This window comes from Nostoc sp. EspVER01 (genome assembly GCF_034530635.1).
Lineage (GTDB): Bacteria > Cyanobacteriota > Cyanobacteriia > Cyanobacteriales > Nostocaceae > Nostoc.
Window position 1 is genome coordinate 24,617 of record NZ_JAVRCS010000019.1, and the last position, 57,671, is coordinate 82,287.

The following is a 57,671-nucleotide window of genomic DNA, read 5'->3' on the forward strand; positions in this document are numbered from 1 at the left end:
GCTCCAAATGACTTGACCTATATTCAGATGGAAACCACAGAGAATACTGTGGATGAACTATCAGAAACCATCAGCTTTGGGGAAACTTCAGATTCAGCATCACCCGAAGCACAGCCAAGTGATTTGTTCAACTCTGAAGATGTCGCTACAAATGACTTGACCTATATTCAGATGGAAACCACAGAGAATACTGTGGATGAACTATCAGAAACTATCAGTTTTGGGGAAACTTCAGATTCAGCATCACCCGAAGCACAGCCAAATGATTTGTTCAACTCTGAAGATGTCGCTACAAATGACTTGACCTATATTCAGATGGAAACCACAGAGAATACTGTGGATGAACTATCAGAAACTATCAGTTTTGGGGAAACTTCAGATTCAGAATCATCTGAAGCACAACCAAGTGATTTGTTCGGCTCTTTCGATGAAAATTCACAACTGCTGTTTGAAGATTTAGCCATAAATGATTCCACCTATATTCAGATTGAAACCACAGAGAATACTGTGGATGAACTATCAGAAACCGTCAGTTTTGAGGAAACTTCAGATTCAGCATCATTACAAGCACAGCTAGGTGATTTGTTCGACTCTGAGGATGTAGTTACAAATGACTTGACCTATATTCAGATGGAAACCACAGAGAATACTGTGGATAAACTATCAGAAACTATCAGTTTTGAGGACAATTCAGATTCAGCCCAGAAAAGCCCAGAAGTTTTAGAGACCGAGGAAACTAATAATTTAGAAACTACCTTTGAATTAACAGAAAACACAGTTGTTGAAAATAATTTATTGTTTACAGAAACCGCTGAGATTGTTGCTCAAGAAGATGAATTTGCAGACTTGGCAGCATTATTAGGAGAGGAAGTAGCACCCATCCCCAAAGTTAAGAAGATACCAGAAGTAGATTTTGCTGCCCTGGAAGACTTACTAAGTACAGATAATAACAACGATGTCTACCGCCAACGCCAGCCTTTCAACACTCAACCAGTCTCAGCTAAAAATGCTATTCCATCACCAGCCATCAAAGATGAATTTGGTGACTTAGAGAAATTGCTGGCAGAAGCGAATCAAACAATATCCCATTCTACTGTAGTAAAATCGAACACCAGCCAAGCTACCCGTCCCTCTAGTCGTAGGGCTGCGAGATTTGAAGAAACTATGAAGGTTCCAGTTAAGCAACTGGACGATATGAGTAATTTAGTTGGGGAGTTGGTGGTAAATCGCAATACCTTAGAGCAGGATCATGAACGGCTACGACAGTCATTAGATAACTTGCTGATTCAGGTACAACAACTCTCAGATGTAGGTGCAAGGATGCAGGAGTTGTATGAGCGATCGCTACTGGAAGCGTCTCTATTAGCTGGACGCAAAAAGAAAGACCCCGACGGCTTCCAAGCCCCTGATTCCAATGCCGATCGGGGTTTTAGCGAACTAGAAATGGATCGTTTTACTCCCTTCCACACACTCTCACAGCAGATGATTGAACGCATTGTCCGAGTGCGTGAGTCGGCTAGTGACATTGATTTTGTTACCGAAGAAACCGAACGAGTCGCTAGGCAGTTCCGCCAAGTAACCACCCAGCTACAAGAGGGGCTAACAAGAGCGCGAATGGTTCCCTTTGCTCAAACTATCGATCGCTGGCGGCGAGGAGTCCGCGACAACGCCATCAAGTGTGGCAAACAAGTAGAGTTGGTGATTGAAGGTGGCGATACTTTAATTGACAAGATGATTTTGGATCATCTGACCGATCCGTTGACTCACATGTTGAATAATGCGATCGCTCACGGTATTGAAACACCAGAAGAAAGGCAAGCTGCTGGTAAACCACCTGCGGGAATCATTACTATCCGTGCCTTCCACCAAGGGAACCAAACGATCATATCTGTAGGCGATGATGGTGCAGGTATCGATTCCGCAAAGGTTAAGGCTAAGGCTGTGAAGATTGGCATGATTACAGAAGCGCAGGCAAAAGCGATGTCTCGTCTGGAAGTCTACGATCTACTGTTCCAGTCTGGTTTTACGATTAAAGATCAAGCCGATGAAATTTCTGGTCGTGGCGTGGGTATGGACGTAGTGCGCTCCGAAATTAGCGAAATTCGGGGAACAGTTAACACCGATTCTGCGATCGGTAAGGGAACCACCTTTACTATTCGTTTACCACTGACTCTAAGTATTTGTAAAGCTCTCTGCTGCGTCTCCGATCGCTCCAGGATCGCCTTCCCAATGGACGGTGTAGAAGATACGCTAGATATCCCAGTCAAAAATATTCAGCATGATGCCAATGGGCAATCATTTATTTCCTGGCGCGATACGGTGCTACCATTCCGACCCCTGAAGGAACTTTTAACCTTCAATCGCCAAATCAGTCGCGGTAATGTCTATGGCGGCACCAGAGATGATGACATGGTTTCTGTGGTTGTGGTGCGATCGGCAAATACCCTGATTGCTCTACAGATTGACTTGGTGTTAAGCGAACAAGAAATTGTAATTAAGCAATTTGAAGGGCCAGCACCTAAACCCATTGGTGTAGCTGGTGCTACAGTTCTGGGTGATGGTCGGATTATGCCCATTGCTGACGTACTGGAAATAATTGACATCTTCCAGGGACGGATTTCTACACAAGCTGGTGGCAATTCTTGGCAACAAAAACTCACTCCTCCTGATACCTCTCCTGCGAAGATTGACCCGACAGTGTTGATTGTCGATGACTCAATCACAGTCCGAGAATTGCTATCCCTGACATTTAATAAAGCCGGTTATCGCGTAGAACAGGCGCGTGACGGTCAGGAGGCTTGGGATAAACTCCGCTCTGGTCTGCCTTGCGATATCGTCTTTTGCGATATCGAAATGCCCCGTTGCGACGGTCTGGAATTGCTCTCTCGCATCCAGAAAGACTCTAACCTTAACCACTTACCGATCGCAATGCTCACCTCGCGCGGTGCAGACAAGCACAGACAAATTGCCGCTCAACTCGGTGCTAGTGGCTACTTTACCAAGCCCTATCTCGAAGAAGCTCTACTTGAAGCCGCAGCGCGAATGCTCAAAGGAGAGAAACTCGTTAACTAAATCAACCAAAAGACTTCGATTTTAGGGAAAACTCTACACGCTTTTACCTCGATTAAAGCTGATACTAGTTTTTATAGCAAAGGACAGGGAGCTTAGGACAGCAATAAAATCACAAAGTACGCTGTTGAAGACGCGTTTCCCGCAAACTGTCCTAACGGCTTTGGCGACTGCTATAATAGTACAATTGTTCTATAAGCAAAAATAGCACGTATTGCCCCGTCAGAAGCCGGGGCTTTCTTTTTGAGAACAATTAGAGTTTATACCCCAAGTCTCAATACTTGTCGGGTTTTCGGGAAAAGGGCAAAGAAAAAACCTTTAACCTTTAACCTTTCCCCTTTAACCTTTTCCCCAAACCCAATTCTGAGTTCAAAATCCAAAAACCGAGTAGTATTGCCCCAAGTCTTGGGTCTATCTTTGTAGTATGTAAAGAAGTACTTTGATCTAAGAGCTATGCCTTCTTCTGAAAATCTCACTTACCCAACCAGCCATAAGAGCAATCAAGCTGATAATTACCACGGTACTTTAGTCGCAGACCCTTATCGTTGGTTAGAAGATCCTGACTCCGAAGAAACAAGAACTTGGATTGAGGCACAAAATAAAGTTACGTTTGGCTACTTGAGTGAAATTCCTGCTAGGGAAAAAATTAAACAGCGCCTCACCAAACTTTGGGATTATGAAAAATACGGTATTCCTTTTAAAGAAGGCGATCGCTACTTTTATTTCAAAAATGACGGATTGCAAAATCAAAGTGTCCTTTACACTTTGAAAACTCTCGATGACCAACCCCAAGTTTTACTCGATCCCAATAAACTCTCAGAAGATGGCACTGTTGCTCTTTCAGGATTGTCAATTAGCGAGAATGGTAAACTTTTAGCTTATGGTCTATCCTCCTCTGGTTCTGATTGGCAAGAGTGGAAAGTACGCAATGTTGAAACTGGTGAAGACCTCCAAGACCACCTGAAGTGGATTAAATTCTCTGGCGCATCTTGGACACACGATCATCAAGGTTTTTTCTACAGTCGCTACGATGAACCAAATGAAAAAACTCGATTAGAAGATGTCAACTATTATCAAAAACTCTACTATCATCAACTAGGGAAACCCCAATCAGAAGACATTTTAATTTATCATCGTCCTGACCAAAAAGAATGGGGTTTTAGTGGTGGCGTTACTGAAGATGGACGCTATCTAATAATTTCAATTTGGCTAGGTACGGACTCTAAAAATTTGGTTTTTTCCAAAGATTTAACTAACCCTAATGCGGAAGTCGTAGAACTAATTAACCAATTTGAGGCAGATTATAGCTTTATCCACAATGATGATAGTGTCTTTTATTTTCGCACAGATTTAAATGCACCACGGGGAAGAGTTATTGCGATTGACACGAAAAACCCTGCACCAGAAAATTGGCAAGAAATTATTCCCCAATCTGCGGAAACTTTGGAAAGTGTCGGTATACTTAATAATCAGTTCGTTGCTGATTACCTCAAAGATGCTCACAGTCAAATCAAAATTTTTGACCTCAAAGGTGCATTTATTCGAGAGGTAGAACTACCAGGACTCGGTTCAGCCGGAGGCTTTGGTGGTAAGCGTTATGATACTGAAACTTTTTATAGTTTTACCAGCTTTACCATACCAGGCACTATTTATCGCTACGATATGGTGACAGGAAAAAGTACTATTTTCCGTCAGCCACAGGTAGATTTTAATCCTGATGATTACGAGACAGAACAAGTCTTTTATCACAGCAAAGATGGTACTAAAGTACCAATGTTTATTACGCACAAAAAGGGCATAAAATTAGATGGAAATAACCCAACTTATCTCTATGCTTATGGTGGTTTTAATGCCTCAATGACACCTGGCTTTTCTGTGAGTCTGTTAGTGTGGATGGAGATGGGTGGTGTCTATGCGATGCCTAATATCCGCGGCGGTGGAGAATACGGCGAAGAATGGCATCAAGCAGGAATGAAGGATAAAAAGCAGAATGTCTTTGATGACTTTATTGGCGCTGCTGAGTGGTTGATTGCTAATAAGTATACTAAAACTGAAAAGCTAGCGATCGCAGGTGGTAGTAACGGCGGTTTATTAGTGGGTGCTTGTATAACGCAACGTCCCGATTTGTTTGGTGCAGCAATACCCGCCGTCGGCGTCATGGATATGTTGCGGTTCCACAAATTTACCATCGGTTGGGCTTGGACTTCTGAATATGGTTCTGCGGATAATCCAGAAGAGTTTTCAGTACTGTATGCTTATTCGCCATTACATAAAATCAAACCAAATACAGCTTACCCAGCAACCTTAATTACCACAGCCGACCATGACGATCGCGTTGTCCCTGCTCATAGTTTCAAATTTGCCGCTGCTTTGCAAGAGGCTCACACAGGTGAGGCGCCAACCCTAATTAGAATTGAGACGAAAGCCGGACATGGTGCGGGTAAACCCACGGCTAAAATTATCGAAGAAGCCGCAGACAAATGGGCTTTTTTGGTACGTGTTTTGGATGTTGAAGTTTAGCAACTTTGTCGGGTGGGCATTGCCTACCCTACGAGACTAAACTAACTATCGCCCTCACTAACTTCTGTGGCTCTACAGGTTTTGTAATGTGAGTTTGAAATCCTACCTGGAGCGCTCTTTGCTGGTCAATTTCTGCGGCATAAGCAGTCAGTGCGATCGCTCGGATGGTTCCTCCTTGATTCGGTGGGCGAGATCGAATCTGCTGCATCAGCATATAGCCATCCATCTGTGCCATACCTATGTCACTCACTAATACGTCAGGAGTGAACTGCTCTAGAGCTTGCAAAGCTTCTAAAGCAGAAGCGACGGCTGTTACATTTGCACCGCATTGTGACAGCACAAGTGCTTGAAACTCGCGAGTATCTGCCTCATCATCCACCAGCAAAATTTGAACGCCCTCTAAAGGCACTTTTGCTTCTGTTTGAGTGTGGATTGGCTCGGATGCGTTGAGCTTTGCTCTTGCGTGCTGCATCAGGGGCAATTGGATGATGAAGGTTGCGCCTTGATTCTCACCCTGACTTTCTGCTGTCACCATGCCCCCATGCATTTCGACAATTTGCCGCACGATCGCTAGCCCCAATCCCAACCCGCCAAATTTGCGTGTCGTTGAGCCGTCTTCTTGGCGAAAATATTCAAATACATGGGGCAAAAACTGTGGATTGATGCCCTTGCCAGTATCAATTACCTGAATCTGAGCTAGCCCGTCGAGTTGCCGCAGTTCAACAGCCACTTGTCCGTTGTTAGGTGTGAACTTAACCGCATTGGTAAGCAAATTCCACATCACTTGTTGCAAGCGAGCTGCATCGCCATAAATCGGAGCGATCTCAGTATCAAGCTCAAGAGCGATCGCAATATTTTTTGCTTCTGCTGCCAAACGCACTGTTTCAACGGCAGCATAAATCACAAAGGTCAAACTGACCGGAGCCGCTGTTAAGCTGAGTTTGCCCTGCATGATGCGGGAGATGTCGAGCAAGTCTTCGATTAGTCGCGTCTGTAAATTGGCATTGCGCTCAATAATTTTCAAGGCTTCGGCTCTTTGGGTTTCTCTCAGTTTGCCGTTTTGTAGTAACTGCGTCCAGCCCAAAATCGGGTTCAAAGGCGATCGCAATTCATGAGACAGCACTGCCAAAAACTCATCTTTGATCCGATTGGCGCGATCGGCTGTTTCTCTTGCGGCTTGTTCGCGGACAAGGAGTTGTTCTCGTTCTGCCTCAATGCGTTTTTGCTCAGTGATATTGAGTACAGTACCGACAAAGCGTTGTGGATTGTCGGCAGCATCAAAGTAAGCCTGTCCTCTGGCTGCAATCCACCGTTCAACCCCATCCTGAATCCCGATCGTGCGATATTCTACGTCATACTTGCCGTTGCTTTTTGGGTTCAAAGTCCTTTGCAGCAAATGTTCTAGTCGTTCGCGATCGTCAGGGTACAGTCCGGCAAAAAAGACCTCAATGCTGCTCTCGGCTTCTGGTGGTAAACCATGCATGGCTTTGCAACCTTCATCCCAAATCAATTGGTTGGTGATGAGATTCCAGTCCCAGGTGCCTAATTGGGCAGATTCGATCGCCATACGGAAGCGGTTTTCACTGTCGCGCAAGGCTGCTTCAGCGCGGGCGCGTTCGACCGCCGCCCAAGTGCGCTCGGCTACTTCTTCGGCTAGGGACACCTCGTCCGGTGTCCAAGCTCGTGGCCCGGATGTGTGAACTGCCAGCCCCGCTACGAACTCGCCCCTCTTGATCAGCGGTATGCCGATGTAGGCACCGATCTCAATGGCGGCGTAGGCTGCTCGCTCTGGCGGGGACAGGTTGGGATCGGCTTCCACATCGGACGCGGACACGGCGCGACCGGTGCGGTAGGCTGCGAGCAGCTTGGGACCGAACGAATCAACCGGGTAATTGCCAGCGAGTGCTGCGGCTCCATTAACATAGTCACGCTCAACGACGTAATCAGCACCGCGAACCTCGAAGTACGCCACCCGATTCGCGCTGAGATATTCGCCAAGCACACGGCTGGCCGTAGCCTGAATCTCTATAGGGTCGGCAAGTGGGCGGAGTGCGTCGGAGAGAGAGACGCGGAAAGCATTAAATTCGGCGGTTCGCCGCGAAAGTTCTTCTGAGAGTTTGCGTTCGCTAATATCTTTGAAGACAATGGCAACTTTTCGCGCCTCCGGCTCACCCATACGACAGGCATAGACATCGAACCATCGGTTCATTGCAAGAGAGCCATTTTCAAAGCGAGCAGGTTCACCCGTTAGAGCAACTTGACCGTAAATCTGAATCCAATGGTCTTCTAAATCTGGAACTAACTGACGCGCCGTTTTCCCGACTGCTTGTCGAAGTCCCGTTTGTTGCTCAAAGGTGGGATTGATCTCTAAGAAACGGTAGTCGCTGGCGCGTGGCACACTGCCACTCGGTAGATCATTTTCTTCAAATAATACTTCAATAATGCAGAAGCCTTCGTCGATCGACTCAAACAAAGTCCGGTAGCGTTCTTCGGATTGACGCAGGGTTGCGGCAGTTTGAATCTGCTCGGTAACATTCTTGAAATAAACAGTGATACCGTTTGGGGCGGGGTAGGTGCGAACTTCGTACCAGCGATCGCGATCCGGGTAAAACGCAGTCATTGACGCAGCCACACGATCGCGCATGGCGCTCCAGTGAATCTGCTCTAACTCGTTGCCAATCAATCCTGAATATTCTTCCCATAAAGTCTTGCCAATTAAATCCCCTGCCACACGATCGAGCAGCATTTCGGCAGCTTGATTCACATAGGTAAACATCCAGTTCTCATCCAGAGCAAAGAATGCGTCTGTAATACTCTCCAGAATATTCCGGCTCTTTTCCTCACTTTGGCGCAAGGCTTGCTCTACCTGTTTGCGTAAGCAAAGCTCGTTGGAGACATCAGTAATGTCTCGCGTCACACCTGCCACTGCGTCTACTGCGCCGTTTATACCTAAAAGTGGGACAAAAATGTATTCATAGGTGCGTGTGCCGATTGCGCTAGTATAGGGCGTTTTATCCTTGAGCGGCTGGCGCGTGGCGATCACCTGTTGAATCTGTTGCTGATGTCGGGTCGCTAAATCGGTTGGATAATCCAGCTCAAAAAAGTTCTTTCCCAAAGCTTCATCTGAAGTTTTTTGCCAAAGATTGAGTAGTGCCGGGCTGATATACGTGAACCGTCCCGCCAAATCAAAGGTGTAAATAAAATCGGGAATTGCAGCGACGATCGCGTCAAACTTTCGCAATTGCCGTTCGAGTTCGCTACGGCTCTCGCGTAATGCTGCTTCAGCACGGGCACGCTCGACGGCTGCCCACGTCTGCTCTGCTGTTTCCTCGACTCGTTTCACCTCGTCTTCCGTCCACTGGCGAGGCTCTGCCTGATGCACCGCCAGCAACGCGACAAATTGATTGTTCTTAATCAGCGGCACATCAATATGCGCGGCAATATCAATTGTTTGATATATTGCCCTCTGGCTGGCTGTGTATTTAGAGTAGTTGGCCACATCGGGAACGATCGCCGTTCGCCCCGCTCGATGGTCATCTGTCAGGTTGCGCCCAAAGTCTTCTAGATGGTACAGTCCGCTCAGTTCGGCAACGCCGTTCGTATAGTTTTTATGAACGATCACCTCCTTGCCATCCGGTAACACTTCAATGTAAATAACGCGGCTTGCGCCTAGAGACTCGCCCAGAACAAAAGCAGCGATCGCCTGAATCTCGTTAGCATCAGTCAGCGGGCGTAGCGCATTGGTAAGCTTGACTCGAAACGCATCGGCTTGGGCAGCTTGATGCAAGGCATTGGTTGATATGCACTCCGGTAGCAGATCGGATTCTAGCTGCTGGACACGATCTAGTTCTGTTAATAGGATCTGCACAGCCGTTTTTAGGCTATCCGACCAGGTTTCGACGGCCCCTAGTGACGTTTGCGACCAATCGTGCGATCTCAACAATGCACCTATCTTGCCGCCACCAACAAAGAGGTTTTCAGCCTTGGTGCGATCGGCAGCCCATCTCTGGCGGTATCGCATTTCCCGTTCTAAAGCCTTAACTATTAAATCATTAAATGATTCGCTACCTTCCTTGAGTTTCTTGGCTTTTGCAAGCAAGTCAGGCGGAAAACAGATTGTTAAGGCTTCGCGTTCCATAGCAATGAGTGTAACCAGATATGGATAACATTTATTGTATTGTGCCCGTAGAATAGTCTGACTAGGTTTGCTTCCACTTTTTTTATCCGCAATTAGAGGGTGAGCTTTAATATTGATAGATGAGTTAAAATTCAATCAATTACTCACTCTAAGCAAGTATTAATTATGAAATGGAAAGAAGTTTGCGAACACAAACAATTATAAGATTTACCCTTCAAAATCGAATTAAACAAATGGGGTAAAATCGTCATGATTACAGTCAAAATTAAACATTATTTTATCAAAGAATAATTCATTACTTATTTTTAAAACATATCTTAAAAGTATTGATAATCTTTAGTTAAAGATTGAATAAAAATAAACTTTACTTAATTTTAGGTAAAAAGTGGCTTGCTAATAAAGCTTGTCGTTGAGTAACTAATGCTGACATTCTTACCTTGAAACTGGTATAAATTTGGTGCTACTTCTGAAGCATTAGCTGATAATACAGGTATTGCTGTTAACAGCATACCTAATGTAAACGATCCAATTAAGGGATCTGCGGGTTAATAGTGTCCCAGACAGGAGGGTTTCGACACTTCGACTGCGCTCAGTGCATCGCTGCGCTTAACCCTCAGATGTCGAGAGTTGAGCGCAGTCGAAACTCGGTTTATTGGTACTTTATTTTCACGCAAGTCCCTAAGTTTCTTGTTTGCATACCTAAAAAAGTTTTTGCTAGTTTGACCGAGATACTTACCCGAATGAGATGACAATAGGTATCAAACCAATTTTAAAAGTAGATATGACTACAATCGTGTAAAATGGAACACATTGTAATGCTTGTTAATCTATTTGCAATAATTTCTAATATTCTGTAAAAATTTGATCTACGAACCTGATAACCCTTGAGGAGTTTTAAAAAATACACTCAGATATGGTATAGGCAAAAAGTAGTGCAGCAATAAGTTTATACATCATCTCCTGCCACATTTCTTTTGAGGCGATTTGATTGCATTTTTGTCTTATCCCTCCATAACTAGCAACTTGAGTTAGATTTAGATTTTGAAATACCCTTTGGGGTTTTATTTTAAAATTGGAAATTTTGTATTGCTTATGAAACGGCGACCATACATGCTTCTAGGATTTTTCCTCAGCCTTGTTTTAACTATCGTGCCAATGCCCGGCAATTTCACTAATGCTGCAACACCAACAGCAGTCACACCTGTCTCTGCTCTCTCATTCACCCAAGGAGTGCAAAAAACGGTATTAGACAACGGCTTAACGGTACTAACCAAAGAAGTTCATACTGCTCCTGTGGTGAGTGTGCAAGTTTGGTATAAAGTTGGCTCACGCAACGAGGTGAAGGGAGAAAATGGTATTTCTCACCAGCTAGAACATTTAATGTTCAAAGGTACAAACGACCGTCCAGTACAGTTTGGACGGTTGTTTAGTGCTTTGGGTAGCCAGTTCAATGCTTTTACTAGTTATGACGAAACAGCTTACTTTGGCACAGTGCAGCGAGACAAATTAGAAGCACTGCTGACACTGGAAGCCGATCGCATGGAAAACTCCTTAATTGGGACTGAACAACTTACAAGTGAAAAGCGGGTGGTGATCTCCGAGTTACAGGGATACGAAAATTCACCGGGCTATCGTCTGAGTCGGGCAGTGATGCGGGCTGCTTTCCCTAATCGAGCTTATGGCTTATCGGTAGGAGGCACAAAAGCCGATGTAGAGCAATTCACGGTAGAGCAGGTACGGAATTATTACCAAACCTACTACAGCCCAGAAAATGCCACATTGGTGATTACCGGAGATTTTGCTACAAAACCCGCACTCAAAGTTGTGAAAGAGACTTTTGGCAAGTTATCGCAACGAGCAAAAAAAGACACGGTACTCGGTAATGCCAGGAGAGCAATTGATCGTTACTCGGCATCTTCTTCCATTGCTGACGCTTCCCCATCTACCCCTGTTGCTAAAAAAGCACCGATTGTCCTTAAGCAACCTGGAAGTGCAGCACTATTGCAAGCGGTCTATCCTTTGCCAGATATTAAACATCCTGATGTCCCAGCAATTGATTTGATGGATGCCATTCTCACAGGTGGACGTAGTTCTCGACTGTATCAGGCTTTGGTGGAATCTGGACTCGCTAGTTCAGTGAGTGGTGGTGCTGCTGAACTCATCGAACCGGGTTGGTATGAAATTGATGCTACGGCGGCTCCCGGTCAAGAGTTGGGGAAAATTGCCCAGGTACTCCAGGAATCTTTAACAAAATTGCAACAGCAGCCTGTCACCTCAGAAGAGTTGAAGCGGGCAAAGACGCAACTGCAAGCCTCATATATTTTGGGTAATCAAGATATCACGAGTCAAGCTAATCAACTGGGATATAACCAAACGATCGCAGGGGATTATCATTTTATTGAAAGGTATCTGGCTGCGATCGCGAAAGTGACTCCTGCTCAAGTCCAAAAAGCAGCGAAAACTTACCTCAATCCGGCTCAACAAACCATCGGTTTCTTTGAGCCGACTCAACCAGATGGTAAACCAGGAACTTCTAGCGCTGGTTCTGGACGCACGGTGGAAAATTTCAGCCCTGGTAAGCCTGTAGATCCAGCAGAACTAGCAAAATATTTGCCACCTGCGACATCAGAAACAGATTCTAATAAACAATCACTACCAGAAGAGTTTACCTTAAAGAATGGTTTGAAGGTTTTGCTGTTGAGCGATCGCAATCTTCCCACTATTAACCTGAGCGCACAAATTGACGCTGGTGCTGAATTTGATGGCAATCAAAAAGCTGGATTAGCGAATCTAACTGCAAGTAACTTAATGAATGGGACGCAGACTAAAAATGCTCTGACTCTAGCAAAAACCTTAGAAGACCTGGGAGCCGGTTTGAGCTTCAGTGCTAGCCGTGAAGGAGTTAACGTCAGCGGTGAGGGGCTTTCAGCAAATTTGCCAATATTGATTCAAACTCTGGCAGATGTGTTAGAAAACGCCACTTTCCCCGCCGATCAGTTAGAACTGAGTCGCCAAAGGGCACTGACAAGTCTGAAAGTCCAACTGGACGATCCTAGAGGTTTGGGAAGGCAAGTATTCCAACAGGCAATTTACCCTGAAAATCATCCATTCCACAGCTTTCCCACAGCCGAGAGTTTAAAGACTATTACTCGTGATGATTTGCTTGGTTTCTACCAGACACACTACCGACCGGATACCACGACGCTCGCAATAGTTGGAGACTTTGATTCAGTTAAGGTAAAAGCTTTGCTAAATGAGGTATTTGGTAAATGGCAAACCACAGGTAAGCCACCTGTTCTCAAAATACCAACCGTACCATTTCCGAAAACTTTAACACAACTAAACAAAGTAATTCCCGGTAAAGCTGAGGCTGTCACCTACATCGGCTACAACGGCATCTCTCGGAAAGACCCACGTTATTATGCGGCACTGGTGCTAAATCAAATTTTGGGTGGTGATACCTTATCGAGCCGCCTGGGTACAGAAGTGCGCGATCGCCAAGGTTTAACATACGGTATATATAGTGGTTTTGCTGCTGGGATTAATCCGGGGCCCTTCTTGATTCAAATGCAAACTGCTCCTCTTGATGCCCAAAAAGCGATCGCCAGTACTCTCGCATTACTAAAACAGTTACGCGAACAAGGAGTAACTGAAGCTGAATTCAACACAGCAAAACGCTCAATTACCAATAGCTATCCTGTGGATTTAGCTAATCCCAGTGATGTAGCAAGCATCATTTTAGATAATGCTGTTTTAGGGCTTTCACGCTCAGAAATCCGACAGTTTCCCCAGCGGATTCAAGCAGTCACTATGGCTAATATGCAACAGGCAATTGAAGATTTAATTAAGCCAGAAAATCTGGTGATTGTCACCGCCGGGCCTGGAGATACAGTACCCAAGGGCAGTTAATTACCAAAAACTTGGGTCTGTTCGCGAAGCGTCTCGTAGAGAAGCCCCGTCCTTTGAGGACGGCTTTTTATCATCGTTGACAGGACTTTAAATGAGTAATGAGTAATGAGTAATGAGTAATGAGTAATGAGTAATGAGTAATGGGTATCTACTCATTACTTGTTACTTACTCCAGAATCACCGACCCTTCTTTCTCGGTGAGTATGTCAACTCAGATACATAGCAATGGGATTTGATTTGTAAAAATCGCAATAACAAGATCCCCGATTTCTTTAAGAAATCGGGGATCTCATTCTGCCTGCTTCAAATTGAATAAGACACTGGGAAGGACTTTGCATCCTTGGGCTTAACATACACTCGCTGTAGAGGTTCTAACTCTAAGTCATTAAAGCGATCGCGTGTTAAATGCGCCATCAATACTTGCCCGTCATCGAAAGTTAATTCCACCTGAATTTCCCAACCCAAATGTATCAATCGGCTTACTGTCGCAGCCGTAGTCGTACCGTTAGCAACCTTTTCAAAAATCACATCTTGCGGGCGCAAAAATACTTCTGGGTGTGGTGCATCAAAGCCGCTACTTTGAAAAATCTTCGAGGTGCTGGGTAACACATTCACCGGACCAATGAAGCTCATTACAAATGCGGTGGCAGGATTATCGTAAATTTCAGCTGGTGTCCCTACCTGTTCCACACGTCCTTTATTCATCACCACAACCTCATCGGAAACTTCCATTGCTTCCTCTTGGTCGTGGGTGACGAAAACTGTGGTAACATGAACCTCATCATGGAGGCGGCGTAACCATGCCCGTAAATCTTTGCGGACTTTAGCATCAAGTGCGCCAAAGGGTTCATCTAGCAATAAAACTTCCGGTTCTACTGCCAATGCCCTGGCTAAAGCTACTCGTTGTCTTTGACCACCAGAAAGTTGTGATGGATAGCGATCGCCTAATCCAGTCAATTGCACCAATTCAAGTAACTGTTCTACCCGCCCTTTAATCCTCTTTGGCTGTGCCTTACGAATTTCTAAGCCAAAGGCAATATTTTGCTTAACAGTCAGATGCTTGAATAGGGCATAGTGCTGAAATACAAACCCAATATTTCGCTGTTGCACACTTTGGTATGTAGCGTCCTTACCGGTAAGCAGGATTTTGCCGCTATCTGGCATTTCTAAACCTGAAATTAACCGTAGTAGCGTAGATTTTCCCGATCCTGATGGCCCAAGTAATGCAACTAGCGAACCACTCTTAATTTCTAGGCTGACTTGATCGACTGCCTTGAAACTCCCGAATTGTTTGGAGACGTTCTCAACTACTATACCCACTGCTACTATAACCTCTGCAACTAAATCTACAGATCCTTGGTAGGATTACTGTGTCCTACATATACCATATATTGTTATTTATGGATGAACAAGATTTAGCTACTGCAACTGCCGCAATCGAGGAAGCTACAGTCAGCCCCACTGCAATCTAGAGAACTAGGTACTGCTCTCCATGAATAACACTCAAGGTCATGTAGAACCGAGGCAACAAGGTGGAGCAATGAAAGGCGATCTGGATGGGTATAAATTTCAACTAGCTTCAATGGTTGAACAATACCCAGATGCAACATTATTAGAATATTGTAAGTATTATTGATTTTACCTGACTTATTGGTTTTTCTGGATTAATTTATTCTTTGGAAGCCCCTTATATTTAATTGCAATCACTTACTTAATCATTTCTACGATTATTTTAGAGAAAGCTGAAATGATTGGAATAAGTAAAGGAATAATTATAGTCACTAGCCATACTTTGATAGTACTCATATCGAAAGGCCATATTGGGTAACTATTAATCATAGATTTATAGGATGAATCTAGTTTTAAAATAATATTCATTTCTTTTTGAATAAACTTTCTTAATTCGCAAACTTCATTGTCATTCTTTGTCTTATATAATTCAGAGATCATCAGGTTATTCATTTTGTCATAATACTTATTTAGTTGTTGTGCAAAAGGCTCTAGAAATCTTTGCTTTGATTTTTCCATTTCTTTGTGAACTGCATATACTGTCCACATAAAGCAAGTGGAAGAGAACAAAATTAAAACTGGTATTATTAAGAGCATATATCCAAATTGCTCAATTAGATTTTCTTGGTAAAACTGATAAATAGATAAAAAAGCCATAAACCATATTAAGCCTACTAAGTATGTGACTGTTATAAGATATTCACTTATTATTTTAAAACCACCACATTTATCAGGATGCCAAGGGTTTATGTTTATCTCTTTTGACTGAACGAATTTTCTTATTCCTCTAAGGTTAATAATTAAAATATTTGCCTCCATAATTATGGCGTACATAACTATCACTCCAATGAACGAGGAACTTATTGTTGGGATAAGTGTAGTACCTGTCCATCCTGGTAAATTATCCCTTGAACAAAAAAATAAAATTCCATAAGTTATACTTACAGATATAGCTATAAATCGAGGTAATGGATGCCTATATAATCTTAATAAATCATCCACTTCACCATAATATTGATTATCTATCATATTACTCATGTAAAATAAACTAGATAATCTGCCTAAAAGATTATTTGTTGATAACCAATAATAAAACCCCAAGACAATAGGATTGTAAATTAAAATCCATATCCAACTATTCAAATCTGCTAATAAACCTTTTCCTTTATCAGAGGATACAAATGAATTACTTAAAGTAGCGGCTATTATGTAGATTGTAACCATTACTATTGCCGATAGAATGGTAATTTTAAACGGATTTATATTAAAATTGTATAAAAGTTTTTCAAACAAAAAATCTGCTAGAGGATCTGAAGTATAAATTTTTTGGACATGATGTCTTTCAGCTTTTGTTTCCATTCTCAAGCTCCAATTAAAATGCAATTAACTGTATATCCTAAAAGGATATTTTAAAAGTCAAAACCAGTCAAAAATCATGTAGATTGTCTGACCTTGATACGAATCATGGCAATGGTAATTACACAAAAATTTTTTACGATTTCAGAAAAATTTTCTAGTTTTGTTAAAGGGCTTTTCTCTTGAAAAAGCTATTTTTGTAACTTTTCAGCATAGTATTTATAGTTTGTTAGGATATACAGTGGTATTAAGAAATATGAAATATCAAGCAATTAGCATATTCCAGAGTCAAAGATTATGAGTTTCATTTTTCTTAAAACTAGCTAAAAGTTCAGTAATTTTTCTACCACCCTCTCAGTAAAAAAACAGTAGTTCATCAACAGCCACAAAGTCGATAAAGATAAAAAAGTTTTTCTCCAAAAAGCGAGCGCTGAAATGCTTGTATGTTTTAATACTTCTTGCACACATTCTTTAACTATCAGACAATGTGCTTTTGATATCCGGTAATTGCGGCGGTACTAACTTGTCTAGTAAAAGAATTGAACAAGGAAATCTGCATATTTTGGAACTGGGGACTGGTTGACTAGGCAATATTCTTCATTCTTCCCAATCCCCACTTCGTATCGAAACATTAAGGAATATTGCATTTGTGCAGAAACCTGGAGGAAAAGCGCCAAATCACTAGAAAGACCGTGGTAGTATGCTCTCGGTAAATGTGAAGATTGGGAGAAAGACCTTTGACACTACGGGTTGCTGTTATTGGGTCAGGCCCTGCTGGTTCATCTGCCGCTGAAACACTGGCAGCCTCTGGGATTGAAACCTACCTGTTTGAGCGGAAGCTAGACAATGCAAAGCCTTGTGGGGGTGCAATTCCCCTGTGTATGGTGAGTGAATTTGACCTACCACCAGAAATTATCGATCGCCGGGTACGGAAGATGAAAATGATTTCGCCTTCCAATCGCGAGGTTGATATCAATTTGGTAAATGAAGATGAATATATAGGAATGTGCCGCCGAGAAGTGTTAGATGGCTTTTTGCGCGATCGCGCGGCAAAACTAGGCGCAAATTTAATTAATGCCACTGTTCATAAACTTGATATACCAGGAAACAATACTGATCCCTATACCATCCATTACATTGACCATACAGACGGTATATCGCAGGGTATTGCTAAAACCTTGAAGGTGGATTTAATTATTGGGGCCGATGGGGCTAATTCCCGCGTTGCCAAAGAAATGGATGCTGGGGATTACAATTATGCGATCGCTTTCCAAGAGCGGATTCGCTTACCCGAAGACAAAATGGCCTACTACAACGACCTCGCCGAAATGTATGTCGGTGATGACGTTTCGACCGATTTCTACGCTTGGGTTTTCCCCAAATATGACCACGTAGCTGTCGGTACTGGCACGATGCACATCAATAAAGCCAGCATCAAACAGTTACAAGCTGGCATCCGCGCCCGTGCTTCCGAGAAACTAGCAGGCGGTAAAATCATCAAAGTAGAAGCCCACCCCATTCCCGAACATCCCCGTCCCCGTCGTGTTGTCGGTCGCATCGCTTTGGTGGGGGATGCTGCTGGTTACGTTACCAAGTCTTCTGGCGAAGGTATCTATTTTGCCGCTAAATCTGGGCGGATGTGTGCCGAAACCATTGTCGAAACATCTAACAGTGGTAGCCGTATTCCTACAGAAGGCGACCTCAAGGTTTACCTGAAGCGTTGGGATAAAAGATACGGACTCACCTATAAGGTGTTGGACATTCTGCAAACCGTGTTCTATCGTTCCGATGCTACCCGCGAGGCGTTTGTGGAAATGTGCGATGACCTCGATGTACAACGGCTAACATTCGATAGCTATTTGTATAAGACGGTTGTCCCAGCTAATCCCATCACCCAATTGAAAATTACTGCCAAAACCATTGGTAGTCTAATTCGGGGTAATGCTCTTGCACCTTAGGTAAGTGCAAAATACTGAAATTGCAACCAATAAAATTACCCAATACGGTTACAGTAGACCTTTTACAAAAGTCCCTAACACCCCACCCCCAACCCCTCCCCGCTCTTCGGGAGGCGAGACAAAGCATAGCTTTGGCGGGGTGGGGTTTTATCTTTGATTTATGCAAGAGGTCTAGTGTAGGTTCACTAGCACTATTTTCTAGCAGTTTCCTCAAATCATCTTCAAGATTTTTCTTTGAAATAATGAGTGCTACTCATAAATTAAGTTTTGTATAAATTGATGCTCTTGTAATTTTCACTTTGGTATTGTAATTTTTGTACAACAAAACTCAGTATTTTCCGAGCAGTAGCTGTTGGCTATGTCGCTGCCCTTTAGAGTAGACCTAAATTCCTGAAAAGAGGGTGATTGCTACAACTTAGAGTTGAGTGTGCTTGATAAAACCTTTGCAAAACATCACAACATTATGATGATGAAGAAAGTGAAAACAAAAACTCAAAACTTTTGTAAACTCGTTTCAGTTTTTATAAGTATCTTTGTGGTTTCGCCAGCCTATGCAAGTGATTGGCTTCAATGTGGAAATCTAAGCCAGATCGATGAAACTTGTCAGATTCCAAACTATCCAACTAGTAGCTACGAATATGCAATTTCTTATAACACAACTGAGCCATTACCAGTTGTTTGCAGTAGTTGGAATGTGGGAAAAAGGATCTATAACAAGCAACCGTATATGGTTCTATCTGATAATCCACTGGCGGGCATGAGTTATGGAGGCTTTATTTTTTATAGAGGAACACTAGCCTCTGATGATGCCACAGCTACATGTTCTTCTGGGCAGTGGCGTCACAGATACTGGCAATTAACTCAGAACAATAGAATTGAAACGAATTTTAGTAACGGGTGCTTGGGAACTGAAACTCCAGTCTTCTGTCGCGCACGCAAAGAAGCATCCACCAATAACATTTTGAACTTTGAACAAAAGAGATTAGCTTTGCTTCCTGACAGTAGTCTGCTAAAAAGTAATAGATAACGCGATGTGCGACTTTCTCTCAAACCTAACCCGCAATCCCTTCCATATCAGGTAATCGGAGAAAAAATCAAAGCATTTTGGACTGTAGGGCAGAAGAATGGGAGCGGGGTTCCAAGAATAAGTCGCACATCGCATTCATCAAAATTCTTAATCGTGGTAACTTGCTGATCATTGGGCTGCTGCCGCAAATCTTGAGGCGGCAGCCTTCTTATTAGGCAAAAACGAGACAAATCAAATTAAGGGTTTGCGTTTTTATTAATGCCATTCGGACTAAGACTTATAAATTACCCAATTTTGTGGGGTGGACATCCTGCCATTGGTGTCAAGTTAAGACAGATCCCCAAATGTCAACAGCCTCCTCTAACTTGTCATGCTTGGGTGGAGGTTACGTATGCTGTATTCTAAACTTCAGCGATAAATTGCTTTTTGAATAAATGCTTAATTTTATTTCCTATTTGTTTTTGGCTCAAGCATCACCTTCTCCTGCACCACAGGAAATCTTCGTTCCCCAACAAACAAGACCTTTAACAGGACATCTTGACGAAGTACCAGTATTTAACAGTAATAATCCAGAAGTAGTTAAGAGTGAAGGAATTCTGCTATCTACATTTCCTCCTCAAGGCAAAAGAGTGCCCAACGCCCACCTAAACTTTCCATTTCAGGGACGGTTTGATTTATTTTCTCACCATATTGCTAGAGCGATTGAGACGCCAAATGATTTGCGGACTCTTTATTTGGGAGTGATTGTTTACAATCCCAGCGATCGCCCTGCAACTGTCAATATATTGCAAGCAGCTAGTTATGTAAGTCAACCTGATGCACCTTTTATCAAGCTTCCTCCCATGCTGTCAAATAATTCGGGAAACATTTATGCAGGGCCGGGCGATCGCGTAATGAATGATGTGCTACGAGTCAGACGACAAGGATGGCCAGCCCAGTTGCTAATTCCACCAAAACAAAGCCGGATGTTAATGAATCATCCAATTCCAGTGCGGACTTTAACGCCGCCATTGAATGGACGTTCTACTTTGTTACGTTTGTATAGCGATCGTCCTGTTTATATGGCGAACCTGGCCATGTTTGCTAAACCCAATCCCGATGGTAGTGAAAGAGCGCCTACTTTAGAAGAATGGGAGAATTTATTAGAAAATGGTGATTTTGCAGGCCCCCGTGAATCTGCCCCCAGTCCTCCAGATCAGCTTGCAGGGGCAACAGAAATTTACGGACGGGTAGCGGGGGTAGCTGTTGGCTCTCGTTGGCAAGCACAAGTTACCGACTCTAATAGTTCATACCTGACAATTCCTGAATCAGGACAAGCTTTTTCTTACGGTTTAAGTACCCTTTTGGCTGGCAAAATGGGTACTGGACAAAACCAAACTGCTAAACTCGTAGCGCGTTATCCTGGTACTGCTTACGAAGCTCACGGCAACTACGGCATTGAATACAATATCTCTCTACCATTATTCAATAATACGGATAAGCCGCAAACTATAAATGTACTTTTTCAAACGCCTATTAAAGAAGATGAGTTAAGTAAACCAGGGCTGCGCTTTTTTTCACCACCCGCACCATCTGTCTTTTTCCGAGGCACTGTTCGTATTCGCTACAACGACGATAATGGCTTACCCAGAACCCAATATTGGCATTTAGTTCAACAACGGGGACAGATGGGAAAACCGCTGGCTCAATTAAAAATATCTCCTGGACAGCGCCGACTGGTAGAAGTGGATTTTCTCTACCCACCTGATGCTACGCCTCCTCAAATGCTGACAATTCAAACTGTAGACCAAACATAAGGTATAGGGCAAAGGAGAACAAAAAAGTTATCAAAAAACCCTTGCCAATGCCAGCTTCTACTTAAGTTGATAGAAGTGAATTAGACTTCTTGCATAAGTCGGGAAAAGGGTAAGGGGGAAGGGGAAAAGGTTCTGTATTGTCCCCTTCCCCTTTAACCTTTACCCTTTTCCCCCTCTTGCAAAAAGCACTTTTGCAAGAGGTCTACTGCTGTTATGCCCTTACAAAATGTGTGTACTTGAGGCAATTGGAAACTGCTATATGTAGCGTTTCTCAGTCGTATGGAATACAGGTCTTTGGTTTTTAGGTTTAGTGCAATTTCTGATAAAACAGATGTTGTTCTGAATCTACTGGGGCAAAATAGAAAACATGACGATTGAATCCAATTCCTCTAATCTACCAACCCCAGAACCAGACCCCGAAGATGATTTGCAGCCGGATGACTTTGACGGGAGTGCAAATGAGAAAAACCTACCCTCACAAGCACTAGCAGCAATTGGTTCTTTGCAATCTCCGCAACATACAACTGCTTTACAACAAGCCCGTTCTGACTTCAAACAACCCATTGCCAAGCAATTTACAGTTAAGCCGAGGGCATTGCTGATTATTTTAATCGCGATCGCCATCACCTTCATTGGAGTTATCCTGAATAACTGGATCGTTGGCACAATCGGCACGCTGATAACTTTGCTGTTATCCCTAGCGATATTATTGCCTTGGTTGCAAGAAGTTTTAGACGAATGGTTTTCACCCCAAGAACGCACCCTGTTTGTTGCCTTTTTGGGACTAATAGTAGCCATCATTGGCTTGATCAGGTTCACAGGTATAGGCGATCGCTTACTGCTTTTAGGACGCCAGATTAACTGGGATATTGCTGGTAGCCTAGCAGAATGGTTTGGTGCTTTGGGGCAAATTCTCATTGCTATCATTGCTGTTTACGTAGCATGGCGACAATATGTTATTTCCAAAGACTTGACAATTCAGCAAAATATGCTAACGGTTCAGCAAAATGTTATCACCCAGCAACAGACAATTGATTCCTATTTCCAAGGCGTTTCAGACTTGGTATTAGATGAAGAAGGATTATTAGAAGATTGGCCCCAAGAAAGAGCGATCGCAGAAGGACGCACTGCGGCAATTTTAAGTAGTGTCGATGGTAGTGGGAAAGCGAAAATTCTCCGTTTTCTCTCACGTTCTAAGTTGCTTTCACCCTTAAAACGCGATGGGCGATTAGGTAGAGCCATTCTTGACGGGAGTGGCGGATATGCAGAAGACCGCCTTGAAGGTGTGCGCGTCATAGATTTAGGCGTAATGCTAGCCGCCGCAGACCTTTCTGGCACTGATTTGCGTTGGACTGATTTGAGCGAAGCTAATCTTGTCCGCGCTAATCTGGTCGGTTGTGACTTAGTAAAAGCCAATCTCTCGCGCACAATTTTATATAATGCTAATCTCAGTAGTGCTGACCTGAACGGGATTCGCCTATTCTACGGTGTACTGGAAAAAGCATCACCCCGCAGCCGCACTGAACGACCAGATTATGAAACCGGCGAACACACTGGCGCTGTGGTGGAAAATGCCGATTTTACGAATGTGCAGCGGATGTCTGAGTCTGCGCGTTGCTACTGTTGCACTTGGGGTGGTGAAAAAACTAGAGCTACTATCCCTGGTGGTTGTGAAGGTATTCCTAATAAGTTGGGAAGATAATTATAAAAAATTAGTTAGCCGCATTAAAGATTTGCTGTGCAGTTAAATTTAATTGGGGAAAGGTAGGTGATGAAATCGTGGTGTTACCTTGAAACGCTGTCATTTGATATTCACCATCAACTAATTCGCATACAAAAATAGTGGGTTGTTTGGGATTACCGATGAACTTTCTTGCACCCAATGCAGCATAATCAGCAATCCAATATTCGGGAATTCCCATTTCTTCATAATCTCTAAATTTATTGTAGTAATCATCTCGCCAGTTAGTTGAAACAACTTCAATAACTATTGGAATCGATGCTGCTTGGCTTACTGTTGACTGTTTTTGAAAAAGCGGTTCATTGTCGAGATTATCAAGATTTAGCAGCAACACATCAGGCGAACAAGCGGATTCGGCAGAAGGAGTTTGGATCAATGCAGTTTTGGGTATAGTGTAGGGAAGATTCAGGCGATCAAACTCGACAGTTAGCTTACGGGCTATAAATCCTACAACTTTTTCATGCGAACCGGTTGGGGGGCTTATATTAATAGTGGCTGAAACCATCAAGATTTGTCCTTCCAGGTTCAGAACTAGAGCAGGTATTGCTGCTCTTAATTATTCTAACTAGCTGTTTTATCTAGGTTCCAGTAATTCACACCTTCAGGTAGAGTAAGAATTTCAACGCCGTCTTCAGTTACAGCTAAGGTATGCTCACATTGAGCGGATAGTTTGTGATCGCGTGTTACCGCAGTCCATTTATCGCTGAGAACTTCGACTTCGTAAGTACCTTCGTTAATCATTGGCTCAATGGTAAAAACCATCCCCGATCTGAGGCGCTTGCCCTTACCGCGTGTGCCATAGTGGGGAACATCCGGCGCAGTATGGAAAATATTACTGATGCCGTGGCCAACAAAATCTCGCACTACAGAAAAGCCTTGTGCTTCAGCATACTCTTGAATTGCTGCACCAATATCGCCAATGCGTGCCCCAGGTTTAACTTCAGCAATACCTAGACGGAGACACTCTTCTGTCACCTCTACCAACTTTCTTGTTTTTGGAGAAGGTGTACCAACAAAAAATGTCTTGGATGTATCGCCGTGATAACCTTCAACAATGGGTGTGACATCAATATTAATGATGTCACCTTCCTTAAGAATTTGCTTGGCGTTGGGAATGCCGTGACAAATGACCTCATTTACACTGGTGCAAATCGATTTAGGATAACCCTTATAGCCAAGAGGTGCGCTTTTTGCTCCATGCGCTTGCGTCCAACGTTCGGCTTCATCATTTAGTTCAAGAGTGCTAACCCCTGGTTTCACAAACGGTTCTAGATGCTGGAGAAGTTTAGCTGCTAAACGCCCAGCTTGACGCATTTTCTCTATTTCTCGTTGGGATAAAATAACAATTAGTTCAGTTTTCATTAACTTTTATCTAAATTTTATCTAAAGTATCTTTCATAAACATAGTTAACCCTGTCTGTGCAGCTCTTTGGGCAGTATCAGCAACCTTTAGGGTATATAAGCTCTCCTCTGGGGTAACGTACAAAGGAGTCCCATCAAAAAGATGGTCTAACACCATACTCGTATCTTTGGCGAACAAACCCCGGCGAGGTCCAACCTCTATAGGTGTTGTTTCCCCTGGCTGGACGAATATTCCGGTGTCACCATCAAAAATTAAACCACCTTTTTCACCGTGAACTTCAAACTTGCGTTCTGATTGCCAAATACTTTCGCCTTTACCATAGACTACTTGGGCTAAAAGTCCACTGTTAAAGCACAGTTCACTAGTGCAGAAACAGGTTTGGTAGTATTCCGGTTCTATTTCCCAATATCGCTGGTGACAGTTAACAGTAAATACTGTACCAAATAAATCGATGAGGCGATGTAGGCGAGACAGGGCCCCAATTAAGGGAAAGCCAAAAAACTCGTGGTTATAAGTCCATTTGCGGGGTGCAGGATTTTGAGGATTGATGGTGCTGTAGCGAACATAAAACACCTCACCAATTTTGTCTAAGTTTTGCTTCAAAGCTTGATGCAAACCACCCAAAAGTTCTAGGTGTTCAACGTGCAGGAGTTTTTGTTGTGCTTTGGCTAAGGCAATCAGTTCCTCAGCTTCAAATACATCCAACGAAAGAGGATACTCTACAATCACATGTTTGCCGTTGGTAAGTGCTGCACGAGCGATCGCACCATGATCTCGATTAATAGTGGAAATCGCTATTAGGTCTATATCTTCACGCTCTACTAGCTCTTGCCAAGTATTCAATACTTCAATCTGGTAGTCTCTAGCAAAGGTTTCGGTTTTTTCTCTTGTATGACCAACAACTGCGACTATATGCGATCGCTCATCATGGAACAATGCCTCAGCCCGAAACTTTGCCGCATACCCAGTACCTACCAAACCTACACGCACTTTTGCTTTTTCCAAAGCTGCCTCTGAATTATACATGATCCTCATTAGTTCTGTTTTTTCTCTTCCCAGGCTTCTAGTGGTGAGATTCTCTCTTCATGGGGTTCACCAGTCTAGACTCTACAACATTCGTCTTACCCCCTCAAGGGCAAATAAGACTTTATTTGCAGCTAGATAGAATTACGTGTACTCAAAAAGGAAGACTTCAAAAGAAAAGCCCTTTTGCAAATCATAATGTCAGAAATTTGTCAATACAATGAACAAAAAAATGGCAAAAGAAAAATTACATCTCTACAGTACTGTTATGTTTCTTTCATTTATAACGGGCGCATTTAAATCAGATTAGAAAATAAAACAGCTTAGAAAATGAAACAGCCCTATTTTTTAAAGGAGTTGGGGAATCTCTTCTACGTAAGTCTTATAAAATATCGGTAACATTAACCTTACTCATGTTTACTTTCAGGGGATATAATTTTTTCTAATCACAACCTGACTAGGGTAGAAAATAATATAAAGAAAACTTATCGGGATTAACTAACTAAATTTCATTACTAATCGGGTTCAATTTCCAGTTACATAGTTTAATTTTTCTCGTAGTATCAGAATTGAAGCAAATTTAAACCAGCGGCTAATTCCACAGAACAGCCGTGACCTTTGCCTTAAGATAACTTATACTGCCGTTTACAAAAGAGAGGATTACTCAATGCCAAGTTATAAAGTGACACTAATCAACGAGGCTGAAGGACTTAACACAACACTTGACGTTGATGATGATACTTATATTCTAGACGCTGCTGAAGAAGCTGGTCTTGACCTGCCCTACTCTTGCCGTGCTGGTGCTTGCTCGACCTGTGCAGGTAAAATCCTCAAGGGTACTGTTGATCAGGGCGATCAGTCATTTTTAGATGATGAACAAATAGAAAAGGGATATGTACTGACTTGTGTCGCTTACCCAACCTCTGACGTAACAATCGAAACTCACAAAGAAGAAGACCTTTACTAAGAGTTAAGCGACTCAAACATGAACCTCTTGCAAGAGTTACTAATTTCAACAAAATAGAAGCAGGATATCTAGAGTTAACACCCTTGCAATGCAATTCCGTGTGTACCTCTGAAACCGACTTTGACAAAAAGTCTAATTTTATGTTGGGCAGGAACACAGTAAATCTTGCGTTCCTGCTTAATTTTTTACGTATGGAGTTTCCTATCTATTCTATGATTTTGGTCTCTTTTTAACTCCCGATTCCTAGCTCACAGATGCAACTTGAATGCCAATAGCTCAAAGCTTAATTTCTTTGTTGAGAATTTGAATCTGAGTACCAGGATAGTAAAACTGGAGAATTTTTGGACTTGACCAACCTAGTTTCGCTAAATTTTGAGCGCCAGTTTGACTCAAGCCGACTCCATGTCCTAATCCACCACCAATAAAAGCGTATCCCCAGAGTTCCGATTTGCCTTTGTTCAGGGGTTGAATGTAAAAAAGCGTACTTGTAGGGGCTGCAAAAGCACTGCGAACTTCGTCTTTGTGCAAAATAAAGGTGCTGCGATCTGTTTTAACTGCAAGTTCAAGGATACGTCCACTCTGGCTTCGCTCCACTACTGCCATCGCCTGAATTGTCTTAAATTTGGCATGGGGACTGTTTTTCACCTGTAAAAATTTCTGCAAGTCCTTGATAATATCCTTTAAAGGGGTTTCTTTATGCCAACGAAACATATCCCACTTGCTTTCATTAAATCCTTGTTGCCTATTAATAAATTTCTGAAAATTCTTTTCATTTGCTAAATTCTGCTTAGACAAGTCCCAAAAATTAGTCGGAGCATCCAGTACAGGGCGTAAATAGGCGCGATCGTCGCCATTCCAGACATCGCTAAAGGAAGCGGTGACGCCACCAGTAGTAGAAGAATACAGGGCGTCTACGAGTTCATTCTTATAAGTTAGTACTTTACCCCTAGTTGAGGCGATCGCTTGGTCTGTTTTGGCAGCTGCTCCCTTCAACCCATAATAAACTTGGCAGTGAGTATCAGCACACAACTGATAGTTATCTGCGGCAAACCTACGTAAATTTCTCAAGGCATAAGTCCGGGCGAGAATTGCCTGAGCTTCCAGCGCTGCTGTTGGTGCATTTGTGCCTATTTCGTAAGGCACAACCCCACGCAAATAAGTTTCTAAAGGTACTTGGTTAACGAGAGTGTATGTGCCATAAGCATTTGGCTGCAAATTCAGTCGGCCGGCATAAAGACGAGCATTTTCTGGTTTCTCGCTTTTATTCACCCGAATTAAGTTTTTATCAGTGCTAATTTCCAAGTCATTCGGGCTATAGCGATTACCATCCACCACCCAACTCACTCGCGGCACTTGCTTCAAAATTTTAGTATCAATAAATACTTTTTCTTTGGTAGAAGCTTGGATGTTTTGTAATAACAAGCGTCGCAGTAAAGGGGTGCTGTAAACATCTCGTTTAGCCCAAACCTGCCAGCGTTCTGGCTGGGCTACTTCCACTTCCATTCCCTGAGAACGCCATTTTTTAGCACTGTCTTCCGCAGTTTCAAAAGTGCGGTATGTGCCCAAAACTACTACTTCTTCGACTGCTGACTGGGGTAAAGCTTGCATGACTGTTTCCAGCTTTACAGGATTTTTCGTAAACAGGATTTGCTGCTTATTGCCCGCTTGAAATTTTAGCTTTAAGCGATCGCCTTTCATCGGTTCCAGTTGCAGCTTGGCTGTGGCTTCGGCGCCAAATCGCTGCACAATTCCAATTTTCAGTTCTATATCCTGGATGTTGCTCTCAGGCCCTGATGCAGCAGTCAGTCCCAATAGACAAAATGTTGTCAGCACAGTGTGGGGAAAACGCCAAAACGAAAATTTCATGGCTACCTGATAGCGTTCGCGTAGCGTCTGCAAGAGTTGCGATCGCGAGTAATCTCTCGTAGAGAGGGTCTTCTGCCCCTTAATGAGTCGTTGGAGCTGATTTTCTAATTGCTTTGTAGCGCGGTTTTTTTGTCGCATGAATGCTCCAATGATACCATTACCAATTTTGCCCTAAATATTAGTTGCTAAACGAAGTCATAACGACTATGATTTATTTAAGGAGAAAAAACAGAACTAGTTGGATAAACTCTTTATGGTTAGAGTCCAAGAAATTCCATTAAATCAGATAAAACGGCCATTGCCCCGTACAAACGATCCAAATAAAGTACAAGCCTTAATGGAATCGATTGCGGAGATTGGGCAGCAAGAACCTATTGATGTTCTAGAAGTAGATGGACAATATTATGGCTTTTCTGGTTGCCATCGGTATGAAGCTTGCCAGCGTTTAGGCAAAGAAACCGTTTTAGCAAGAGTCCGTAAAGCACCCCGTAGCGTTTTAAAGATGCACTTGGCATAGAAAATGGGAATGGGGAATAAGGAGCAGGGGAGCAGGGGAAAAGGTTAAAGGTTAAAGGGAAAAGGAATAAATTTAATCTTTCCTCTTTTCCCCTTACCCCTTTCCCTTTCCCCATGCCCAATCCCCAATACCCAATGCCCAATTTCCAATCCCCAATTACATATAACCTAATTAGGAGAAAATTATGTCATCGAAAGTAACAGTCAAAAATGTAAATATCGGCATTGACGAGGCGAGTAGGGCTAAAATTGCCGATGGTTTATCTCACCTGTTGGCTGACACTTATACACTGTATCTGAAAACTCATAACTTTCATTGGAATGTAACAGGGCCGATGTTTCAAACATTGCATTTGATGTTTGAGACCCAGTATACAGAATTAGCCTTAGCAGTTGATTTAATAGCCGAGAGAATTAGAGCGCTTGGCTATCCCGCACCAGGAACCTACAGCGAATATGCCAAACTGAGTTCGATTCCAGAAACTCCCGGAGTTCCTAAAGCTGTGGAGATGATTCGCGAACTTGTGGAAGGACAAGAAGCCGTAGTCAGAACTGCACGATCTATTTTTCCCGTGATAGAGGAAGTTAACGACGAACCTACCGCCGATTTATTGACTCAGCGGATGCAAGTACACGAAAAGACAGCTTGGATGTTGAGAAGTTTACTGGAAGAATAGGGAATAGGAAATAGGGCATAGGGAATAGGGGATAGAGAAAAAACTTAATTGCCAATGCCCTATTCCCAATGCCCAATACTTCTCTTCGAGAGGCTGCGCCCGAAGCGTAGCTATGCCGCAGGCTTTACGGCTTCTCTGCGAGACGCTACGCGAACGCGGTAGTTGAGCGCAGTCGAAACTCAGTACAAGTGCCCAATCCCCAATCCCCAATGCCCCATACTCAAAAGTTGCAAGATTTAATGCAACAGGTAGGTATTTCTAGCTTTAAAGCGCTGAGTCGCGCTGCTGGTGTCTCAGAGCGTCAAATTTTGCGGTTACGCCAAGGAAAGCCAGAGCAGATACGGCTAGATGTGCTACTCAAGTTGTCGTCAGTGCTACAGATGCCATTGAATGAATTGATCGCAACTTTTTCAACCGTAGAGTTATTACAAGAGAAAACAGCGCCTACTCAGGAATTGTTACAAGAAATTACAAATTTAAGAAGAGAGTACGATCGCTCTCAGCTTCAATTAGAACAACAGCGAGAAATATTACTACAAGAACTCCAGCAGTCGAGTTTGGAACTGCTGGAGTCTTTAATATTGCAATGGCCAACAGCAGCACACACAGCGCAGGAAAATCCCCAGCTAGCAGCAGTCAAAATAGTACCGTTGGTGCAGAAACCCCTAGAAAAGCTTTTACAGGCGTGGGGAGTAGAAGCGATCGCCCCTGTGGGAGCAGAATTACCTTACGATCCCCAACTGCACCAATTGCTGGAGGGAACCGCACAACCTGGAGAAACAGTCAAAGTCCGCTACATTGGCTACCTTCAAGGTGAGAAACTGCTTTACAGAGCCAAAGTGAGTCCTATTTGAGGCAGTAAGGAGTTAGGAGTAACAAATTCACAACTCTTTACTTTTTGTATTGTCTGTCGAGAAATGACAGATATTGGGAATACTTAAAATAGCAGAGGCGATCGCCTTCAGAAAACTTCTTTTAAAGCCTTGCTGTCGGTTCTAGCTTGCTTGGCGCTGTTGAAACCTAAATTTTGGCTCTAGAGCGGTAGTCCAGAGGTAAATTATTTCAATTATGTAAGTAATTGGACATAAATAAATATAGATCCTAGTTACCATCATAAGTACTCAGGGAGGAAAAGCTACTGCTAGACTCGGTTTAGCTATGTGTAGGCGTAGCCCGCCGTAAGCATTGCTGCAACTAATTGAATTCTGAATTGTTTAATGACAGTTATTATCATGAGATTTATTAGAGAATCTCAGTTTTGCAAAAATTTTTGGTAAATAATCTGAAAAGCAGTAACTTCAGCTTGTATGTAAGTATATATCTAAATCCATAAGATACAAGTAAGTCGGTGTTAAAAATTAACATACATGCCAAAACATCAAATCAACGAACGGCTTATAAATTCGTCATTACAACCTTTTTACAAAACTAAATATACCAGTTATTTGTCATGCCAACTGACTTAGCTTGTTTATTTATAATTGGTCTATTTCTAGCAAGAAAACTATACTAAATTAAGCTAATAATTTATTTTGATTACAAAAAAATAGATATCAAAATTTTATAATTAATCTTTATCTATCCTGATTAATTATTAATGATTACTCAATAGATAATCTTAAATTTTATTTTACAAGCATTTTTAAATGTTCTATAATGGCGAAATCAGAGTATTATTTACATAAGTCAGAGTGACATAATTATGAGAGAACAAGTAAAAGTTATTAAACTCAGTGGTAATTTGAATGCCACAACTTCACAAGACTTTCGACAAAATATCACTGATATTCTAGAAACTGGTGCAAAAATTGTGTTAGTTGATTTTAAAGATGTAACGTTTATGGATAGTTCGGGTTTGGGAGCTTTAGTATTAGCTTTCAAAACCTTGCGAGCAGCAGATACTAAGCTTGTTCTCTGCTCAATTAATGAGCAAGTCAGGATATTATTTGAACTGACTAATATGGATAAAGTCTTTGAAATATTTCCCAGTCAAGATGCCTTTAATCAGGTTTTAGTCTCTAATACGTAATTAATCAAACTTCATTTGCAAAATAGATAAATCATCATCAAAAGCATCTTTGGAGTTCAGAGCAATTAAATAACTGAGTACGCGATCGAGTTGGCTATCAACAGGATATTGTAAGCTAACCAGTAGCTGAATAAAAGCATCCAAACTCCAAAGTGTGCCATCTGATTTAGTTATTTCATAAGCGCCATCACTAAAAATATAAAGGGTACTGAATTTTTCAATATTGCAAAACCCATCAACATATTTTGCCTCTGGAAACATGCCAACTGGCATACCAGGGGTTTTTAGGAGTTTAACTTCAGACTTTCTTGGAGATGTGCCAGTTACTAAAACTGCTGGTGGATGGCCTGCGCTAGCATAAATTAACTGGCGGTTGATTCGATTGTAAACTCCGTACCAAATCGTAAAGTATTTATCATTTTGATAATTCATCGGAAAAGTGTCATTTAAAGCCTTCAATACATCACTAGGTTGATAGTAATTAAGACCTTTGAGCGCACGAGAACGCAGCAGATTTAGTACTGAAACAGAGGGAAGAGTAGCTTTGAGTCCATGTCCGGCGGTATCGAGTAAGTAAATTGCCAGATAGTCATCATCGAGCCAATAGTAATCGAAACAGTCACCACCGAGTTGTCGTGAAGGAATGAATCGGAAATTTATATTGAAGGGTTCGGTCATGGAAAAAGGTAGCAGCGATCGCACATATTCTGCTGCTTCTGACATTTCTGATTCTAGAAGCAACTTTTGAGCCTGCAAATCTCTACTCAACTGATGCAGGCGTAATCCCGCTCTTACGCGTGCTTGTAATTCATTATGCTCAATAGGTTTAGAGATAAAATCATCAGCACCAGCATCTAAACCTTTGACACAATCGGCAACGGAATCTAAGGATGTTAATAAAATAAAGAATGTGGTGAAAAATTTGGGGTCTGTCTTAATGCGGTGGCAAACTTCTAGTCCAGTCAACCCCGGCATGATCCAATCACAAATAATCAGTGCTGGACGATAAACTAGTGCCTTTTCTATTCCTTCCTCGCCGCTACTGGCAGTAACGACCTCATAACCCTGTTTTTCCAACATCCTTTTCAGGAGTATTTTTATTGAATGGTCATCATCAATTATTAGTATTTGAAACATATAAATTTTTTGAAAACACTCATTAATAATTTTTTGTCAAACTAGAAAATAAAAATATGATATGAGCTAATAAGCTAGTAGTATCAATACAGAGATGCTATAGCGCTTATCGTACCCTGCGGGTACTACTTGACGCTAGCGCAAATAGAGAACTCGTTAAGTAGCCGCTACGCGTCTATGTATGCAATAGACTTTGACCCCTCTCTCTTTTTAAGAGAGAGTACGCTACCTTGTAGCAACAGGCGTAAGGAGTTGAGGGTTTGGTCTTTATTAGACTCAAATGAGAAGCACTATAACTCATTTCTATTTACTCAGAGAATTTACGACTGTTTAACAGTCATAAAATATTATGGCGCTCCTAAAGGATTTAGCCATAAAAGAATGTTGCTTTTTAACTGGTTTAAGTCGCGGTATGCTTCTTGCTTGAACCATTGTCCTAAAGCATCAAAGGGGGTAAAAGATGTTCCCGTTTGCCATTTAATATCTTGACCTAAAGGTGTTGTATGATTTCCTGGTAAAGTTTGCGCTGTCACCATCTCATCAAAACGTTCTTGTAAGATTTTGGTTAAAGCTGCCGATTGATCGATGGTGTCATTACTAAATTTTATTAATAAATTGCGTCGGATATTGTAACGTTCTTGGACAAGTTTGTTAGTTTCCAACGGCGATGGGGTAAACTCGATTGCAAAAGTAGAATTGAATTGTTCTACTAGAGGGATAGCTTCTTTAGCGGCGTAGTTGTTGAAGGATATTAAAATATTGCCTGCACGTTCTACTTTAAAAAGGCTACCAATCAGCAAGTGGAGTTTACAGCCCATACTGTGTCCAACACCGTAGATGGGAAAGTAAAGCTTGCGTAATGCTCCAGAATCATGCAATCGTTCGAGGGTGCGCTCAAAGTTTAATAGCACAGATTTTGCGATCGCAGCATGATCCAGTGTATTAACAAAAGGCGTAGCAATTACAACATAGCCTTTACTTGCCAGTTGTTCGAGTAACCAGCGATAAGTGATGTGCGGTGCAGTGGCGACAAATGCACCTCCTAAAAAATGAACGATACCTATGGGATTTCGGGGAATGATTACCCAGTTCCCTCTAATTTCTTTCCAGTCCATACGGATAAGCGGCTTTACGATTATTCTTTATGTTAGACCGGGGATTGCAACCGTGGGAAAGATTATGGAAAAGCCATTGATAATCTCTGGCGAGTAGGTTGGAAACCAACCCACCCAGCAGCGTCTATGGATTTATCAGAAGCACCTACGCTTTCTCCAACTCTTTCTAAATCCCATTACAAAACTTAATTACGTTAGCGAGTCCGCGTACTCTTACAGAGAAGCAAGCTACGCTTTTATCGTCTCGTAGAGAGCGTCATTACGAATTACGAACTTGTACTGAGCGTCTTGCCCTGAGTTTCGACTACGCTCAACTACCGCGTTCGCGTAGCGTCTCGCAGAGAAGCCGTTGGCGTGGTCACTGAGCGTAGTCGAAGTGCAGCCTCTGGTAGAGAAGGGAGCCGAAGTATTACGAATTACGAATTATCTTAACGTTGAGTCTGTAATCTTTTCATTTCGTATTGCACATCTAATGCAATTTGTAATGCTTCATTGAGTAACCTTCCATGCTCAGTAGCCTCCTCTGTTACTTGCATAGCTGTTAAAGTTGCTAAATTGTTGACAAATAGTTCTGTATTACTCAAGATAAAATTCTTATTCTCTCTCAAAATCCTTTCTGTCTTTAAAGCGCGAACTAAATCAGCTTTTGTGAGTTTAAGTGCCTCAATTACATCCTCTCTTTCCTTTATAATCACTTCTGGATTACCAGCTTCTTCTATTTGGTCATTGATATCTATAACTTTAATAACAGTATTATATCTATTAACCTCATTTAACAGGATTTGCAGGGATTTTGTCATATTAGCTTTAACAAGCTTACTTCTAGTTTTCCAGATAAAATATAAGATGCTTTGCGTCAAACCACCAACCCACAGACCTAAGACAATTAATAATATCCAAGATGGAATTGTTATCCATGTAACAAATATTTTAATAATTATATCAAATAAAATATAGACAAAAACAAATGTAGAAAATCCAATAAACACTACAGTTGCTCCTTCAGAGCTTTTAAGTTTTTGTATATATATATTGGCTAATCTCTTGAGAGGATTTGTAATGATTAAAAGTTCCCCATTGACAGGTAAATTAGTCAGCTTTTGCAGATCGTTCTGACTAATTTCCAAGCCCTGTAAATCATCCCGCACAGCTTTTAAACCCTTGCCAGAATAGTTATTTAATCTAATATAGCAATCAAATTTCTAGAATGCTGGCATTTTGTCTAAACTTTTTCGTGCAAGTTAATACTTGTAAGCGATGTCAAGATTTTTGTACAATATAATACTACGGCATTTTTCACAGTAAAGTGGACGCACACCAAAGGTTTCTCGTTGTGTGGGTTGTTCACACTGCTTGCATACGAATAAATGTGCTGCACCTTGAATTGATTTTGGTTCTAGCTGTACGGGGATAATAATATGTGTACAAGCGGCTAGAGCCATTAAAGGTAAAGGGCCAAGGGTTGCTGGGCAATCAAAAATAACTACGTCGTGTGCTAGTGGATAATCTGTTAAACAGTCGGCTAAAAGGTAGGCTCCTCTTTTGTGTAGGACAAGTTCATCTGCTGTTTGGGTTAATACCATTCTCCCTTGACATACGACAACATTATTGCTGTAGTGGCTCCAGCAAGGAGTTAATGGCCAAACACCATACAAATTCCAGCTTTTTTATGGTGTAAAAAGCTGGTTATTCAATAATATTTAATTAGGATTTTGCAATCAGTTAGGAAAACATCAGATTAAGCAATACTGAATTAGAGAATTCAAAACTCAAATAATAAGTAATACTTTTGACAGGCTAAAGGCAAAAATTGCAAGATTCGACAACGAGAATTAGTTAAGTTCAAAATCCTTCGCCAGCCTTGTGCAATCATCAAGTGAATCCCCTGAAAGCATTGAAATATCCTTTCGCATTGTGGGGGATTGCATGTCTTTGTTAAGTTGATTTTTTACTGTAGCTTTTTGGGCTTTCCTGTCCGTCGAACTCACATTTTTGGCGGGCGATCGCCAAAGTTTTGGGTCTACCGATATTTATTCCCATAACAGTACAGATGGCAACATCTCTGGGTATGCCAGCCGTAACATTTGGTAGCCAATCCCTGCTGTCCCCTGGAAAAAACCGGGATTAAACAAAGAGTTTGGTAAGTTGTTAAACAGATGATATGTAACTACTCTATCGGGTTGAGCCACTACCCAAGCAGCCTGCTTTTGGGCAATTTCTCGCAAATGGGGACGGAATAGTTTTTGGGCTGCTACCAACAACACCTCTATACGACCAAAATTACCACAGCAGAGATGGTCTAAACCCTGTAAGCCATACTTCAGAGTTGTCTGCAATGCAACTTCCACATCTTGAAGTATTTCATCCGTTTGGTAAATTGACAAACCGCCCAAACGTGACAAAGCAATACCAGGAGCGCCATGACACCAACTAACCAGAAACCTAGATTGGCATAGCCCATCAGAAATATCGCGCAAGTCTGGCCAATTGGCGGCGGTGGTTGAGAAAACACTGCATTCGTAAGCAATTCCCTCCTGAGCCGCTTGTAAATAGGCTTGGTCTTCGGTGACAGCATAGAGCCGCAATAAAGCATAAGCAATACCACCCGCCCCATGCGAGAAACCTGTTAATGGCTTTTGGGCTATATTTTTCCAAGCTCTAGGCTGTTCTTGTTCATTGACGCGATGCAAAAGTAAATGTTGACCGCAGTTAATAGCTTGGTCTAAAACCTTTGCTTCACCTGTTGCTTGATAAAGTGTTAATAACCCTAAAATTGCTCCCACTGCTCCCCCAATTACATCTAACTGTTGGTCAGCAGCGATTAATTCTGGTGTAATTAACTGAGCAGCTAGTCGCGCATCTTCGATGAGTGCTGTATTTGATAAAAATTGGCTGATTTTAACTAGAGAATAAATCATAGAGCCAATTCCTGTTGCTCCGCCGATGCCAATTCGGCGAGCAAATTTTTGCGCGAATAAATTGTTGGATGTCTGCAATACTGTCTGCAAAGATTGTAGGGCATTCAAAGCTAAATTGCCCCACTGGGCATTACCTGTGACACGAGCAAGAGCCGCCAGAAATAAAGCGACACCACAACTACCATCGTAGAGACTATAACCCAAAGGCTGGAATTGGAACCGTTCAGCATTAGGAACATAGCTAAAGCCAATCCAGTTGACATTGCCAGCAGAGTCATGCAGAGACCTGGCTTGGATTTCCTCAGCAATGGCTTCAGCTTGCTGGAGGAGTTGAGAAGAAGTTAAAGGAACAGTTTTGGAGAAATCAGTAGTTTTTAAAGAGTTAGAATTTGGTGGTTCTTCAGCAACAATATTTTGTCCCACTCTGGCATAAAAAGAGCCTTGAATAATCCCTATTTGGCTAACTAAATCTGTTTCGTTGAGGTTTTGTAACCGCTTGAGAAATTGGTTGTAACTTGGTTGTTTAAAATATTTTTCTATCGGTTGCTTTAGCCCAACAGTTAGGGCATCACTACTGCAAGATGTCCCAAAGTAGGGAATATCTAACTGCTCTAAGGATTGGAGTTCCGATCGCAAAATTGCCCAAGCCTGTGGTTTTTGCCCAGATGTCAGACAAGTTTGACAAAGGATATCCAATTCAATACTACGCGCAATTCCATAACGCAGAAATTCTGGTGTCAGCGTTTTTTCTAAAAGGATGTGATAAAAATTGGTAGGGCGGAAAATAAACCGTACCTGTTGTGCTTGTAGCGCTGTGACAAAATCATCATTTGCCAGGAGTGTTGATCGGCGATCGCTCAAAAAATGATACATTTGCCTAAACCCCGCGACTATCTCCTCCAGATAGTCGTTAGGTGAGAGCGCAACCCCATGCAACATCGGCACATTTGCCTGGACAGGTAATTTCACTTCTTCATATACCAAATGCATTTCGTCCGTATTGACGGCTTTCCAGCGTGGCATTCGCCAAGGTGCTTGCTGGGAGTTAACACTACCTATAGCGCTAACATCGTAAGCAATTCGTTTGTCTGGGCTAAAGTCCCAACGGGGCAAAAGTCCAGTTCGCAGCACGGAATCCTGGAAGTGTTGCTCAATTTCACTCATTTCTTCTATAGCTTGCACAGAGCCTTCTATCGGGTTGGTTTGAGGGTGTAATAGAGTTTCTGCGTCAATCAGCACCGGATGTTCGCCGCAAGCAATTAAATTTTCGTAATGACAGTCATTCCCCCCCAGAACATACAACACGCACAACAGCATTCCAGCTCGCTGATAAAATCGCTGTGCTGCTGCTTCATCCTGACATGGCAATTGTTCTATATAATCAAAAACCCAACCATAGGTATGGCGATCGAGGACTTTAATGACTTTGAAAATTAAGGGTGCATTGTGCTGATTACACCAATTTAATAACTGGTTATAAATAACTTCTAAACCTAAATTTTTGGGTTTATAAACTAGTTTTTTCCCAGAGGCAAAAGTTAGAATTAAGACAGAACGACCGCGATTATGCACATCGGAAAGCGAACCAGCAATAGCTGTCACTTTTCCTAAAGTAACTTCTGCAATATCTAAAATCTTCTCAATTTCAGAACGTTCGGCTTGCAAACGTTGCAGAAATTCTGCTGTTGCTTCCACCCAAAAATCAACAGTTATTGCGATTAACTTACCTAAAACTGCATACTTTTTAAAAAAAGCTAACAACCCATCTTTTAATAGATCATCGACAAAATCAAGATAATATTTTTTAGTAGGACTGCCTAATATTCCCTCTGCTGATAATTTTAATTTATCTAACATTAAGTTGAGTAAACTATAATTATAGGGACGGAAGTTAGTAAATTCTAATTGAAAGGTTTTGGCGCTAAGATTGACCAATCTTTGTAGTAAGCTATGCTCTAATTGTAGGTAGGCTGATTCTGAAAGCAGGTTTAAAGGTAAACAGTCTGAGGATAGCGACATCGAACCCAAAAAAGTTAGTAATTTTTGCCGCCCTACTAAGACAGCAGGTAATAATATATCTGCAAAAGGTAACGGCTTTTCAGCTTCTATTGGTAATTTGCAGGTTGCGGAAGTTACTTCATTTAAATTAAATTTGGCAGAAGTTTCAATAACCTCTTTTAAAGTTTTTGCCCAGATTGGTAGCGGCTCCGATTCTGCTAGAGGTACACTCAATAGTACCGAACAAACTGTATTAATATCTAATCCATCCCATTGCAGGCGCTTGTAGAATTTTTCCCAATTACCTTGAGCAACAACTTCACACCAATGCTTGATTAACTCATCATTAGTTTCTTGTTTCTTAATTGAGTTTGTCCTTTTACTAAGGCATTCTGATAAAGAATTTGCCTGGGAAATAATTTGTAATAAATCATCATTAATCATTGACAAATCCTTGTATAAAAAAACTACTTATGGGACTTCCAAATAAAAAATACTCAAAAAAGTGGCGAAAAAACTCTCTCCTCCTTATTCCTTCCTCTGTGTTCTCTGTGTCTCTGCGGTTCGTTTATTTGATATATGTAGAACTCATACAAAACTCTGTGGATACTCTGTCGTTTGAGGAACGAAACCCAACATTATCAAGGATTTGTTGGGTTTCGCTGCCGTTCAACCCAACCTACTACTCTTCTTAACTGAACCGTATTGGAGTAGCCCCTTCTCTACGTTCCCTGCGGGACGCTGACGCGAATGTGCAGCGTGTCGTAGACAGACGCATATTCGTAACTTGCTTCAACCTACGAATATGCATCTACATGAATTGCCCCTACCTAAAAATCAGGCTTTCGGCTATTGCTCATACAAGATTTCAACCGATCCGCTAGCACTCTAACATGAGGTTCAGCAAGCATTGTCACATGATCGCCCAGTACCTCATAAATATCTATTGGTTCAGTAGTCAACTCACCCCAACCCAAAGCAGGTTGAGAAAAGCTCCCAGAAAACACCCCTCTAGAATCTTCAGCTACCATCTCAGAAGCTCGCAGGAGAGTAATTTTACCTCGATAAATCTGTGGTAGATAATTGACTAAAGCTTGATGACTCGCTTTTTGGACTTCCAATATCTGGCGAATCATATCATGGCCAGCATCTGGGGGGATGAGATCGGCCCGTCTCAATTTCTCTAAAAAATAGTTGAATTGTGCTTCGGGTTCTAACTGTTGGAGTTCTGTGTAGTCAACCGCCAGTTTTTTCTCAAAAAATCTTTCTAGCACTTGCGATCGCTTCACCATCCACCTCGCATCATCTATTGGTTCAATAACTCCCCTGTGAATTGGTGCTGGTGTATCCATAATCACAAGTAAGCCTATCTCTTGTCCTAGCTGTTGTAGCTGTTGAGCCATTTCAAAAGCTACAAGTCCGCCAAAGGAATGTCCACCCAAAAAGTATGGGCCAGTCGGCTGAAAAGCTTGCAAAGCTTCAATATAATGAGCTGCCAAATCAGGAATATTGGTGTAAGGTTGTCGTTGTCCATCGACTCCAGGGGCTTGTAGAGCGTAAAGCGGTTGATCTGGACTGAGATAGCGTCCCAAAGCCACGTATCCCAGAACATTACCCCCAATTGGATGGGCGCAGAATAAAGGTGGTTTGGAACCTGTGGTTTGGATGCCAACTAAGGGAGACCAAGGCCGAGAAGGCGTTTCGGAGCGGAGGATGGTTGCGAGATGTTCGACTGTCCCGCCTTGAAACAGAATTGATAAAGGTAGCTCCCGCCCGAACTGCTGCTGAATCAAAGCCATCAGACGCACCGCCAGCAACGAGTGACCGCCAATGTCAAAGAAGTTGTCTGTGACACCTATGGGACGGATGTTCATAACCTCTTCCCAAATCTGCACTAGTTCTAGTTCCAAGCTGTCGCGGGGCATGACGAAGGTTGCTAATTTCAGCCTTCTGTCTGTATCGGGGGCGGGAAGGGCTTGGCGATCGACTTTACCATTGGAGGTCAGAGGTAAGGTGTTTAGGATCGTTAGGGCGGCAGGAAGCATGTAATCTGGTAGGTGTTCTTTGAGATAATCCTTTAGCTGTTGCTGATTGATTGTCATCCCATTTTCAGGAACGATATAAGCTACTAAACGCTTACCAAAGCGGTCTTCATCGGCTACCACAACGCAAGTAAGTACATCTGGGTGTTGGCGCAGTACCGTCTCAATTTCCCCTAATTCGATCCGAAAACCACGAATCTTCACTTGATGATCGATACGGCCCAGAAACTCAATATTGCCATCTGGGAGATAACGTGCTAAATCTCCTGTCTGATACAGGCGATTAGATTTTAGATTATCAGTTTTAGAGGATCGTAAATTATCATCCCGATCGCTTAATCCAAAATCCCAAATCGGCAATTTAAAATCAATAAATGGATTCAGGATGAATTTCTCTTGGGTCAAGTCTGGACGGTTGAGGTAAGCTTGGGCAAGTCCAATGCCACCAATGTACAGTTCTCCTGCCACGCCGATGGGTACGGGTTGGAGATGGCGATCTAAAATATAGACTTGGGTGTTGGCAATTGGACGACCGATAGACGGTTGATTTTGGGCATCTGTGCATTCGGCAATGGTGGCACAGACGGTTGCTTCAGTCGGCCCGTATGCATTAAAGAAACGGCGATCGCGTCCCCAACGCGCTACTATATCAGCCGAACAAGCTTCTCCAGCGACGATGATTGTCTGTAAAGCTGGAAGTTCTTCAACTGTTAGCACTGCTAGTACAGATGGTGGTAAGGTGACGGTTGTGATGGCGCGATCGCGCAACAAGCGCAGCAAGTTTGCACCAGGAAGCAGAGCGTCAGTGGTTGCTAAACAAAGTGTTGCTCCTGCTACTAGGGCCATGAAAATTTCACTGATTGAGGCATCGAAGCTGAGGGAGGCAAACTGAAGGACGCGGCTATCAGGTCGGATATCGAAGGCTTGAATTTGGGCTGTAGCTAGGTTGCACAATCCTCGATGGGCGAGGAGAACGCCCTTGGGTTTACCTGTGGAACCAGATGTATAAATAATGTAGGCGAGGTTATCGGGTGTGACAACTTGGTTCAGGTTAGTACTGCTGTGTTGGGCGATGATTTCCGATTCTCGATCTAGAAAAACTACAGTTGTGCTTTTTTCTACTTCAATGTCCAATGACTGTTGAGTGAGTAGCACCGACAATCTCGCGTCTTCGATCGTGAAAGCTAGGCGTTCTTTGGGATATTTAGGATCTAGCGGTACATAGACACCACCAGCTTTCAGGATGCCTAAAATGCTCACAATCGTTAAAAGCGATCGCTCCATACAAACTCCCACCGGCATCTCTGGTTTTATCCCCAGTGAACGCAAGTAATGAGCTAGCTGATTGGCTTGGGCGTTTAACTGCTGGTAAGTGAGTCTAAAGTCATTAAATATCAGTGCGATCGCATCGGGCGAGCGCTCGACTTGAGCCTCAAATAGTTGATGAATGCAGACATCGCTAGGATAGTCTATTTCAGTATTGTTCCACTCCCACAATAACTGTTGGCGCTCAGTTGTCGTCAATAAAGGCAACTCATCCAAACGCTGTTTTGGGTTGGCAACTATGCCCGCTAACAAGGTTTGAAAATGAGCCAGCATCCGGTTAATCGTGGCGGCATCGAATAGTTCGGTTTTATATTCCAAACACCCAGTTAATCCTTCCTCAGTTTCTTTAAAGGATAAGGTTAAATCCAACTTGGCTGTGCCGCTATCTATCGGCTGAGAACTCAAGGTCAAACCAGGAAGTTTCAGTTCTGTTCTGGGAGCATTATAGAAAGCGAACCCAACTTGGAATAGCGGCGAGTAACTGAGGTCGCGTTCTGGCTGTAATTCCTCTACCAGTTTTTCAAAGGGCAAGTCTTGGTGATTGAATGCTTCTAAGGCAACTTCCCGCACCTGTTCTAGCAGCTGCAAAAATGTCGGGTTGCCAGAAAGGTCAGTCCGTAGCACCAAAGTATTGACAAAACAGCCAATTAGTTGTTCTACTTCCGGTAGGTTGCGACCTGCTGTCGCTGTGCCAACTAGCAAATCTGCTTGACCTGTGTAGCGATAAAGTAAGGTCTTGAATGCCGCCAGCAGCGTCATAAATAGAGTTACACCTGACTGCTGGCTCAGGTTCTTCACTGCCTGGGATAGAGTCTTAGATAGTGTCAGCGATCGCTTTGCTCCTTGGAAAGTTGGCTGTGGCGTTCGCGGACGGTCGGTAGGCAGCTGCAACAAAGGCAACTTACCACTCAACTTTTGTTTCCAGTAGGCAAGCTGGGTTGAAAGTACCTCGCCCTGTAACCACTGTCGCTGCCATTCGGCAAAGTCTGCATACTGGATCGGGAGTTCAGGGAGTAGATGCGGTATGCCAAGAGCGTTCGCTTCATAGAGTACTGCTAATTCCCCAATTAGCACTCCCATAGACCAAGCATCGAAAACAATGTGGTGAATAGTCAAAATTAGTACATAGTTAACTTCATCTAATTGCAGCAACGTTGCTCTTAATAACGGTGCTTTAGATAAATCGAAGGGCTGTTCTGCTTCCTTCTCTATGAGGAATTTTACTGTATCTATTTGTTCTTTTTTTGCTATTAACCTGAGATCCACTTCCTTGAGCGTGAAGCTGAAACTGGGAGCAATCACTTGTAGCGGTTCCCCATCTACCGCTTTAAAGGAAGTACGCCAGATTTCATGACGCTGAATAATTTCGTTCAAGCTCTTTTCTAGTGCTGCTACGTTGAGTAAACCTTGGATTTCAACGGCTCCAGAAATGTTGTATACCGAGCTACCGGGGGTTAATTGGTCAAGAAACCATAACCGTTGTTGGGCAAAAGAAAGAGGAAGTTTGGCATTGCGTGAGGTGGAGCGCAATGGACTATAAGTAGCAGGAGTAACTGTAGCTTGCCATAGAAAATCGAGAATTTCCGCCTTGCGCTGTGATAACTCGGCTTTGAGAGCAGGTGTCAGGGTTCCTTGGGGAGCGCTATAACGGAGGCGAAGCTCCTGTGGAGCCGCGCCTTCCACCCACAGTTTGATATTGCTGCGGCGCAACTCAGATAAAAACTCGATGGTTGTCATAATTCTCCCTCCTCCAATGCGCCCTCAAGGTGTGGACTTTCTTTTACCCAATGCAGAGTTTCAATGCTTTCGGCTTGAGTAGCTAATGTTGGCGACTCAAACAGCGATCGCAAAGGTATTTCTACTTGAAAGGTTTTAGCCACGCGAGAAAGTAGCTGAGTGGCGTTGAGGGAGTGTCCGCCTAATTCAAAAAAATTATCGTTTAACCCTACTCGGTCAAGATTTAGGACTTGTGACCAGATTTGCGCCAACTGTGTCTCAATGGGTGTCTGGGGTGGTACAAAAGTTCGGTTTTGTTGTCGATTGGGTGCGGGGAGCGATCGCTTATCCACTTTCCCGCTAATGGTTCTTGGCAAAGCATCCATCAGCACGAATACTGAAGGTATCATCGATTCTGGCAGGGATTTTAATAAAAAATCTCTCAATTTCCCTGATTCCAATTCTTCTTTGAGAACAACATAGGCACACAAATATTTATGACTATTTGCGTCTTCACGATCTACGACAACCACATCCTTAACTAATGGATGAAGTCGCAGATAATTCTCAATTTCTCCTAATTCTATTCTCACTCCTCTAATCTTGACTTGCCCATCTCGGCGGCCTAAACATTCAAAATTTCCATCTTCTAAAATTCGACCTAAATCGCCCGTTTTATAGACAATATCATGGGGGTTATTACTAAAAGGATTGGGAATAAAAAATTGATTGGTTAACTCTGGCTGCTGATAATATCCCAAGGTGCGATAGGGAGTCCGAATATAAATTTCACCCACCATTCCCGGAAGACAAACTTTTCCTCGCTCATCAACAACTAAAGCCGCAGCTCCATCCATTGGCTTACCAATAGGGATAGACCGTCGTTCTCGATCGGCAGCCTTGACGAAATAAAAGAACTTCGTCATTGTTGTTTCTGATGCCCCATAAAGATTGACTAACTGAATTTTGTCGCCGTAAATATCCATCCAACGGCTAATATCCGCAGGCAGTAGGGGTTCTCCAGATAAAAGAATATATTGCAAAGATGAAAAACTTTTCGGGTCTAAATCCTCATTTAGAAGAGAGCGAAATAAGGAAGGTACACAATGAATTAGATTAATTTGCTGACGTTCTATCCATTCAATTAGCTTTCTAGCATCAAGGATAATATCAATTTCTTCCGGTATGCAAACGACGCCACCAGCACATAAAGGAACAAAAATATCTCTTAAAAAAGCATCAAAAGCGGGAGTAATTAATTGACTAACTCTGGTGAACTCTTTAATCCCAAATGTTTGAATTTCCCAGTTGATAAAATGAGCGATCGCTTTCAAACGACCTGCTATTCCTTTAGGCTTACCCGTCGAACCAGAGGTGAAGTATAAGTAGGACATATCGTCTGGTTCTATTTGAATATTTGGCTTCTCAAATTGAGAATATTCTGCATACTTATTCAGGTAGCAATTCAGAGGATTAAAACTATCAAAATTGCGATTTTCTTCTAAACAAATAACTGGCGATTGTAAAAATTCTGCTATTCTACCATTGCTAATTTTTGTTAACCCTGTTGCATCAACGATTAACCATTGTGGAGCTACTTCTGCAATGATGGTATAAATTCGCTCATCAGGTAAATTAGGAACTAGCGGTACAAAAACACACCCTGCTTTTAAAATGCCGATGATTGCAATAATAACTTTAACAGAATCTTTAGCCAAAATCGCTATCATTGAGCCTTTAATAGCGCCATGCTCAATGAGAAAATTGGCAAGTTTATTTGACTGCGTTTCAATTTCACCATAGGTAAATTGTCGTTCACCGCAATCAATAGCTGTATTTTTGCTAAATTTTTCAGCAGTTTCACTAAACCAATCTTGAATATAAATTTGAGAGTTCATATTTTTTAGAATTATATTTGTCTATTTCTTGAGGAAGATGTAAATCTGGCGAAAATATCCGGGAGAGAAACTGGAAAGCCACAATTGTATTTGGTAAATCTGTGTAATTTTGCAGATTTGAAATACTCCATAGTTCTTGTGCTATTATCGTCAACGGATCTAAAAAGATATTTTCGGGTTGCTTACCTGCAACTGACTCTAAATATTTATTTAACAAATGAATTTCTGTGCAGCCTGCGATCAATTTTTTTACATTATACTTCGCTTGCAAGTTTTCTAAAATAGGCAGACACTTTTGAAAATCTCCTTTAATTTTTAGATAATAAATCATTTGATGAATTAAATTTTGATCGCTTTCATCAGGTAATATGATGTCATCTTTGACAAACTGCCAAAGAATATGGTTTTGAAAGATTTGTAATTTTTGCGTTCCGGTTGAGCAAATTAATAAATGCTTTTTTGGTTGGTCTAAAATCTTTTTGAAAATGATATCTACTAAAGAAATCACTCTATCTCTTAAATCATAGGGTAATTTGGGCAGTAAGTAATGAGAAGTTATGCAACAAATAACAATTTTTGAAACATCTAATTCACATAATTGATCTAAAGCTGCTATTAAATTAGCTAGTAAAATTTCATCATCTCCCCTGAGCAAAGCTTCCGTTCTGTCAGGGAATGTGGGGTCAGAATAAAGAATAACTTTAGGTGATTGTTGTTCACGTTGACCGAAAATATTATATTCATAAATTGTCTTCAAAAATTCAGCCGATGCCAATGGGCCCATACCACCTAAAACACCCAACATTTCCCTCTTGTGAATCTTTGCCATTTTGCCGATACCTCGCTTCTGCTGTAAACAAACTTAATTATGTTAGTGGTATTGGTGAATTAGTTAATATCAGGCATTTTGAATTCCTGTAAAAATATCCCAAAAGTCAGGGGGATAATTAACAAGTCCATATCAAAAGGAAGATTGAGGTGAAAGCCATCTTGTAGATATTGGTTCTTAAGGTTATCGATAGTAATTGGGTTGAAATAGCCTTGCTTTTTAAGCAAATCACTTGACAATATGTCATTGATGTATTCGATATCTTGTTTTAATAAATGAGGGCTTCCAGGTGCATGAAAAGCAAATTTTTCTCGCTCAACAATTTGTTGAGGAAGAAAGTCTTTTGCTGTTTTTTTAAGAATATATTTTTCTATTAAGCCATTGAGTTTTAAGTTAGGAGGTATTGCTTTAGTAAATTCAACTAGATTAATATCCAAGAATGGATAACGAGCTTCAACCGAATTAGCTAAAGCCATGCGATCGCCATGATCGGAAATCAAATGATCTGATAACCTTAATTTAAAATCAAGATAAGACCTTTGATGAATAAAATGTCTATTTCGTAATTTTTCATAGTTAACTAACTCAAAGTTAAGACAGTCAAATTCGCTAAATTGATCGTTCAATTCTGAGGAATACAAAGCTAATTTTGTTTCTCGGTAAGAATATAAATCTCTTTCATAAAAAATATTTTCATCTCCCCAGACCTTAAGTCTCAATTCATCCTCTAATACAGATTCCAAACTATAATCTTTTTGGTTTGCAGAAAGGTTGCTATTTCGTAATTGTTCAAAACGATAGCCGACATAACCTGCAAATAATTCATCAGCACCTTCCCCCGTTAAAATGGCTTTAATATGGTTACTATTAGCACAGCCAGAAAGAGCTAAAGAAGCTGTATTATAAGTTTCTTTGATCGGGCATTCAGAATGATAAATAGCTTTCACTAAGCCATCACTGATTTGATGCCAATCGAACAAAATATCATGATGGATAAAATTCAGTTTTTTCAGCAAAATATCTCGATATTTTGACTCACATATCTCTTTATCTGTAAAGCCAATCGAGAAAGAATGTACATCACTATCAGGACGTATTTTATTGACTATTGCTGCAATTAATGAAGAATCTAAGCCGCCACTAACGTACACTCCTACCGGGACATCAGCATGTAACCGATATTTCACTGATTGGATCAAAAGCTCTTGTAATTTCTCTGTGTAATAGCTTTCTGGTTGACTATAAGCAGTTTCATTAATCTGTGGGTAATCTAAATCCCAATATTCTGTAACTTTTACCTGACAATCTTTAATCAGAACATAATGACCACTTTTTAAACTATTGATATTTTTAAACATAGTTCTCGGACTTACTAATCCGGGAAATGTGAGGATTTGATCTAAACCAACTAGATCAACTTCACGCCTAACTAACGGATGCGCTAAGATTGCTTTGATTTCTGAGCCAAAAATCAAAAATTTATCCACAATTGTATAAAAAAGTGGACAAATGCCCATTTGATCTCTAGCTAAAATTAATTGTTGTTCTTGATAGTCATAAAGAGCAAAGGCAAATTGACCATTGAGTTTATTTAAAAAATCTAACCCATATTCTTCATAGAGATGAATCAAAACTTCTACATCTGTATTGGTGCGGAATTCATGACCTTTTTTAACTAGTTCTTTCTTCAATTCTAAATAATTAAATATTTCTCCATTACATATTAAGACTATTGTTTCATCTTCGTTATATAGAGGTTGATTACCGCCTGCTAAATCAATTAAACTTAACCTCCGGAAGCCTAAACCTAAATTTTCTTTAATCAAATATCCCGATGAATCTGGCCCTCGATAAATTAATGTGTCAGCCATATTTTCCAGAATTTTCATTTCTGGACTGCGCTCTTTTGAAATATCAAAATATCCACAAATACCGCACATAATATCCTAATTTACTCCAGATCAGCATTGAAACTATTGACTAGCACTTGACTTTCTACTACGTTAGTTTCAGTAGTTAGAGAAATATGCGATAGAGGTTGGGCTAAATTGACTGGAATATTTTTCAGCACAGTCCCAAACTGTTCTAATATTCGGCGAATAGTGGCAATATCAAATTTATTGGATAAATATTCGATTCTGATTAACAGTTGATAACCTGGTTCTACCGTTACACTTAAAGGATAGTTGGTTTCAAAAAAGGAACGTACATTGATAATTTTTAGGCTACTGTTTTCCTCTATTAAGGAAAGATTCAATGGGTGATTTTGAAAGGAGACAAAACTATCGAACAAAGGCGTTCCTCTGGGTATCTGGCTCCACTCTTGAATCTGCACTAGAGAACTATACTGATACTGAAGCAGTTCTACTTGTTGCTGTTGCAACCTCTGTAACCAGGATAAAACAGAGACATGACCAGAAACTTGTACTCGCATCGGTCGGGTATTGATTAATAGTCCAACGATCGCCTCAACTCCTGGCAAATCTGCTGGACGACCAGAGACAGTCACGCCGAAAACCACGTCTTCCTCACCGCTGTATCGGCTTAAAAGCAAAGCCCAAACTCCCTGAATGATGGTGTTGAGCGTTAAATGATGCTTTCTGGCAAAGGACTGTAGGGACGAGGTAACATCGGCTGAGAGTGTGGTTTCCTCCTGAGCATATCCCCATCCCCAATCTGGATCGGGTAAATTGCCCGACACCCAATCTACACCTAACTTAGTTGGAGCGCGTAGTCCCCTGAGAGCCTTTCGCCAGAAGCTTTCTTCTCCAGACCAGTCTTGCTGTTGCAACCAGGCGATATAGTCTCGATAAAGATGGTTATCTTTAAGGTATAAATCCTGACCTTCACAAAATGCTTTGTATAACTTGAAGACCTCTGTGACGATCGCAGAAGTAGACCAACCATCCAGTATTATATGGTGGTGGCTCCAGATGAATTGATGAATGTCTGGAGCAGTTTGGATAAGTGCCAATCGCATCAATGGGCCTTCACTCAGTGAAAAAACCTGCTGTGAATCTGCTTGAAGATAAGTCTGCAATTGTTCTTCTTGCTCAGTTGGAGACATGTAGCGCCAGTCTTGCTGCTGCCAAGGCAATTCTACCTGCTGTAGCACTACTTGTATCGGTTCTGCCAAGTCTTCCCAAAGAAAGATGGTTCGCAAGCTGGGGTGGCGATTTACTACCTGTTGCCATGCTTGCCGGAAAGCGGTAGCATTCAATTTTCCTTGGAAGGTTAAAATCTTTTGCTGGAAGTACATTCTTGATTTTGGATCGTACAAGCTATGAAAGAGTAAGCCTTGTTGCAGAGGTGAGAGACAGTAAATATCTTCAATAGCAAATTTAGCGCCCAGTAGATCCAGCTGTTCTTGGTTCAACTTCGCTTGGGGAAAATCAGAAGGGGTGTAGCTTCCATCAAAAGAGAGGCGGTGACGAACTTGGGGCACTTCAGCAGTTACCAAACCCTGTGTTGGCTTAGGCGTTTTTGTGGCTAAGGCTGCTAACTGGGCGATCGTTTGCTGGTGAAATAGCTGCATGGGGGTCAGACAAAGCCCCGCTTCTTTGGCTCTGGCGACAATCTGAATGCTGAGGATAGAATCTCCGCCTAACTCAAAGAAGTTATCCTGCACTCCCACTTGTTCGACACCCAAAACTTCCGCCCAGATATCGGCTAATATTTGTTCTTCTGGAGTCCGAGGTGCGATAAATGCTGCTTCTAGTTCGGGGCGTGTCCAATCTGGTGCTGGGAGGGAGCGACGATCTAACTTACCGTTAAGCAGCAATGGCAAAGCGTCCAGCCTCACGAAAACAGAGGGCATCATGTAGTCGGGCAGTTTCTCCTGCAAAAAGTTGCGTAGTTCACTGCTAGATACATCTGTGCGGTGGGGGACGATATAGACAACTAGCCGCTTTTCACCTTGATGATCGTCTAGGGCGATCGCTACAGTTTCTCGTATTGCTGGGTGTTGTCGCAATGCTGCCTCAAGCTCTCCCAACTCGATGCGGAAGCCGCGAATCTTCACCTGATGGTCAATTCGACCGAGGAACTCGATGTTACCATCACTGAGGTAACGTGCTAAATCTCCAGTTTTATATAGACGGGTTAATTTTGGATTATTAAGCTGTTTATCAGTTTTAGAAGATAGCAGGTTCTCACTCGGATCGCTTAATCCAAAATCAATAAATGGATTTGGTATAAATTTTTCTCTGGTCAAATCTGGGCGGTTGAAATAGCCCCGCGCTAAATTCGCACCACCGATGTATAGTTCTCCAGGGATACCGATGGGAACGGGTTGCAGATGCTCATCTAAAAGCAAGATTTGCGTGTTTGCTAGAGGTTGCCCAAGGGGAACACTTGCTGCATAATCGCTTTGACCGTTTTCCACCTGATAAGTAAGCACTCCTACGGTAGCTTCTGTAGGCCCGTAGTGATTCAGAATCTTACAGTCAGGGGCTAACGCTTGCACCTTCTCAACTAGTTGCCAACTCAAGGCTTCACCACCCAAAATTAACCGATGGCGGGGTAAGATTTGGGCGGGGTGTTGGCAGGAATTTAGTAAAGCTTGCAGATGACTGGGAGCAATTTTGAGACAGTCGATACCGCCATGATTGTCATAGTAATCAGCCAGCTTATCTGCATCAGAGGTTCGCTCTTGAGAAATTACATGGAGACAGCCGCCTGTACACAAGGCAGGGAAGATAACTGTATTACCTAAATCTGCGGCGAAGCTAGAAACTAAGCTAAAACTAGCACCATTAGGCAGATTTAGTTGAGCAAGGATGCTATAAAGATAGTTGCACATTTGGTGATGCTCAACGGCAACTCCTTTAGGTTTTCCTGTAGAGCCAGAGGTGTAGAGTACATAGATTAAATTTTCTGGAATGACTTTGCTGGGCAAGTTTTCATTGCTTTTTTCGGCGATGATATGCCAATCTGCATCTAGGGAAACCACACGCGCCCTATGTTCAGGTAGAGTCCAGGCTGAGAATTCTTGAGTCAATACCACTGTTGCCTGGGTATCTTCTAAAATCAAGGCTTGGCGTTCTTTTGGCAGTTGAGGATCGAGCGGTACATAAGCACCACCTGCTTTCAGGATAGCTAGCAGGGCGATAATTATCAAGTGCGATCGCTCCAGACAAATTGCCACCAAAACTTCTGGCCCCACACCCCAATCCTGTAAATAACGTGCTAACTGATTAGCACGAGCGTTGAGTTGAGCATAAGTCAATTGCTGGTTCTCAAACACAACGGCAACATTATCTGGTGTACTATCTGCCTGTTTTTCAAACAGTTGATGTATGCACTGAAATTTTGAATAATTAGTTTCTGTATTGTTGCACCATAACAACAGTTGTTGTCGCTCTACTTCACTGAGAATTTCTAACTTACTGATTAAAGTTAACGGATTCTCAATAGCACTTGCTAACAACATCTGAAATTGTCCCGCCCAACGTTTTATATCCTCTGCTCGAAATAAGCTGGAATCATAGTGAAATTCTGCAACTATTTCTTGGTTTTTGGTTACACAGCATGATAAATTTAATTTAAATTTATCAATATAGCTCAATTGCTTATCTATATATATAACCAGATTCTCTGCAAAATACTGCTCTGTCTCTTCTGCAAAATTGTAGGTGACTGGAAACCAAGATAAATTTATCTCATTCCAACTAAAATAATCCTGCCATTTGGTTTGTTGAAGTGTAGATTCATTAATCTGCTTTAAAACTTCCAAAAATTGTAAGTTCGCTGCTAAATGAACATGAATTGGTAAATATCTAGCGAACAATCCTAATGATGTCTGTAATTCTTCATATTGGCGACCATCGTATCCTACACCAACAATCAGATTTGATTCTTTTGTCAATCGCCACAGATGAATGTGCCAGATAGTTTGCAGAAATACAGATATTGAAATATCATACTGCCGTATCAGGTTTTTTAGCTTTGCAACTGTATGTGGTTGAATAGCGATCGCAATTAATTTTGGTTGAAATTCTCTCTTATTAGCTGACTGATTTTCTCCTGGAAGTTTGAAATTAAAAATAGCAGAAATATCCTGTTTTTCCCAATACTCTCGACCTTTTTTGGTATCTTCTGCTACGAGTAATTCATGTTGCCATTCTGAATAATCAGCATATTGCATTGGTTCGTGCTGAAGCTGTCCTTTTGCCAATCCTCCATAGTTACAGCTAATTTCACGCACCAAATTTTTAAGTGTTACACCATCTGCACACAGAGACGGTAAACAAAGAAATAATAAATGCTTTTGAGGCGACAAAATTATCAAAGATACATTCAAAATTGGAGCTTGTGCAAAATCGAAATCCAATTGGCTCATCTTTTGCCAAATTGCTGCGATTTCAGCTTCCTGTTCTGATGCAGTTAAAGCAGCCAAGTCGTGCTGATAAATTGGTGGTAGGTTACTGTCGGTTATGACTTGAAAGGGAATACTCTCTTCTGGTGAACTTTTGAATGTGGTACGTAAAATCTCATGTCGATTAATGACAGTATTTAAGGCAATTTCGAGAGTCTCGATATTGAGAATTCCCTCAATTAAAACAGCACACTGAGTCCGATAAGGCAAGCTAGAATCAGCTTGCTGCAACAACCACAGATGCTTTTGCTGAGTTGAAAGTCGAAAAAGCTCAATCATTTCCTCTTCTTGCCTACCTATACCTCTATCGAGTCACAGCAAAACTATTTAACTCCAATAGAGGATTTTTTGATCGTCTTTAGACATTGCTAAGAAGCCACCAATCGTAATTCTAACTTTTTGCCCTATTACATCAGTAATTTGATGCACTATATTACCGCCGTGAAAAACAATCATGTCTCCGATATCGGGGGTAATATATCTCTTGGGGCATTTTTCTAAATCCAAATCTTTGGTGAGAGTCATTGACTCTTCTGGAGGTAAATCGTAAAGTACTAAATCTCCACCTGCTTCTGGTTTATCAATGATGATAAAATAGCTAAGAGCATCTACCATTTTGGCAATTTGGTTCAAGTGATCGTAGTAAGAATTTTCCAGAAAATCATTGTTTTTATGGGGAACCATTCCACCTAGATTTGGGTAAACAAATCTCACAGTAGCCGGAGTATAAACCCGCTCATCATTTTCTCTAGCTACCTCGACCTTTCTGCCTCCAGAAATTTCAGTTAAAGTTGCTTCTAATCTCGCTTCAAAATTGGTGTCAAAAAGCGTCTTTAACTTGTTCCTGAAATTGTCTGCACCTTGAAAATATCTTTCTTTATCACTACCTGCTGCCATTAAAACACAGCCAAGGGTTGTACCGTATCTAACAGTTTCTAGCTCGTCACTGGCGTTATCTAGTCTCTGTTTTACTTCTAACATTTCTGCCTGGGAAAAGACTCCTTTGAGGAGCATTCCATCGATTTCACCTTGATAAATTTGATTAATGCTATCAGGATAATTACTGGCTAATTCAGCTTCTAAAGTGAGCCAGTTTTTGATTGCTAAGTCTGGCTGAGTAGCATTTTTATTCATCTTGTTCTCCATCTATAATTTTAAATTTGTGATGAGCCATTTTACATACATTAATTAGATGCGATCGCATCAAACTAAAAACCCTTATTTCTCAATAATTTTGTCCCACCAAAATTATTGAGAAATAAAAAATGGCTGTCGAAGCTAGAACCTTTATAAAATAACGCTGACGTTCTTGTATTTAGATAAAGTCCTACAAAGAGGATGTTTTAAAAGTGCTTGGTTATGTAAAAATTCCTTCATCTCCCTAAATCCCAACAAAAAAGGAGATAGTAACACAATTTGATACTTTAAAAACATCCTTTAAGCAATAGCCTAAATTCTGCAATGATTTTTGACTATAATTTGATTAACTCCAATAGAATATCTTTTGATCGTCTGTTGATATAGCAACAAATCCACCTATACTAATACGATTTTTGTTTCCCCTGGCCTCCGCTACCTTATGCCATATTGTACCACCGTGGAAAAGAACCATATCACCAATGTCTGGACTGATATATTTTTTGTCGCATTTTTCAAAAGCGGAATCCTTAACTAAAGTATCAAAATCCTTTTTCGCTTCTTCTGGCGGCAAATCGTAAATTATTAATTCTCCACCTTCTTCCGGCTTATCGACGATCAGAAAATAACTCAGATGTTCTTGTAATCTAGCAATTTTTGTTAAATGAGCAAAGGATGGATGCTGGAGAAATTGACTACCTTTATGAATAATAATCCCACCTTTATTTGGCTCAACAAATCTGATTTGAGCAGGGGCATAAGTTTGATTATTTTCTGAGGCTATCTCTACTACTCTCCCTCCTGACACCTTACTTAGTAATCCTTCAATTCTTTGTTCATAACCAATTTCAAAAATATTTTTCAGATCGTTTCTATATGTCTTTACATCTTGGAAGTATTTAGTCGGTTCATTTTCTTTGGCAGGTAGAACAACACCAAATGATTCGCCGTAACCCACACTTTTCCGACTTTTTATGTTTTCCAGTTGATGTTTCGCCTTGAGCATTTCTTCTTTGGTGAAAACCTGCTTAATCAGCATTCCATCAATTTCACCTTTGTATATCCGATTAACTGCGTCTGGATAATTAGCTAATAAATCAGCTGTAACCGTGAGCCATAAATCATTTTTAACGTATGTCATCGCAGAATTTTCCAAAACTCCTAAATCTGGTTTGTTACCTTGTTTTAACCAATACCACAAAATTAATCTAGCGCAATCGGTAATTTAATATTCAGTTACAACTGGCTATGGTGATGGTATCCATAAATTTTAAACCAAGAATTTAGGGTTTATACAACTTAGTCAAACACTAACATATCTTGATGTAAATCTTTTTTTTATTAAGCTTTTTTTGTCAAACTTTACTTGCTACCCTTATCCTAACAAAGACGCTATACGAACGAGAAAGCCAAGGGCAAACAAGCCGAGAAACCCGTTTAACGCAGTCGCTCCCAATAACAGCCTTCACGAAAAATAGAGCTTAAAAGCTAAAGTTATTTAGTTTTGACATCGCAATTATACAGTGTTTGTACGTAAAAATGTCAAAAATATTACACGAGGTAGCGTATAAGGGGTATATGATAAAGTAATGTTAATACATGGTAACTAGACGGTCAATATAATTAAATTTTGTATCGGACATTGCACTTAGTCCCTTCCCGTTATAGGATGACAGAGTTGCGTGGTAAAGACTTCATCGCTTTTGAAATTCCCAACTCAGAGCTGAAAGCCTGACTACGAAATAAATTCAAGTAATTATCTGACGGAAAGCGAATAGCTACCAAGTGCAAAAGGTTTTATACCAAAGGCTGATCTGCTTTACCCTTGATTTACAAAATCCCAAATATCTCAATTTCTGGTAAGCGGATTTCTCTAGTAAAATTCTCTCAATTTTGACAGAGACCAAATCTGGCGCTATTTTCGACAACCTGAAACTGGGCAATGTCTACAGCTTATAAATTCAGGATTTAAGCGAACAACCAGTAATGACTAGCAACAAACAATGCAATTTTAAAGCTTGCAATCAGACAATGGCACCAGATATGAGCTTTTGATTAGCGCCCCTATGCGCTAACAAAAAATGGAAGAAATACATTGAAATTTAAAACCTCAGATCCTGACTGAATCAAGTTTATAAAATGTGTGTATTTCTTAATAACCTCTAACAGAGAAGTTTTTTCGCTGCCGCAATAATTATGAAAGAAACACACTGAAATATAAATCCTCAAATTCTTAGAGAAGGAGGATTATAAAATGTGTTTCTTAAAAACAGAGGACAAGATTACAAGGAGAAACAATATGTCAATAGCACAATTTACTGACTTCGTAAAAAATATTACGACAGAAAATAACAATCCAGCTAGCGACTCATCAGGAGTAGGTGCAGAATTGCAAAAAGCTTTAACTAATCTTCAGGGATCTCCAGAAGAAAAAGTTGCAAAAGTAGCACAAGAGTTGTCTAAAGTAGCTAAATCTAAGGGCTTTGATGTTTCAGAAGCAGATGTGAGTACGTATATCGACTCTCTGAAAGTCCAATATGAAATCAACCCTATCATAGCTGCTATGGCGGATACCTACTGTAGTACCTCTTGTCATTTTGGAAGTGCAATTAGTGCCAGCTAAAATCTGAGTGCGAAATCTTTGATTTGAAATTTGATACATCTCAGGTTTTCAAAAAACAGGATAGTCTGAGATGTATCTATTACAAGCCTTCTTGAACAAAAAGAACAATTAGTAGAGTTTGTAAAAATTTGTTTTTGGCGAAATCATGATTAAGTCTCCTGTAGCCAAGTCCTTATATAATTTTGTTGAACTGGATGTTAGCGAAATTGGTAACTATCCAGAAGGAATTATAGATATTTGCGATCGCCAGGTTCATGGTTTGATCGTCAAGAATTTTCTCTCTCCAGAAGATATCTCCAGAGTCGTCAGTCGGCTAACGCGCAAAGACCCATTTCCTGGTTCGCCCTTTGGGGATGTTCTGATTTACGGCCCAGCATTATATATATGCGATGCCGATATTACTCAATATTGTGAAGAAGCGGTTGATTTTCGGAAATATTGCCGTCAACTCTTCAGTGGAGGAGCCGATTTCGAGACGCGGCTAACAGAAGTTCTCGGTGCAATGTCTGGTGGTCGGCCCGTTGAACTTCCCGTTACCCCCGACGGCTACGCCTATACTCCAACGACAATTCGAGTTTTAAAAACTGGCCAGGAGATGGGCTGGCATTTTGAAAATCAATTTCTGCATTGCACACCAGGGTATCGCCACTTAGAAACCATAGTTGAACCCGAAGATCATCTCAGCTATTTTGTAGTGTTGAGTGCTGCTAATGCTGGGGGAGAGTTAGTTCTCTATGATTTAGAGTGGTCAGAGACAGAATGGCCCGATAAGGAACATGGGGGAACAAGGAAAAATGGTTTAGTGAACGGTCAACTGATTGCCTCAGTTATGGAAGACTACGACCAAATGTTCCTCAGTCCACAAGCTGGTTCTTTAGTGGTCTTTGATGCAGGGAGGATTTTGCATCGTGTTTCTGCGGTTGAAGGTTCTCGCCGTCGGATTACCGTAGGCGGATTTCTTGCCTTCTCCAAGGAGCGTGAAAAACTTTTCTACTGGAGTTAGGGAATTAAGAGGGCAATAAATGCATGAAATTTTCTACCTTAGTAGATGCTTTGAGTGAAAGAGCGCGATCGCAGCCTGATAAAAATTAC

General features: G+C 41.6%; 34 protein-coding genes and 1 pseudogene (1 of these 35 cut by a window edge). 16 read left to right on the forward strand and 19 right to left on the reverse strand.

Annotated features, from left to right (window positions below; translation table 11 throughout):
• Both RMX69_RS17185 and RMX69_RS17190 read left to right on the forward strand, forming a co-directional pair.
• The coding region (locus RMX69_RS17185; protein WP_322638176.1) for a hybrid sensor histidine kinase/response regulator at positions 1–3,072 on the forward strand (3,072 nt) is incomplete at its 5' end.
• Between the two features lie 450 nt (positions 3,073–3,522).
• A complete protein-coding gene (locus RMX69_RS17190; RefSeq protein WP_322638177.1) occupies positions 3,523–5,589 on the forward strand; it encodes a prolyl oligopeptidase family serine peptidase in 2,067 nt (688 codons plus the stop codon).
• A gap of 28 nt (positions 5,590–5,617) precedes the next feature.
• Here the strand turns inward: RMX69_RS17190 and RMX69_RS17195 are convergent, their stop codons facing one another.
• On the reverse strand, positions 5,618–9,727 hold the full coding sequence (locus RMX69_RS17195; protein ID WP_322638178.1) for a YlcI/YnfO family protein: 4,110 nt from the start codon (positions 9,725–9,727) through the stop codon (positions 5,618–5,620).
• 1,092 nt (positions 9,728–10,819) lie between these two features.
• Between RMX69_RS17195 and RMX69_RS17200 the strand changes: the two genes are divergently transcribed.
• Positions 10,820–13,636 (forward strand): pitrilysin family protein, encoded by a 2,817-nt coding sequence (locus RMX69_RS17200; RefSeq protein WP_322638179.1) that lies wholly within the window; start codon positions 10,820–10,822, stop codon positions 13,634–13,636.
• A gap of 303 nt (positions 13,637–13,939) precedes the next feature.
• Here RMX69_RS17200 and RMX69_RS17205 read toward each other — a convergent pair whose 3' ends face one another.
• Positions 13,940–14,956 carry a sulfate/molybdate ABC transporter ATP-binding protein gene (locus tag RMX69_RS17205; RefSeq protein WP_322638180.1) on the reverse strand — a complete coding sequence of 339 codons (1,017 nt, stop codon included), beginning with the start codon at positions 14,954–14,956 and terminating at the stop codon, positions 13,940–13,942.
• Between the two features lie 172 nt (positions 14,957–15,128).
• Here RMX69_RS17205 and RMX69_RS17210 point away from each other — a divergent pair, with 172 nt between their 5' ends.
• Positions 15,129–15,272: a hypothetical protein gene (locus RMX69_RS17210; RefSeq protein ID WP_322638181.1), complete on the forward strand. Its 144-nt coding sequence runs from the start codon at positions 15,129–15,131 to the stop codon at positions 15,270–15,272.
• A 71-nt stretch (positions 15,273–15,343) separates the two neighbouring features.
• Here RMX69_RS17210 and RMX69_RS17215 read toward each other — a convergent pair whose 3' ends face one another.
• The gene (locus RMX69_RS17215; RefSeq protein ID WP_322638182.1) at positions 15,344–16,504 is read right to left on the reverse strand and encodes a hypothetical protein; all 1,161 of its coding nucleotides are present in this window, start codon (positions 16,502–16,504) and stop codon (positions 15,344–15,346) included.
• A gap of 734 nt (positions 16,505–17,238) precedes the next feature.
• Here RMX69_RS17215 and chlP point away from each other — a divergent pair.
• The 4 genes from chlP to RMX69_RS17235 all read left to right on the forward strand — a co-directional run bounded on the left by chlP (position 17,239) and on the right by RMX69_RS17235 (position 22,984).
• Positions 17,239–18,459: a geranylgeranyl reductase gene (gene chlP, locus RMX69_RS17220; RefSeq protein ID WP_322638183.1), complete on the forward strand. Its 1,221-nt coding sequence runs from the start codon at positions 17,239–17,241 to the stop codon at positions 18,457–18,459.
• A gap of 427 nt (positions 18,460–18,886) precedes the next feature.
• On the forward strand, positions 18,887–19,486 hold the full coding sequence (locus RMX69_RS17225; RefSeq protein ID WP_322638184.1) for a hypothetical protein: 600 nt from the start codon (positions 18,887–18,889) through the stop codon (positions 19,484–19,486).
• Positions 19,487–19,920: 434 nt separating this feature from the next.
• Positions 19,921–21,282, forward strand: a complete 1,362-nt coding sequence (locus tag RMX69_RS17230; protein ID WP_322638185.1) for a DUF3370 domain-containing protein — start codon at positions 19,921–19,923, stop codon at positions 21,280–21,282.
• 367 nt (positions 21,283–21,649) lie between these two features.
• Positions 21,650–22,984: a pentapeptide repeat-containing protein gene (locus RMX69_RS17235; RefSeq protein WP_322638186.1), complete on the forward strand. Its 1,335-nt coding sequence runs from the start codon at positions 21,650–21,652 to the stop codon at positions 22,982–22,984.
• A 10-nt stretch (positions 22,985–22,994) separates the two neighbouring features.
• Here the strand turns inward: RMX69_RS17235 and RMX69_RS17240 are convergent, their stop codons facing one another.
• From RMX69_RS17240 to RMX69_RS17250, 3 genes are read right to left on the reverse strand one after another with little or no spacing between them, the layout of a single operon-like run.
• Positions 22,995–23,528 carry a Uma2 family endonuclease gene (locus RMX69_RS17240; RefSeq protein WP_322638187.1) on the reverse strand — a complete coding sequence of 178 codons (534 nt, stop codon included), beginning with the start codon at positions 23,526–23,528 and terminating at the stop codon, positions 22,995–22,997.
• A gap of 56 nt (positions 23,529–23,584) precedes the next feature.
• Positions 23,585–24,385, reverse strand: coding sequence for a type I methionyl aminopeptidase (map, locus tag RMX69_RS17245; protein WP_322638188.1), 801 nt, complete (start codon positions 24,383–24,385; stop codon positions 23,585–23,587).
• A gap of 10 nt (positions 24,386–24,395) precedes the next feature.
• Positions 24,396–25,412, reverse strand: coding sequence for a Gfo/Idh/MocA family oxidoreductase (locus RMX69_RS17250; protein WP_322638189.1), 1,017 nt, complete (start codon positions 25,410–25,412; stop codon positions 24,396–24,398).
• Between the two features lie 664 nt (positions 25,413–26,076).
• On the opposite strand from RMX69_RS17250, the gene RMX69_RS17255 reads away from it, so the two are divergent.
• On the forward strand, positions 26,077–26,376 hold the full coding sequence (locus tag RMX69_RS17255; protein WP_289799393.1) for a ferredoxin: 300 nt from the start codon (positions 26,077–26,079) through the stop codon (positions 26,374–26,376).
• A gap of 276 nt (positions 26,377–26,652) precedes the next feature.
• Here the strand turns inward: RMX69_RS17255 and RMX69_RS17260 are convergent, their stop codons facing one another.
• Positions 26,653–28,380, reverse strand: a complete 1,728-nt coding sequence (locus tag RMX69_RS17260) for a SpoIID/LytB domain-containing protein (RefSeq protein WP_322638190.1) — start codon at positions 28,378–28,380, stop codon at positions 26,653–26,655.
• A gap of 115 nt (positions 28,381–28,495) precedes the next feature.
• Here RMX69_RS17260 and RMX69_RS17265 point away from each other — a divergent pair, with 115 nt between their 5' ends.
• The 4 genes from RMX69_RS17265 (at position 28,496) to RMX69_RS17280 (ending at position 31,464) form a co-directional block, all read left to right on the forward strand.
• On the forward strand, positions 28,496–28,759 hold the full coding sequence (locus RMX69_RS17265) for a ParB N-terminal domain-containing protein (protein WP_194043156.1): 264 nt from the start codon (positions 28,496–28,498) through the stop codon (positions 28,757–28,759).
• A 184-nt stretch (positions 28,760–28,943) separates the two neighbouring features.
• Positions 28,944–29,435: a Dps family protein gene (locus tag RMX69_RS17270; RefSeq protein ID WP_289799395.1), complete on the forward strand. Its 492-nt coding sequence runs from the start codon at positions 28,944–28,946 to the stop codon at positions 29,433–29,435.
• Between the two features lie 209 nt (positions 29,436–29,644).
• On the forward strand, positions 29,645–30,289 hold the full coding sequence (grpE, locus tag RMX69_RS17275; RefSeq protein WP_322638219.1) for a nucleotide exchange factor GrpE: 645 nt from the start codon (positions 29,645–29,647) through the stop codon (positions 30,287–30,289).
• 848 nt (positions 30,290–31,137) lie between these two features.
• Positions 31,138–31,464 carry an STAS domain-containing protein gene (locus tag RMX69_RS17280; protein WP_289799397.1) on the forward strand — a complete coding sequence of 109 codons (327 nt, stop codon included), beginning with the start codon at positions 31,138–31,140 and terminating at the stop codon, positions 31,462–31,464.
• Here the strand turns inward: RMX69_RS17280 and RMX69_RS17285 are convergent, their stop codons facing one another.
• The 12 genes and pseudogenes from RMX69_RS17285 to RMX69_RS17340 all read right to left on the reverse strand — a co-directional run bounded on the left by RMX69_RS17285 (position 31,465) and on the right by RMX69_RS17340 (position 55,097).
• Positions 31,465–32,601 carry a PP2C family protein-serine/threonine phosphatase gene (locus RMX69_RS17285; RefSeq protein ID WP_289799398.1) on the reverse strand — a complete coding sequence of 379 codons (1,137 nt, stop codon included), beginning with the start codon at positions 32,599–32,601 and terminating at the stop codon, positions 31,465–31,467.
• Positions 32,602–32,948: 347 nt separating this feature from the next.
• Positions 32,949–33,716: a DUF1350 family protein gene (locus RMX69_RS17290; protein ID WP_289799399.1), complete on the reverse strand. Its 768-nt coding sequence runs from the start codon at positions 33,714–33,716 to the stop codon at positions 32,949–32,951.
• Positions 33,717–34,144: 428 nt separating this feature from the next.
• Entirely contained in the window at positions 34,145–34,864 is a 720-nt protein-coding gene (locus tag RMX69_RS17295) for a hypothetical protein (RefSeq protein ID WP_322638191.1), read from the reverse strand.
• 216 nt (positions 34,865–35,080) lie between these two features.
• Positions 35,081–35,365: pseudogene (locus tag RMX69_RS17300) on the reverse strand (ParA family protein); the annotation flags it as partial.
• Between the two features lie 381 nt (positions 35,366–35,746).
• A complete protein-coding gene (locus RMX69_RS17305) occupies positions 35,747–39,076 on the reverse strand; it encodes a type 2 lanthipeptide synthetase LanM family protein (RefSeq protein WP_322638192.1) in 3,330 nt (1,109 codons plus the stop codon).
• Between the two features lie 386 nt (positions 39,077–39,462).
• Positions 39,463–43,737 (reverse strand): amino acid adenylation domain-containing protein, encoded by a 4,275-nt coding sequence (locus RMX69_RS17310; protein ID WP_322638193.1) that lies wholly within the window; start codon positions 43,735–43,737, stop codon positions 39,463–39,465.
• A complete protein-coding gene (locus RMX69_RS17315) occupies positions 43,734–45,614 on the reverse strand; it encodes a non-ribosomal peptide synthetase (RefSeq protein WP_322638194.1) in 1,881 nt (626 codons plus the stop codon). Before RMX69_RS17315 ends, RMX69_RS17310 begins: the two co-directional genes overlap by 4 nt.
• Positions 45,580–46,443: an aspartate/glutamate racemase family protein gene (locus RMX69_RS17320; protein WP_322638195.1), complete on the reverse strand. Its 864-nt coding sequence runs from the start codon at positions 46,441–46,443 to the stop codon at positions 45,580–45,582. The genes RMX69_RS17315 and RMX69_RS17320 overlap by 35 nt, the downstream gene beginning before the upstream one ends.
• A gap of 59 nt (positions 46,444–46,502) precedes the next feature.
• A complete protein-coding gene (asnB, locus tag RMX69_RS17325) occupies positions 46,503–48,383 on the reverse strand; it encodes an asparagine synthase (glutamine-hydrolyzing) (RefSeq protein WP_322638196.1) in 1,881 nt (626 codons plus the stop codon).
• Between the two features lie 11 nt (positions 48,384–48,394).
• Positions 48,395–53,098 (reverse strand): non-ribosomal peptide synthetase, encoded by a 4,704-nt coding sequence (locus tag RMX69_RS17330; RefSeq protein WP_322638197.1) that lies wholly within the window; start codon positions 53,096–53,098, stop codon positions 48,395–48,397.
• A 48-nt stretch (positions 53,099–53,146) separates the two neighbouring features.
• Positions 53,147–53,953 carry a hypothetical protein gene (locus RMX69_RS17335; RefSeq protein WP_322638198.1) on the reverse strand — a complete coding sequence of 269 codons (807 nt, stop codon included), beginning with the start codon at positions 53,951–53,953 and terminating at the stop codon, positions 53,147–53,149.
• A 349-nt stretch (positions 53,954–54,302) separates the two neighbouring features.
• Positions 54,303–55,097, reverse strand: a complete 795-nt coding sequence (locus RMX69_RS17340; RefSeq protein WP_322638199.1) for a 2OG-Fe(II) oxygenase — start codon at positions 55,095–55,097, stop codon at positions 54,303–54,305.
• A gap of 1,158 nt (positions 55,098–56,255) precedes the next feature.
• On the opposite strand from RMX69_RS17340, the gene RMX69_RS17345 reads away from it, so the two are divergent.
• From RMX69_RS17345 to RMX69_RS17355, 3 genes are all read left to right on the forward strand, one after another.
• The gene (locus RMX69_RS17345) at positions 56,256–56,579 is read left to right on the forward strand and encodes a hypothetical protein (protein WP_289799411.1); all 324 of its coding nucleotides are present in this window, start codon (positions 56,256–56,258) and stop codon (positions 56,577–56,579) included.
• Between the two features lie 145 nt (positions 56,580–56,724).
• Complete coding sequence (locus RMX69_RS17350) at positions 56,725–57,582, forward strand: 2OG-Fe(II) oxygenase (RefSeq protein ID WP_322638200.1); 858 nt, start codon at positions 56,725–56,727, stop codon at positions 57,580–57,582.
• 23 nt (positions 57,583–57,605) lie between these two features.
• On the forward strand, positions 57,606–57,671 hold the beginning of the coding sequence (locus RMX69_RS17355) for a fatty acyl-AMP ligase (RefSeq protein WP_322638201.1). Its footprint extends 1,671 nt past the window's final position; 66 of the gene's 1,737 nt are visible here — the first part of the coding sequence; its start codon is at positions 57,606–57,608; the stop codon falls past the right edge of the window.

Coding starts and splice junctions, on each gene's coding strand:
- RMX69_RS17350 (WP_322638200.1), top strand. CDS start 56,725: ATGATTAAGTCTCCTGTAGCCAAGTCCTTATATAATTTTGTTGAACTG.
- RMX69_RS17235 (WP_322638186.1), top strand. CDS start 21,650: ATGACGATTGAATCCAATTCCTCTAATCTACCAACCCCAGAACCAGAC.
- RMX69_RS17270 (WP_289799395.1), top strand. CDS start 28,944: ATGTCATCGAAAGTAACAGTCAAAAATGTAAATATCGGCATTGACGAG.
- RMX69_RS17190 (WP_322638177.1), top strand. CDS start 3,523: ATGCCTTCTTCTGAAAATCTCACTTACCCAACCAGCCATAAGAGCAAT.
- RMX69_RS17285 (WP_289799398.1), bottom strand. CDS start 32,601: ATGTTTCAAATACTAATAATTGATGATGACCATTCAATAAAAATACTC.
- RMX69_RS17200 (WP_322638179.1), top strand. CDS start 10,820: ATGAAACGGCGACCATACATGCTTCTAGGATTTTTCCTCAGCCTTGTT.
- RMX69_RS17250 (WP_322638189.1), bottom strand. CDS start 25,412: ATGTATAATTCAGAGGCAGCTTTGGAAAAAGCAAAAGTGCGTGTAGGT.
- map (WP_322638188.1), bottom strand. CDS start 24,385: ATGAAAACTGAACTAATTGTTATTTTATCCCAACGAGAAATAGAGAAA.
- RMX69_RS17265 (WP_194043156.1), top strand. CDS start 28,496: ATGGTTAGAGTCCAAGAAATTCCATTAAATCAGATAAAACGGCCATTG.
- grpE (WP_322638219.1), top strand. CDS start 29,645: ATGCCCCATACTCAAAAGTTGCAAGATTTAATGCAACAGGTAGGTATT.
- RMX69_RS17310 (WP_322638193.1), bottom strand. CDS start 43,737: ATGACAACCATCGAGTTTTTATCTGAGTTGCGCCGCAGCAATATCAAA.
- RMX69_RS17335 (WP_322638198.1), bottom strand. CDS start 53,953: ATGAATAAAAATGCTACTCAGCCAGACTTAGCAATCAAAAACTGGCTC.
- RMX69_RS17280 (WP_289799397.1), top strand. CDS start 31,138: ATGAGAGAACAAGTAAAAGTTATTAAACTCAGTGGTAATTTGAATGCC.
- RMX69_RS17305 (WP_322638192.1), bottom strand. CDS start 39,076: ATGATTAATGATGATTTATTACAAATTATTTCCCAGGCAAATTCTTTA.
- asnB (WP_322638196.1), bottom strand. CDS start 48,383: ATGTGCGGTATTTGTGGATATTTTGATATTTCAAAAGAGCGCAGTCCA.
- RMX69_RS17195 (WP_322638178.1), bottom strand. CDS start 9,727: ATGGAACGCGAAGCCTTAACAATCTGTTTTCCGCCTGACTTGCTTGCA.
- RMX69_RS17230 (WP_322638185.1), top strand. CDS start 19,921: ATGCTTAATTTTATTTCCTATTTGTTTTTGGCTCAAGCATCACCTTCT.
- RMX69_RS17210 (WP_322638181.1), top strand. CDS start 15,129: ATGAATAACACTCAAGGTCATGTAGAACCGAGGCAACAAGGTGGAGCA.
- RMX69_RS17330 (WP_322638197.1), bottom strand. CDS start 53,098: ATGATTGAGCTTTTTCGACTTTCAACTCAGCAAAAGCATCTGTGGTTG.
- RMX69_RS17290 (WP_289799399.1), bottom strand. CDS start 33,716: ATGGACTGGAAAGAAATTAGAGGGAACTGGGTAATCATTCCCCGAAAT.
- RMX69_RS17215 (WP_322638182.1), bottom strand. CDS start 16,504: ATGGAAACAAAAGCTGAAAGACATCATGTCCAAAAAATTTATACTTCA.
- RMX69_RS17340 (WP_322638199.1), bottom strand. CDS start 55,097: ATGACATACGTTAAAAATGATTTATGGCTCACGGTTACAGCTGATTTA.
- RMX69_RS17320 (WP_322638195.1), bottom strand. CDS start 46,443: ATGGCAAAGATTCACAAGAGGGAAATGTTGGGTGTTTTAGGTGGTATG.
- RMX69_RS17240 (WP_322638187.1), bottom strand. CDS start 23,528: ATGGTTTCAGCCACTATTAATATAAGCCCCCCAACCGGTTCGCATGAA.
- RMX69_RS17255 (WP_289799393.1), top strand. CDS start 26,077: ATGCCAAGTTATAAAGTGACACTAATCAACGAGGCTGAAGGACTTAAC.
- RMX69_RS17315 (WP_322638194.1), bottom strand. CDS start 45,614: ATGAACTCTCAAATTTATATTCAAGATTGGTTTAGTGAAACTGCTGAA.
- RMX69_RS17345 (WP_289799411.1), top strand. CDS start 56,256: ATGTCAATAGCACAATTTACTGACTTCGTAAAAAATATTACGACAGAA.
- RMX69_RS17260 (WP_322638190.1), bottom strand. CDS start 28,380: ATGCGACAAAAAAACCGCGCTACAAAGCAATTAGAAAATCAGCTCCAA.